A 54610-nucleotide genomic window follows, 5' to 3' on the forward strand; every position below is an offset into this window, starting at 1 on the left:
GGCGTCCGGGTAGTAGGTGTCGGCAAAGTCGTCAGCAACAGTGAGGATCCGGTCCGTGCGGCGCTGGGCCTGCACCTCCCGGGTCAGCAGCATGTCTGCCGCGAGCAGCCCGGCAGCACCGGTGCCTGCCAGGAAGCCACGCCGTGAGAACTGTTTGAGGGCAGCACCTTCTGCCAGCAGCCGGGCCCCTGGGACCACGGGCCGGCCCTGCGGACTTACCTCCCCCTCATACGGCACGCCTCTACCGTAGGCACAATCGAAGACGCTGCCGCAAGAATCCCGGTGTAACCATTGAGTGACACCCGGTCAGCGGGCACCTCTCAACTTGCCGCCTGGCCCTCCGAGGCCGGCAGGGGTACCGCGTCCTCCTGCCGGCGCCGGCGGAACTCCAGACCAATGTCGTTGTACCGGCCCAGCAGGTCCGGGCCGGCGAAAGCACTGGGGGTGTCCAGCAGGCCGAAAATCCAGTCGCTTGCAGTCAGCAGTTCGGCGTCCGAGTACTCCTCCAGCGGCCGGCCGCACAGCTCTTCCAGGCGTCCGGTCGGCACCAGCGGGTAGCCATCAGCAAAGTCCTCGCCGTCCTCCGTCATGTCGGTGAGGACGTCGATGAGTGCCAGCGGCTGCTGCGTCGGGTCTGGCTGCCCGGCCCATCCGTCCGAGCCTGGGGAAAAGACCAACGACACCCCGCTGCCGTAAATGCCCGGCAGCGTGTCGCTATCGATGGCGTTCAGGTCGCTCCGGAGGCCGGCAAGGGCGGAGGACTCCACCTTCTCGGCTGCCGAGAGGTCAACGCGGATGTGGGAGCGGATTCCCATCCGGCGGACGCGCCGGATAATGTGCACGAGTTCGGGGCGGGAGCTTTGGTTCAGGCTGCCCCTGATATCGATCCGGACGACGTCGGCAGGGACATCAAGGTTAACGAATGCATTTAATGCGCGGTCCATAGGTACTCCAAAAGAGGGTGTCTATGGCCGACGGCTCAACCTCGGTAAGCGTAACCCCCCGCAGAAGCCCGGCACAACCCGTCAGTAACAAGGAAGTGGGCCGGTTGCCGGCTATGCGCTTTGGTCGGCCTGCCGCTTTCCGGGCTCCTGGAAGTGGGTGCGGCTTCCAACGCCTCCCACCGAGTCAACCAAAGACTTGGCAATGTCCCTGAGTTTGGTGTTGGTGTTGCTGGAGGCTTCGGTGAGGATGGCCACTGCGGCTTCCTGGCTGCACCTGTTCTGGGCCATCACAATTCCTATGGCGAGGTCGATGATGGTCCGGGACTCCAGGGTGGCGCGGAGATTGGCGGCGCTGTCCGTGTGGAGGGAGAACCGCACGGCCAGGCGGAGCGCCTGGGAGATTTCGCGGGTGAATTCGCGTGCCCTCGCAACGGCACGCTCATCGAATTTGTGCGGGGCGTCCGAGTACAGGTTGAGCGCGGCCTTCGCCTCCCCGTGGAGGTTGAAGGGCAGGGACAGCACGGACCGCAGCCCATGGGAGGCAACGGCTGCAGCGTAGTCGGGGCCCCAGCGGTTCTCCTCAAACAGGTCCGGAACGTTGACTTCGCGTTCCTCCTTGGCGGCCGTGAGGCAGGGGCCCTGTGCGAGGGAGTACTGGATCTCATCCACTTCCCGGGCCGAGTCGCTGCTCCAGCCGATGGTGGCGGCCTTCCGGTCGCGGAGCAGCGTGATGCCGCACAGGGCGTCGTCGCCGTCGCCGGCCATCTGGTGCGCGGAAAAACGCGCCAGTTCGTTGAGGAAGTCCTCGAAGTCGGCGCTTTCCAAAATGAGGTTCTGGACCTGGTCGGTGGTGCTCAAGGGCTGTTCAGGGGGGAGCATGGTGCACGTTCTCCGTACGGGAAGAGGGGTTATCGCACATGATAGAACAGCCCCGCGTTGCGGTCCAACGGGCCGGCGGCCGCCCAACCGGCCCGTTGGACCTATATACCGTGGCGACGAATGCTCAGGACAGGCCGAGCTCGTCCTTGCCGAATGCGAACAGGTAGGGCACACCGGCTTCGGCCTCGATCTTTTCCTTGGCTCCGGTGTCGCGGTCCACGATGACGGCCACGGCCACCACGTTGCCTCCGGCCTTCCGGATGCCTTCCACCGCCGTCAGCGCGGAGCCGCCTGTGGTGGACGTATCCTCCAGCACCAGGACGTTGCGGCCTTCCACGGAGGGGCCCTCCACCTGGCGGCCCATGCCGTAGGACTTCTGCGCCTTGCGGACCACAAACGCGTCGACAGTCCGCCCGGCGTCCACGGCGGCGTGCATCACTGCGGTACCTACCGGGTCCGCGCCCATGGTGAGCCCGCCGGCGCACTCAAAGTCGATGCCGGCGTCGTCCGCCAGGGCCAGCATCACCTGGCCCACCAGCTTGGAGGCCTCGTGGTGCAGCGTGATCCGGCGGAGGTCGATGTAGTAGTCAGCCTCGGCTCCGCTGGACAGGGTTACTTTGCCGCGGACCACGGCGAGTTCCTTGATCAGTTCCAGCAGTCGGGCACGGGCGGCTGCAGTATCCACTGCAGTGTCACTGGGGGAAGTCATGGTCTCCAGTTTAGTGCGGGCGGGCCGGTGTGGATGCTTGAGGCCTGTCGCCGAGGCTGGCTAGTCTGGACCATATGCGCGAACTCCAGGCAAAGATCATTGAGGAAATGGGCGTCCAGCCCCGGATCGACCCCGCCGGGGAGGTGCGCAAGCGCGTCACATTCCTGAAGGACTACCTCAAGGCCACCCACACCAAGGGCTTCGTCCTGGGCATTTCCGGCGGACTTGACTCATCACTGGCCGGGAAGCTTGCCCAGCTGGCGGTGGACGAGCTCGAGGCCGAAGGGGTGGACGCAAACTTCGTGGCGGTACGGCTGCCCTACGGCGTCCAGCACGACGAGGAGGATGCCCAGGCCGCCCTGGACTTCATCCAGCCCAAGACCCAGTGGACGTTCAACATTTCGGCCGCCGTGGACGGGTTCGAGGATGAGTTCGAGAAGACCGTGGGCTCGGAAATATCCGACTTCCACAAGGGCAACACCAAGGCACGCACCCGCATGATCGCCCAGTATGCGCTGGCGGGAGAACACAACTACCTGGTCATCGGCACGGACCACGGCGCAGAGTCCGTCACAGGCTTCTTCACCAAGTACGGCGACGGCGGCGCGGACATCCTTCCGCTTTTCGGCCTGAACAAGCGGCAGAACCGGGCCCTGCTGGCCGAGCTCGGCGCCCCCGCCCGCGTCTGGGAAAAAGTGCCCACGGCGGACCTGCTGGACGACAGGCCGGGCCGCACCGACGAGGACGAGCTCGGCCTGAGCTACGACCAGATCGACGACTACCTCGAAGGCCGGGACGTGCCTGAATCAGCGGCTGCGTCCATCGAAGAGAAGTACCTGCGCACGCGGCACAAGCGCACCGTCCCGGTCACCATCTTTGATACGTGGTGGAGGCACCAGGGCCCCGAGGAGCCACGCGCCGGGCTGTAGGGTTTCAGCGGGCCGGGCGCGCCTTGTCCCCCGCCAGCTGCTGGGTAATGCGGTGGGCCTCGGCCATCAGGAGGCTGCCCAGTTCCTCCTGCCGCCCGGGCTTGAAGCGCGGTTCGATGCCGGTCAGGGAGAGCGCCCAGGCGGGCCTGCCCGAGGCATCGAAAACTGCTGCGCCCATTCCCCAGCTCCCTTCCAGGACAAGGCCCGGATTCACCGAGTAGCCTGCCAGGCGGGTCTGGGCAAGGTTGGCCCGAACCCGCTCCAGGGTGTGTGACGCAGCGAAAGCACCCGCGTGCTCCGCCCAGCGGACGAGCAGCTCTTCCTGCTCGGTTTCCGGCAGGAAGGCCATGATCGCGGTGCCGGCCGAGGCAACGCCCAGCGGGAAGCGCACGCCCTCGTGCAGGACAAAGGACCGCACCGGGAAGCTGCCCTCCTCCCGCAGCAGGCACACTGTTTCGGAGCCACGGCGGATGGAAAAGAAGGCGCTCTCGCCGGTGGCTTCGGCCAGCCGGCGGAGGCTGGGCCGGGCGATGTCCTCGAGGGGAAACCGCGCTGATGCCACCGACCCCATCAGGAGGATCTCCGGACCCAGCACCCAGTTGCCGGAAACGGCGTCGTGGTCCAGCAGCCCCTCCGAGGCGAGTGAGGAGAGGAGGCGGTGCACGGTGGGCCGGGTGAGGCCGGATTCCTTGACCAGGCCGGTGAGCGCCATGCCCTCCGCGCTCCGGCCCACGAGCCGTAACAACCCTGCAATCCGGCTCACCACCTGGGCTCCCTGTATCGGTAAAGTGTTCATACCCTCCCCTTCACTGTCCACATTATGGATGGGCAACATCATACCGTCCACAGTGTGAAATGGCCTTAATCCAGGGTCAAAGCTGCGTCTTGACACCCCCCTCAATCCCTCATAGTGTCCACTTCCAGACCTCTTGTCCACAAAGTGGATAAGGCCGGATGCTCGATGAGGAGAGTCATGACAAAGCTTCAATCCACTGCCGCCGCTGCCCTGGGGGACGTCCTGCGGGACGGCATGACACTCGCTGTGGGCGGGTTCGGCCTCAGCGGGATCCCCGCGGATCTGATAGAGGCCGTCCGGGACTCCGGAGTGAAGGACCTGACGGTGGTCTCGAACAACATGGGCGTGGACGGCAAAGGCCTGGGCATCCTGATCGACGCGGGGCAGGTCCGTATGGTCATCGCCAGCTATGTCGGCGAGAACAAGCTGTTTGCCGAGCAGTACCTGGCCGGCCGGCTGGAGGTGGAGTTCACCCCGCAGGGCACCCTGGCAGAACGGCTCCGTGCCGGCGGAGCAGGCATCCCCGCCTTCTACACCAGGACCGGAGTGGGCACCCTCGTTGCCGAAGGCAAGCCGCACGAGGTGTTCGACGGCGAAACGTACGTCCGCGAGCGCGCCATCCGCGCCGACGTCGCGCTTGTCCATGCGCACACTGCAGACACGGACGGAAACCTTATCTACCGCTACACGGCCCGGAACTTCAATCCCATCGTTGCCACCGCAGGCCTCCTGACCATCGCCGAAGCCGAAGTGATTGTGGAACCGGGCCACCTGGATCCCAACCACATCGTCACCCCCGGCGTGTACGTGCAGCGACTCGTGCAGGCCCGGGACCGGGCCAAGGACATCGAGCAGCGCACGGTGCGTCCGGCTTCACGCCGTGCAGCGTCAGAAGCCGTGCCGGCCTGATCCCCTTCCCTACCTACCGAAAAGGAGAACCCCATGGCCTGGACCAGGGATGAAATGGCTGCGATTGCGGCCGAAGAATTGAACGACGGCGACTACGTGAACCTGGGCATCGGCATCCCAACGCTGGTGGCCAACAACCTGCCGGACGGCGTCCGCGTGGTCCTGCAAAGCGAGAACGGCCTGCTGGGCATGGGCCCCTTCCCCTACGAGGGCGAGGAAGACGCGGACCTGATCAACGCCGGCAAGCAGACGGTCACCGTGCTCCCGGGCGGCAGCATCTTCGACTCCGCCACCTCGTTCGGCATGATCCGGGGCGGACACGTCAAAGTTGCCATCCTCGGCGCCATGCAGGTCTCCGGCAACGGCGACCTGGCCAACTGGACCATCCCCGGCAAGATGGTCAAGGGCATGGGCGGCGCCATGGACCTCGTGGCCGGAACCCCGCGCGTGGTGGTCCTTACCGAGCACAATGCCAAGGACGGCACGGCCAAGATCGTGACGGAGTGCACCCTGCCCCTCACCGGGCTGGGCTGCGTGGACCGGATCATCAGCGACCTCGCGGTGTTTGACCTCGTCAAGGACGAGGACGGCAGGCGGCAGCTCACGCTCACCCGCCTGGCGCAGGGGGTCACCGTGGAGGAGATCCGGGAGAAGACCGGAGCAGGGTTCACCGTGGAACTGGACAACGAGGAAGTGGCGGCATGAGCCTGCAGGAACAGTTCGGAAAGGACGTCCTGCTGACCGGCTGGGGGCACAGCCCGTTCGGCAAACTGGCGGACGAGACGCTGGAGTCACTGATCGTCCAGGTTGCCACCGAGGCGATTGCGAATGCCGGGATCGAGCCGGGCCAGATCGACGAAATCTACCTGGGCCAGTTCAACTCCGGCATGATGCCCCTCGCCTTCCCGTCCTCGCTGGCGCTGCAGGTCTCGCCGGACCTGGCCAACGTTCCAGCCACGCGGGTGGAGAATGCCTGCGCCTCAGGCTCCGCCGCGTTCCAGCAGGGCACGAAATCCCTGCTCGCGGGCACGGCGAAGACGGTGCTGGTGATCGGCGCCGAGAAGATGACGCATGCCGGGGCCGACGTCGTAGGGGCCGGGCTGCTGGGTGCGGACTACGACATGGCCGGCAAAGCATCCACCACCGGCTTCACCGGGCTCTTCGCCGAGGTGGCCAAGCACTACGGGAAGCGGTACGGCGCCGGGAACCTGGGTGACGTCCTGGGCTCCATCGCCGCGAAGAACCACCGCAACGGCGTGGACAACCCCTACGCCCAGCTCCGCAAGGACCTCGGCGAGGACTTCTGCCGCACCGTGTCGGACAAGAACCCCATGGTGGCCGATCCGCTGCGCCGCACGGACTGTTCCCCCGTCTCAGACGGCGCCGCCGCCGTCGTGCTGTCCGTGTCCCCCACGGGAGGTGCCACTGCTCCGGTCCGCCTCGCCGGCTTCGGCCAGGCAAACGACTTCTTCCCGGCAGCCCGCAGGGACCCCACCGCCTTCGCCGCGACCCGCGTGTCCTGGCAGCGCGCCATGGCGATGGCCGGCGTCGAACTGGCGGACCTGGACTTCGCCGAAGTCCATGACTGCTTCACCATCGCGGAACTACTCATGTACGAGGCCATGGGCCTGACCGAGCCGGGCAAGGGCGCCCGGGCCATCGAAGAAGGGTGGGTCTTCAAAGACGGCAAGCTGCCCGTGAACGTCTCAGGCGGGCTGAAGGCCAAGGGCCACCCGGTGGGCGCCACAGGGGTGTCACAGCACGTCATCTCGGCGATGCAGCTCACCGGAACCGCCGGCGGCATGCAGCTTGCCAAGCCCCGCCGGGCCGCAGTCCAGAACATGGGCGGCGTGGGCATCGCCAACTACGTGAGCATCCTCGAGGCCGTCTAGACCGGGGAGTTTTAGCTGCGGGACCGGATCAGGGCCGCGATCTCCGCGAAACCCAGCCGCTCCGCGTTCTGGAGGGCGGTCCGGCCCTCCGGATCGCGGATGTCCGGGTCGGCACCGGCGTCCAGGAGCAGGCGCACCACCTCCAGCTGCCGCGGGCCGCCGTTGTTGAGCAGGATGGCTTCCTGCATTGCCGTCCAGCCCAGGTTGTTGACGTGGTTCACGGGCACCCCGGCCGCGATCAGGATCTGCACCGTCTCCACGTGGCCGTGCTCGCTGGCGGGAATGAGTGCCGTCCCGCCGTAGCGGTTGGTGCTGGCAACATCCGCCCCCGCCGCCAGTGTCAGCCGGAGTACCTCGTTGAAGCCTTCGGCTCCGGCATAGAGGAACGCTGAGTCCTGGATGGCGTCCTTGGCGTTGACGTTCCCGCCCCGCCCGATCAGCCCGGCAACCAGCGGGGCGTTGTTCGCCTTGGCGGCGGCAATCACTTCCTGGTCAAGCTGGGCCTGTTCCGCGGCGGACAGGGCCAGCGGGGGTGGCGTGGCGGGTGCCGACGTGGGGGGCTGTTCGGGAGCGCTCCGGGGGCTGGAGGATGCCGCCTGCGGCTCCGCTGGACCGGCCTGGCAGGCGCTGAGCACCAGCCCGCCGGCGGCAAGCATCACGGCCGTCCGGAATCGCCTCATACGCGGAGCCTACCTGGCAGTGCCGGCGATGGCATCAGCCCCTGCCGAGGCGCAGGCTTCATCCAGCGCACCGTCCGGAGCACCTCCGACGCCGATGCCTGCCACCGAGACGCCGTTAATCTTCAGCGGGACGCCGCCGGCCAGGAACAGGGTGCCGGGGAGGTCGGCGATGGAAGGGCCGGTGCCGTTGATGCGCTTGGCCAGTTCACTGGTGGGGGCGCCGAAAGCGGCAGCTGTGTATGCCTTTTGCCTGGCCGCTTCGATGGTGTGTTCGGCTGCGTTGTCACCGCGGAGCAGCGCCTGGAGGGTGCCGAACCGGTCCACCAGCGCGACCGTGACGAAGGGCAGCTTGTCAGCCTGGCATTTGGCCAGGGCGGCGCTGACTGCTGTGGCCGATGCCCCAACGCTGATGCGGTTCTGCTGCACCACGGTGTCGGGCGCAGGCTGGACATCGACGGCGGGGACGGCTGCCGGTGCGGGGCTCGTCCCGGCGTTGGCTGCCGCAGTCGCTCCTGCGGTCAGGACGAGGGCGCCGGCAGCGGCGGCGGCAAAGGCTTTGTGCGACTTCTTCATAGTGTCTCCTTGGAGGTCATGGTGGGTACGCACCAATCCTTCCGGGGGCAGCGGCACCCGGCATCGGGCCTTCGTCTGCAGAGGCCTCCCCCCAATGGCCAGCCGTATCAGCCACATGGCTGAGAGACCAGCATTGGCGGGGGCAATAGCATGGAAGGTAGCGCTTCCCACCAGCCAGAACGGGACATCCCATGCCTACCCGAGCCGCCGGCACTGCCCCGGCCACCGCTGCCGCCCCGGGAACCACACCCCGGCGGAGTGCACCCCGCACCGGCCTGGGCAGCATCGAAACCGCGGTGCACCTGGGCTTCGCCGTGCTGCTGGTGGCCTCGCTGGTCCGCTACGTGATGCGGCACAGCCCGGCCGACAACCTGATGATCCTGGGCCTGGCTGCCGCAGCGAGCCTGCTCTATGCCGCCGTGGCCGTGCTAGCAGCGCGGGGCAGGCCGGGCCTGCCGTGGATGTTCACCCTGGTGGCTGTTTGGGCAGTGCTGGTGGTCGCGGCTCCGAGCTTTGCCTGGTGCTCGTTCGCGCTCTTCTTCCTCTGCCGGAGCGCTTTGGCCGGAACCGCCGCGTATCTGGCGGCAGGCACAACTACGGCAGCCACCGCAGCAGGGCTGTTCCGGATGAGTGACGGCACGGACCTCGCCATACTTCTTGGCCCGCTGGCCGTGGGCGCCATGCTGACTCTCATCTATGACCGGATCCAGCACGACGCCGAGGAGCAGCGCCGCCTGCACGCCGAGGTGTCCGCGGCCCAGGAACAGCTGGCAGCCAGCGAACGCCGCGCGGGCACCATTGCCGAGCGGGAACGGGTCTCCCGGGAAATCCATGACACCGTCACCCAAGGGCTGGCCAGCAGCCTGCTCCTGCTCGAGGCCGCGGGGCGGGCCTGGCCACGTGATGCGGCGCGGGACGAACTCCGGCACGCTGCCGGGCTCCTGCGCACCAGCCTGTCCGAAACCCGCAGCCTCGTCCACGAACTGGCTTCCCCCGGGCTGGACGGATCGCCGCTGCCCGAAGCCCTCCTCGTCGCGGCGAGGCAGTATGTGCCCCAGGCCCGGCTTATGGTGACCGGCGGACCGCGGCCCGTGTCCGGAGAGGTGCGCCATGCCCTGCTCCGTGTCGTGCAAAGCGCCGCCTCCAACATCAAGCTCCACGCGTCAGCCACTGCCGCCACCGTGACCCTGGGATTTCTTCCGGAGGCCGTCACCCTGGACGTTTACGACGACGGCACCGGCTTTGATCCGGCGGCGGCAGCACCGCCGTCGGACGCGGGAGGGTACGGGCTGAGGGCCATGCGCCAGCGGGTGGAACAGCTGGGCGGCACCTTGTCCGTGGAAAGCTCGCCCGGGGAAGGGACCATCGTTGCCGCCCAGTTGCCTTTGCCCTCCACCGGACAGGTCACTTCGGGGGAACCGGCATGAGCGCAATCACCGTCCTGCTGGTGGATGACCACCTCGTGGTGAGGAGCGGGCTGCGGGCCCTCCTGGGAACGCAGCCCGACCTGGAGGTCATCGGAGAGGCAGCATCCGGAGAAGAAGCGCTCGAGCGGGTGCGGGAGCATTCCCCTGGCGTGGTGGTCATGGACCTCGCCATGGGTAGCGGAATGGACGGGATCGAAGCAATCCGGAAGATCCGCGAGCGCAACAGCGGCCAGGCGGTCCTCGTCTTCACCACCTACGACTCCGATGCCGATATTGTGCGGGCCGTGGACGCCGGCGCCATGGGGTATTTGTTGAAGGATGCCACGCCGGAAGAAATTTTCACTGCCATCCGGGGTGCCGTCCAGGGCAAGAGCGTCATGAGCCCGCCTGTGGCATCGCGGTTGTTCCAGCAGCTGCGCAACCCTGAAGAAATCCTCACTCCGCGCGAAGCCGAACTGCTGAGCCTCCTGACGGAAGGGCTGAGCAACCGTGAACTTGGCCGGCGCCTCTTTATCTCCGAAGCCACGGTGAAAACGCATCTTGCCCACATCTACACCAAGCTTGGGGTGGACACCCGGGCGGCCGCGATTGCCACCGCTATCCGCCGCGAAGGGATGCGCTGACCTCGCCAAATGTTGCACAACCCTTGCAAGCGCGGCCTGCGCCCCGTACGTTGGGGACTGCGGGGGACGTTCTCCTCGCACTCCGGGCCGATGGCACGGGGAGAGAATCAGAGTCACACGAAGGAATGCAGCCATGGCAACAGGCACAGTTAAATGGTTCAACGCCGAAAAGGGTTTTGGCTTCATTGCCCCCGATGACGGGTCCGCTGACGTTTTCGCCCACTACTCGGCAATCGCCAGCAGCGGATACCGCTCACTCGATGAGAACCAGAAGGTTGAATTCGATGTGACCCAGGGCCCCAAGGGTCCGCAGGCGGAGAACATCCGCCCGCTCTAAGGTTTAGGTGACCGCCGGCAATGCCGGCGGAACCCGGTATCCTGCAGCGGCTTCTCCAGCATTTTGCTGGAGGGGCCGCTGTTTTGCTCCCCCGCCTGCTGGCCGCCGCTTCACCATCACCCTACGCACCTGAAATTTGGGACAATCGGAGGGTGACGGGACAGGACCAGGACCCTTGGGAAGAGTTCGACCAACTGGGCCCCGCTGCGCCCGACCGCGTTCCCGGGCACCCCGGCGGTGAACCCCTGGGCTTCGGGTTCCGGACCGGCGTCCGCAGCGCGCGCGTCGCGGTCGGGTTCGCCATTTACACGCTGGCGCTGGGAACTGTCCTGGCGCTGACCGGATGCATTGTCTTCGCCGCCAGGGGGCAGTGGCTGCTCGTGGGCCTGATGCTGGCCATCGAGGCAGTCTTTGTTTTCGCCTTCAGCCGCCTCGTTGCGCAGGCCCGGAACCGGTCCGGCCGCCGCCGTCCGCGCGGTCATGGTTTCCCGGAAAAGCCTGCTTGACCTTGACGCGGCGTCAACCCCTACGCTCAGACCATGGACGCAACGGATGCCAAGGCGGGAACTGACTGGTCCATCCAGGACGTGGCACGGCTCGCCGGCACCACAAGCCGTACGCTGCGGCACTACGACGAGATTGGACTGCTGAAGCCCAGCCGGGTGGGCAGCAACGGCTACCGCTATTACGACGGCGCCGCCCTCCTGCAGCTGCAACGGATCCTCCTGCTGCGGGAACTTGGCCTCGGACTGCCGGCCATTGCCGAGGTCTTCCACCAGCAGGCAGATCCCGTCAAGGCCCTGGACCGGCACCTGGAATGGCTGGCACAGGAACAGGAGCGGCTCGCGCGGCAGATGGCGTCCGTCCGGCAAACGATCGAAACAGTGAAAGGCGGAGGAGACATGGTGGCGGAAAAGATGTTCGACGGGTTCGACCACACGCAGTACAAGGACGAGGTGGAAGAGCGCTGGGGCAAGGACTCCTACGCGAAAAGCGACGCCTGGTGGCGTGGAATGGGCGCGGCAGAACAGCGGGAGTGGAAGTCCCGCGCCACGAAGCTGGGCAATGACTGGATAGCTGCTGCAGGTTCAGGGCTTTCCCCTGCCGGTCCCGAAGCGCAGGACCTGGCGCGGCGGCACGTTGCGTGGCTGACGTCCGTCCCGGGCACCCCGGCCGCGGAGGACGGCGGAGACGTCAAGGGCTATGTTGTGGGCCTGGCGGAGATGTATGTTGCCGATGCCCGGTTCGCGGCCAATTATGGCGGCGAGCAAGGAGCAGGCTTCGTGCGGGACGCGCTGCTGGCTTACGCAGAGAAGCACCTCTAGGCGAACGCCGATTTCCCGGTCACGGCCCTCCCCACGATGAGGGAGTTGATCTCGTAGCTGCCTTCGTAGGTGTACAGGATTTCTGCATCGCCGAACAGCTTGCCCATTTCGAAGTCGGCACTGATACCGTTGCCACCCAGCAGGGACCGCCCCATGGCCACTGAGGCCCGGGCAAGCCTGGTGGTGGTGGCTTTGGCCATGGCTGCCTGCGCCATCTCCAGCTTCCCCTCCTCCTGGATCCGTGCCAGCTGCACCATCAGCGCGAGCGAGGCCGTGGCGTTTCCCAGGATGTCCGCAAGCTGCTGCTGGACCAGCTGGAACTGTGCCAGCTCCTTGCCGAACTGACGGCGCGCCAGTGAGTAGGAGCGGGCTATGTCGAACGCGGCGAGCTGGATTCCGGCGGCCTGCCAGCCCACCCAGGCCCGGGAGTCCCGCAGTAAGTCGTTGGCCTTGGCGAAGGATGTGGCCCCGGGCAGCAGGTTGGCCGCAGGAATCCGCACGTCCTGCAGCGTGATGTCCGCGTTCTGCATGATCCGCAGGCCGATCTTGTTGCAGATCTTGGCAGCCGTGTAGCCGGGCCGGTCCGTCTCCACCAGGAACGCCTTGACCTGGTGGTCCTCCACGTCGCGTGCCCAGACTAGGGCGAAGTCGGCGATGGTGCCGGCCCCGATCCAGCGCTTGGCGCCGTTCAGGACCCATTCGGCGCCGTCCAACCTGGCTGAGGTCTCGAGCCCGCCGGAGATGTCGGACCCATGGTCCGGTTCCGTCAGCGCGAACGCCCCAAGGCTGCTGAAGGCTTCCAGGCCCGGCAGCCAGCGGAGCTTCTGTTCCCCGGATCCCAGCTCCTTGATGGTGCCCACGATCAGCTCATTGTGGATGCCCGTGAGGGCGGAGAGGGACACGTCCGCCCTGGCCAGCTCCACGTACATCAGGCCCTTGAGGAGGATGGAGCTGCCGTCCACCTGGAGGGCACCCAGTCCGTATTCGCCCATTTCCGCCAGGAGGCCGAAAGGGAACTCTTCGCGGTTCCAGTACGGAATGGAGGGCCCGCGCACGTGATCCTGCAGGAATTCACGGACGCGGAGGTACCGCTCCCGCTCGGGCCCTGCCAGGAGGTCCGCGACGTACATGAGGTCGGCGTCGGGAAAGGGGGGCGCTTCGCCGCGTCCTTCCGGCCCCACCGGCATCCCCCTCCGCTTCGCCCAACCATTGGATGTCCTAGTATATTCACATCGCTGATAAAAGAGTGATGCGCGTCACCCGGACGAAAGGTGTTCGATGGGTACCCCATTGTCCCGCGATCCCATTGCCGAAGCCCGGCGGAACTGGGAGGAACATGGCTGGGCGGACGTCGCGGCCCCCATGGCTGCCATCACCGCCATCATGCGGACGCAGCAAATCCTGCTGGCCAGGATCGAGTCCACGCTCAAACCGTTCGGGCTGACGTTTGCCCGCTATGAACTCCTGGCCCTGCTGAGTTTCGCCAGGAAGGGCTCACTGCCCATGAACAAGGCGAGCGCACTCCTCCAGGTCCACCCCACGTCCATCACCAATGCGGTGGACCGGCTTGAGCGGGCGGGCCTGGTGGACCGGTCCCCGCATCCCACCGACGGCAGGACCACGCTGATTGAGCTCACCACCGCGGGGCGCACCCTGGCGAAGCGCTCGACGGCGGCTCTCAACGCCGAGGTGTTCAGCGCCCCGGGGTTTGATCCCGGCGACGTGGACCACCTGATCCGCATCCTGGGAGCCTTCCGCCGGAACGCCGGCGACTTCGAGGAGTGACGCCTGGCCTGGGGCATGACGCGACCTTCGGGATGGGCCCGTCAGCGGCGGACTTTTTCCCGCTTGAGCCGCCGCACCACGAGCAGGGCTACCGTCACTCCCAGCGCGGCGTAAACCGCGTAGTTCAGGAACCTGGAGTACTGCTCGATCAACTGGTATTGGGTGCCCAGCAGGTACCCGAGGCCGATCAGGGCCCCGTTCCAGAGTCCACTGCCCGCCAGGGTGTACACGCTGAAGGTGGCCAGCGGCATCCCGGATGCTCCGGCCGGGAGGGAAATCAGGCTGCGGACACCGGGGAGCAGCCGGCCGAAAAAGATCGAGGACCTGCCGTGGCGGCGGAACCATCCAGCTGCTTTCTCAAAGTCCTCCCGGTCCACCAGGGGGAGCCTGGACAGCCCTCGGATGGACCGTTGAAGGCCCAGCTTCGCGCCCAGCCAGTAGAGCAACAGCGCACCGAGGTAGGCCCCCAGGGTGCTGGTAACAAAGACGAGGATCAGCTGCAGGGAACCCTGTTTGGCGAGGTAGCCGGCCAGGGGAAGGATCACCTCGCTGGGGATAGGCGGAACCACCGTTTCGGCGAGGGTAAAAGCACCGACGCCCCACTCGCCCATGTGCTCTATGGTCCGGGCAGCAACGCCCACCAGGCCGGTCAAATTGTCAGTTGAGCCGCCAGCGCCTGCCGCCATTCCCCACATAGAACTCCCCATCTGCTTCCGGCCGTCCCGTCCTGTCTACCTTAAGCAGCTGGGAAAAAGCTGGACCAAAGTCAGGACGGCCGGGAACGGACATGCATCCGCTCCCCCTGGGTGCCGAAAAGGCTGAGGAACTCAACCGGTTTTCCATCCGCCCGGCCGAACCAGTGCGGGACGCGGGTATCGAACTCGGCCGCCTCCCCCGCCCCCAGGACGAGGTCCTGGCTGCCCAGCACCATACGGAGCTTTCCGTTGAGGACGTACAGCCACTCGTAGCCTTCGTGCACCTGCGGGTTGGGGTGGTCCAGCGGCCCGGCCGGCAGGATGTGCTTGTAGGCCTGGATTCCGCCCGGCTTCCGGGTAAGCGGAATGATGGTCATCCCCCGCGCTGTGATGGGCCGCAGGTGCACCCGGGGATCCCCCGTTGCGGGTGCACCCACCAGTTCATCAAGCGGGACGTGATAAGCCTTCGCCAGGGGCAGCAGCAACTCGAGGTTTGGGCGGCGCTGGCCGGACTCCAGCCTGGAGAGCGTGCTCACCGAGATGCCGGTGGCGTCTGCCACTGCTGACAGGGTGATGTCCCGGGCCAGGCGGAGTGCCCTGAGACGCGGCCCAACCGCCGCAAGCACAGCGTCCGTTCCCGAGCCCGTGCCGCTTTCTCCTTCCATATCCATGGCACCATATTGCCATTCCGGCAAAATACTTTGCCAGTCCAAACAGGAACGCAGCAGCATGGGAGCCATGACTGAAAACATCGAAACACTCCATGACGTCCTGATTGTTGGCGGCGGCGCTGCCGGACTGAGCGCGGCCCAGATGCTGGGCCGCAGCCGCCGTTCCGTGGCCGTGGTGGACAGCGGGGAACCGCGCAACGCCCCTGCCGCGGGTGTCCACGGCTTCCTGTCACGCGACGGGATCAGCCCCGGCGAGCTCCTGGCTGTCGCCCGCACGGAGGCTAAGGGCTACGGGGCTGCCGTGGTCCACGGCAGGGTCGTGGCTGCCGGCGGCGGCCTGGCGCAGGGCTTCCATGTAACGCTCGACGACGGCACGCAGCTGCGCGGGCGGCGCCTGCTGATTGCCACCGGGCTCACGGATGAGCTGCCCGCCGTCGACGGGCTGCGTGAGCGCTGGGGCAGGGACGTGCTGCACTGCCCGTTCTGCCACGGCTGGGAAGTGCGGGACCAGGCCATCGGCATCCTGGGGAACGGCCCGTGGTCAGTGCACCAGGCCCTGCTCTTCCGGCAGTGGAGCAGCAACATCACGCTCTTCCTGAACAACAGGGTTGCCCCGTCCGACGCCGAAACCGAACAGCTGGCGGCGCGCGGGATCCGGGTGGTGGACGGGGTTGCCGAGGCCGTCCGGGTTGAACGTGACCGGCTGCGCGGAGTCGCCCTGGCCGGAGGTCCGGAGATTGCCGTGGAGGCGCTGGTGGTGGGCCCGCGCGTCCATGCCCGGCTGGACGCCTTTGCCGGCCTTGGCCTGGCCCCGTCCGAACATCCGTCAGGAGCGGGAACCTACCTTGAAACGGATGCCGACGGCGGCACGCCCGTCCCCGGCGTCTGGGCGGCCGGCAATGTCACGGACCTGAAGGCGCAGGTGCTGGCCTCTGCGGCCACTGCCGCCTGGACCGCCGTCGTCATTAACAACCACCTCATGGCGGAGGAACTGGCGGCGGACATCGACGCCTACCGGAGGTCGCTGTCCCCTACCGGTGCCTGAACTCCGGCTGGCGCTTCTCCGTGAACGCCGCCATGCCTTCCTTCTGGTCCTCGGTGGCGAAGAGGGAGTGGAACAGCCGGCGCTCGAACAGCACCCCCTGGGCGAGCCCGGTCTCGAAGGCGGCGTTCACGGCTTCCTTGGCCACCATGGCCACTGGCCTGGACTTGGAGGCGATCACGTCGGCGGCCTTCAGGGCCTCGTCCACCACGTCCTCGGCGGGGACCACGCGGGACACCAGGCCGCAGCGGTCGGCTTCCTCCGCCCCGATGAACCGCCCCGTAAGGATCAGGTCCATGGCCTTGGCCTTGCCCACGGCGCGGGTCAGCCGCTGTGAACCGCCCATGCCGGGCAGGACGCCCAGGTTGATTTCCGGCTGCCCGAACTTCGCGTTGTCTCCGGCGATGACCAGATCGCACATCATGGCCAGTTCACAGCCCCCGCCCAGGGCGAATCCCGAGACGGCCGCAATGGTGGGGATGCGCAGCCGGGTGAAGTCTTCCCAGCCGCGGAACCAGTCGGCGGCGTACATGTCCATATAGCCCTGCGCCGCCATCTCCTTGATGTCGGCGCCGGCTGCGAAGGCCTTGCCGGAGCCGGTGATAACAACCGCCCCCACCCCGGGATCGGCATCCATGGCCTTGACCGCGGCCACCAGTTCCTCCATGGTGGCCTTGTTCAGGGCGTTCAGTGCCTGCGGGCGGTTCAATGTCACCAGGCCCACCCGGCCCCGCTGCTCCACAAGGATGTTCGCGTATTCCGTCACTCCGGGCTCCCGTCGTCCTGCGCTGCGCCCTGTGGCGCACTGCCTGCTGAGTTCTCTGGTCCGCCGCCCGCCGGGCGGCCGGACATATCGCGGATGTCGGTGATGATGCCGGAAAAGTCCCTTCCCGCGCCCTCCCCTGCCGCAAACGTACCGTAGATTTCCGCGGCGAGCGGTCCCATCCGGGCTGCCACCCCGGTGCTGTTGAGGGCGTTGACGGCCAATGAGAGGTCCTTGGCCATCAGGGCCCCGGCAAAACCTGGCTGGTAGTCACGGTTGGCCGGGCTGGTGGGGACGGGACCGGGCACCGGGCAGTTGGTAGTGAGGGCCCAGCATTGTCCAGATGCCGCGGAGGCCACGTCGAACAGCGCCTGGTGGCTCAGCCCCAGCTTCTCCCCCAGGACAAACGCCTCGCTGACGGCGATCATGGAGACGCCAAGGATCAGGTTGTTGCAGATCTTCGCGGCCTGGCCTGCGCCATGGGCACCGCAATGGACAACGCGCCTGCCCATCACGTCCAGCAGCGGCCGCACCGCCTCAAAGTCCGCGGCGTCCCCGCCCACCATGAAGGTGAGGGTGCCTGCTTCGGCCCCCACTACGCCGCCGGAGACCGGGGCATCCACGGAGCGGTGGCCGGCCTCGATGGCCAGGAATGCTGCTTCCCTGGCCTCGTCCACGTTGATGGTGGAACAGTCCAGGAACATGGTCCCGGGCTTCGCCGCCGCGAGCAGTCCGGGTTGCCCCGCCTGGCCGCGATAGGCGTCCAGGACATGGCGGCCGCTGGGGAACATGGTGAGGACCACGTCCGCTCCGGAGACTGCCTCGGGGGCGCCGGCTGCAACCGGGACGCCGCTGGCCTTGGCGGCTTCGAGGGCTGCCGGCACCACATCGAAGCCGGCCACGGAATAGCCTGCCTTGACCAGGTTCACGGCCATCGGACCGCCCATGTGTCCGAGGCCCAGGAAGGCGACAGTGTATTTTTCAGTCATGGTCAGGCTCCTTTAGCTGCGGGTCCACGCCCCGAAGGTCCAGTTCCCGGCTCCCCAGGGGCTCAAAAAAGCGCTCCACCTGCTCCGGCGCCACGTCCGCCAGGGTGGCCGGGTTCCAGCGGGGGTTCCGGTCCTTGTCCACCACCTGCGCCCGGATGCCCTCCCGGAAATCCGGCGCTTCCAGGAACCGCAGGCCCGTCCGGTACTCCTGCGCCAGGGCCTCATCGAGGGTGTGGCCTTTCGCGCGGCGCAGGGCGGCCAGCGTGACCTTCACCGACGTGGGCGATTTCGCCTCGATGGCGTCTGCCGCCTGAGCGGCCTCGTCGCTGCCCACGCCCTCGTAGCCCCGCAGGCGCCGGACGATGTCCCCGGCGTCATCCGCGGAGTAGCAGGCGTCAATCCATTCCCGCTGTCCCTGCAGCGCCGAGGGCGGCGCTTCCGTGCTGTAACGCCCGACGGCGGCTTCCGCTGTTTCGTGTTCCAGCGCCGCCACCAGGGCGGGCAGTTTTTCGGACGGCACGAAGTGGCTGGCCAGGCCAAGGTACAGCGCATCCGCTCCGTCCAGGTGTGCGCCGGTCAGGCCTGCGTGGGTTCCTGTTTCACCGGGGGCGCGGGACAGCAGGAACGTCCCTCCCACGTCGGGTGCAAAGCCGATGGTGGTTTCCGGCATCCCCGTGCGGGTGCGTTCGGTGACCACCCGGACGGACCCGTGGGCGGAAATTCCGACGCCGCCGCCCAGCACCAGCCCGTCCATCAGAGCCACATAGGGTTTGGGATAGCGGGCGATCAGGGAGTTGACCCGGTACTCGGTGGCCCAGAAATGCGCGGTCCGTTCCCCACCTTCCAGCATGTCCCGGTAGATGGCCACAATGTCGCCGCCGGCGCAGAGGCCCCGGTCTCCGGCGCCCTGCACCAGCACTGTGGCGACGCCGTCGTCGTCCGCCCAGGCGGTGAGCTGTTCCAGAAGCTGCCCCACCATGCCGGCCGTGAGAGCGTTGACCGCCCTGGGCCTGTTGAGGGTAATGACGCCCAGCCGGCCGCGGCGCTCAAACAGCACCTCCCTGCCGTCCACTGAAACCCCTGTATCAGCCGTGCCCTGCGGTGCGCTGTGCGTCATCAACTTCCTTCCGGCATCACGAAGCTGGCTCCGTGCCGTATTCCCGAGGGCCACCGCGTGGTCACCGTTTTGGTCTTGGTATAGAAGCGGAAAGCGTCCGCGCCGTGCTGGTTCAAATCGCCGAAACCCGAGGCCTTCCAGCCCCCGAACGTGTAGTAGGCGATGGGCACGGGGATGGGGACGTTGATCCCCACCATGCCCACGTCCACCCGGGTGGCGAAATCGCGGGCGGCATCACCGTCCCGGGTGAAGATGGCCACGCCGTTGCCGAACTCGTTCCTGGTGCAGAGCTCGAGCGCTTCGTCGTAGTCTGCCGCCCGGACCACGCACAGGACAGGGCCGAAGATCTCGTTGCGGTAGATCGCCATGTCCGTGGTGACGTGGTCGAAAAGCGTGGGTCCTACCCAGAAGCCGTCCTCATGGCCCGGCACACTGAGTCCCCGGCCGTCCGCCAGGAGCGTGGCCCCGGCGTCAGCCCCTGCCTGGATGTAGCCCTCGATGCGTTCCCTGGCGTCGGCCGACACCACCGGGCCAAAGTCGGACGCCTGGTCAAAGCTGTGGCCCACCTTGAGGGCTGAGACGCGGTCCTGGAGTTTGGCCACCAGCCGGTCCGCTGTTTCCTGACCTACGGGCACAGCAACGGAGATGGCCATGCAGCGCTCCCCGGCGGAGCCGTAGCCGGCGCCGATGAGGGCGTCCGCGGCCTGGTCCAGGTCGGCGTCGGGCATGATCACCATGTGGTTCTTGGCCCCGCCGAAGCACTGGGCCCGCTTTCCGTGGGCCGCGGCCGTGGCGTAAATGTACTGGGCAATCGGGGTGGAACCCACAAAGCCCACCGCCTTGACGCGCGGATCCTCCAGCAGCGCGTCCACGGCCTCCTTGTCGCCATTGACCACGTTGAACACCCCGTCCGGGACGCCCGCTTCGGTATACAGCTCGGCCAGGCGCAGCGGTACCGAGGGGTCCCGTTCGGAGGGTTTCAGGATGAAGGCGTTGCCGGCGGCCAGGGCAGGGCCGGACTTCCACAACGGGATCATGGCCGGAAAGTTGAACGGGGTGATGCCGGCCACGACGCCCAGGGGCTGGCGCAGCGAGTGGATGTCTATCCCCGGTCCGGCGTCGCTGGAGAACTCTCCCTTAAGCAGGTGCGGCGCCCCGGCGGCGAACTCCACCACCTCCAGGCCCCGCTGGATGTCGCCTTTCGAGTCGGCGAGTGTCTTCCCGTGTTCGGAGGACAGCAGCCGGGCGAGCGCGTCCAGGTCCCGGTTGACCAGGTCCACGAAACGCAGCAGGATCCTCCCCCGGCGCTGGGGGTTCATGGCCGCCCACTCAACCTGCGCCTTCTCCGCGACGGCAACAGCGTTCTGCACCTCGTCCCGGCCGGCAAGCGGCACGCGGGCCTGGACCTGGCCGTTGCAGGGGTCGAAGACGTCGCTAAAGCGGCCCGACAGGCCTGCCGGATGCTGGCCGTTGATGTAGTGGGAGAGTTCACGGACCATGACTGCACGCTCCTTCGCATGTGATCCAGGTCATTTCTGGTTGCGAATATACTCGGACTTCCTACTAACTTCCACCGGAGCTTGCGCGTCTTGTTCCGCTGTCCCAGCCACATGACGGGCACGCCGGGCTGGGGCACATTGGCGCCTGTTCCTGGCGAATGCAGCTGCATGCCTGGGCGTGTCCGCGCCGTTGTGCCCCGTTTCGGCGGCACTTCCAGATCCGCATTTCCGGCGCTCAAGGTAGGTTAGGAACTGTGAAGATAGCTACCTGGAATGTGAACTCGCTCCGTGCCCGCGCCGACCGCGTTGAAGCCTGGCTTCAGCGCAGCGACTGCGACGTCCTGGCCATCCAGGAGACCAAATGCAAGGACGACAACTTCCCGTGGGAGCTCTTTGAACGGATGGGCTACGAGGTGGCCCACTTCGGCGTGAACCAGTGGAACGGGGTTGCCATCGCCTCCCGTGTGGGGCTGGAGGACGTTGAGCGGACGTTCCTGGACCAGCCCTCCTTCGGCAAAGCAGGCAAGGACCCGGTCCAGGAGGCCCGCGCCATGGCTGCAACCTGCGCCGGAGTCCGCATCTGGAGCCTCTATGTCCCCAACGGCCGTTCCCTGGACGACGAACACATGCCCTACAAGCTCAAGTGGCTGGAAAGCCTGAAGACCCACGCCCAGGAGCTCGTCACGCAGGACCCGGGTGCCCAGGTGGCCCTGATGGGTGACTGGAACATCGCGCCCTTCGACGAGGATGTGTGGGACATCGACCTCTTCGTCAACAACCGGTACACGCACGTCAGCCCGCCGGAACGCGCCGCCTTCCATGCCTTCGAGTCGGCCGGTTTCACCGATGTGGTGCGTCCCTACACACCGGGTCCGGGCGTGTACACCTACTGGGACTACACCCAGCTGCGCTTCCCCAAGAAGGAAGGCATGCGGATCGACTTCGTGCTGGCCTCCCCGGCTTTGGCAGCGCGCGTCACCGGCGCTTCGATTGACCGCGAGGAACGTAAAGGTAAGGGCGCGTCGGACCACGCACCCGTGCTGGTGGAACTGGCGGACTGATGACTGTGACCTGGACCCACGCAAGGAGGCCGTCGTGACCGGAAACCTCTACCGGGGCCAGGCCGGCCTGCCGTTCTCGTCAACCCTGCGCGTCTACGAACCGCTGGACGCCTTCCCCGAAGAGCAACGGCAGGCGATCCAGGAGGCAGGGGCGCGAGCTGCCTCCCGCGCCGCCGTCGAAAACGCCGAACTGCTTGCCTCGCTGGGGCGCATCACGCGCTCCGGAGGCGATCCCTTCCCCACCGGACGCACAGACCTGGTACGCGTCACCACCGCCCCGGCACCTGCTGGCGGGAGTGACAGCGAACCATCCGCCGACGGAGCCGGCGCCGAGCCTGTGCTGCTGTACTGTCCCAGCCAGCTGGTGCTGCGCGCCGGCCTGGCCGCCAACGCCCTGATGGAGGGCATCCACGGCCCGCTGGCGGAACTGCTGATCCCCGAGGAACAGCGGGACAAGCACCAGGAACGGATTGACCAGGTGAAGGCCCGCGACGGCTCAACCCGCGTGCACACCCGGGCATCCACATGGGGAATCCCGTTCAGCTGGTTCTCGCTGTTCATGGAGTCGGACCACAAGGACGTTGTGGAGTCCGGGGGGCGGATCGTCACAGTGCGGGTGTGGGCGCCCATCACCGAGGCGTTGGAGCGTGCCCGCTACGCGGTGGCCAACCTGGCCCTGGCGGCGCCGGACCTGGACATGCTGGACGATCTTGCCCAGCTCACCGAGTGGCTTGAGATGTTCCACGTGGAATCGATGGTGGAGCTCGACTACGGTGCTGTCGCGGACAAGGTGTACCCGGACGAATCCCCCATGGACATCAGGCTGGGCATCGAGTGCCTCGCGGAGGGCGACATGACCGGTGCTGCTGCCGCCTACCGCCGGCTGGCGTCCCGCTGGATCCCGATCCGGCAGTTGGCTCGCGCCTCCTAGGCTGGCCCTTGGGGGGGGCGCATACCCGAACCGTCCCCTGGCCGGGGCTGCGCTAGGACTGGGGCGGCGCCGTCGTCCTTCTGACAATCAGTTCATGGGGCGCGACGGCGGACTGGACCGACCCAACCTGCCCGTCCAGTTCATCAAGGAGCATCTTGGTGGCCAGCTCGGCCTGCTCGTCGGGCCGCTGGCCCACTGTTGTCAGGCCCACGGCATCAGCGAAATCGTGGTTGTCGATTCCCACGACGGACAGGTCTTCCGGCACCCGGACCCCGAGGCGGGAGGCTTCGAAGATCACGCCCATGGCCATCTCGTCCGAGGCACAGAAGATGGCGGTGGGCTTGGCCCCCGGCTTGGACCAGAGCCGGCGGAAAGCCGCCTGTCCGCTGCGCACCGTGAAGTCGCCCCACTCGTCCCATTCGGGCCGGGTGGGAAGCCCGGCCGCCGTCATCACGTCCTTGAACGCCAGGATGCGGACGCGGGGAACGTCGAAGTTCAGGTCCGTCTCGTCGTCGCCGTGCAGCAGTGCAATATCCCGGTGGCCCAGGTCGATCAGGTGGCGGACGGCCGTGGACGCAGCGGCGTAGTCGTCTATCCCGATGTAGGCGCACTCCTCGACATGGCCGCCCACCACCACCAGGGGTATGTCGATTTTCTGGAGGTGCTCGAGTTCCTCGTGGGTCAGGGCCATACACAGGACCAGCAATGCATCGATCTGCTTGTAGACCATGGTCTTGCTGAAGAGCCGTTCCCGGTTGCTGCCGTGCCCGCCCAGGTTGAACAGGGACAGGTTGTAGTTGCGGGCATGCAGCTCCCGGTCCGCGCCCTCGATGGCCTTGGAAAAGAACCACCGGCTCACAAAAGGCGCCAACACCCCGATGGTCTTGGTCCGGCCTGTGGCAAGGCCCGAGGCCGAGCTGGAGGCCACATAGCCCAGGTCTCCTGCGACCTCCAGGATCTTTTGCCGCGTTGCCGGTGACACCCGGGGCAGTCCCCGGACCGCCCGGGACACGGTGGCGGTGGACACGCCCGCGGCGGCCGCTACGTCTTCAATGCTGACCCCACTGTGGCCGCCCCGTTGAGACCTTTCACTTGTGCGTGCCACGGTGTCCCCTCATATACTCCCTGCAGGCATGCGCCCTGCTCCTGTGCGATGCCCCCTGCAATGGTATTTCGGGCACCGGCTTGCATCGCAGTGTTACCTGCCGGCCGGAGGTAGCACTCCCGGCCGTACTGCCGGGAGTGCTACCTCCGATCGGGCAGGCGTCGCCGCAGCCGCACCATGCCGTACAGCGCCAGCAGAGTTGCCAGCAGGCCCAAGGCCCAGCCGAGTGCAGGTTGGGCCGTCACCTCCATCCAGAGGGTGACCACGAACAGGACCAGGGCCCAGAAGCCGAGGAACCCAATAATGATGTCAAAATCCTCGCCGGACCTGGCCCGACGGCGGTCGCTTCCCGCCCCCGTGGGGCGGGAGCGGGAAGCGTCACCCGTCACTTGACCGCACCCGCCGTAAGGCCGGCCACGATCTTGCGCTGGAAGACGAGCACCAGGATCACCAACGGAATGGTGACAATGGTGCCCGCGGCCATGATGGCCGTGTAGGGGATTTGGTTCGGCTGGGCACCGGCGAAGCTGGCGATGGCCACCGTGACCGGCTGCGTGGCGTCATTCGACAACTGGCTGGCGATCAGGAACTCGTTCCAGGAGGAAATGAACGCCAGGATCGCCGTGGTGAAGATCGCCGGAGCTGCCAGGGGCATGATCACTTTCCGGAACGCCTGGCCCTGCGTGCAGCCGTCAACACGGGCTGATTCCTCCAGCTCCCACGGCATTTCGCGGAAGAAGGACGTCAGTGTGTAGACGGTCAGCGGCAGGACGAAGGAGATGTTCGGGATGATCAGCGCCTGGTACGTTCCCATCCAGCCGATGTTGGTGAACAGCTGGAACAGCGGGGTGATCAGGGCAACGCCGGGGAACATGGATGCGCCCAGGATGAAGCCCAGCACCAGGAACTTGAACCGGAAGTTCAAACGGGCCAGGGCGTACGCGGCGAAGACGCCGATCAGCAGCGAGATGGCCGTAACGGTCACGCCGATAAAGACGCTGTTGATCAGTGCTTGGCCAAACCGGTTGCCGAACGAGGTGTCGAAGGCCGTGGCGAAGTTGTCCAGGGTGACGTGGGTGGGCAGCAGCGAGGTGTCGTAGGTGAAGCCCACCTCGCGGAACGCCGTCACCACCATCCAGTAAGCCGGCGCAAGGCACCAGATCAGGATGACGGCGGCGCTGATGTACGTGCGTGCCTGCGCCCATTTCTCCTTGTTCTGGGCGGCCTTGCGGCCCTTGTCCTGCCGTGCGCGCAGTTCCGTGGAGGCAGTTGTGGATGTCATTTCTTCCCCTTACCGGTGGCTCCGCTTTGCTCCACGACGTTCGCACCAAGGAACCGGACGAAGATGAATGCGACCAGGAAGATGATGATGAACGTAATGGTGGACAAGGCGGCCGCTGAGTTGAACCCTTGCCTGATCTGGTTGATCACCAGGATGGACAGCGTGGTGGTGTTGTTGGCACCGCCGGTGAGGATGTACGGAAGGTCGAACATGCGCAGGGCGTCCAGGGTACGGAACAGGATAGCCACCATCAGCGCCGGCTTCACCAGCGGAAGCGTGATGAGCCGGAAGCGCTGCCAGGCAGTAGCCCCATCCACCTTGGCGGCCTCGTAAACGTCCGCCGGAATCATCTGCAGGCCCGCAAGGATCAGCAGCGCCATGAACGGCGTGGTCTTCCACGTGTCCGCGATGATCACGGCCCACTTGGCCGGCCACTCGCTGCCGGTCCACAGGATGGAGGCGTTGAACAGCTTGTTGGCGATGCCCTCGAAGGCGAAGATGAAGAGCCACAGCTGGGCGGTGACGGCGGTGGGGATGGCCCACGGAACCAGCACTGCCGCACGGACGAGTCCGCGGCCCTTGAAGGTCCGCGCCATGATCATGGCCATCCAGAAGCCAAGGATTGTTTCAAAGGTGACGGTGATGACCGTGAAAAGGAAGGTTGTTCCGGTGGCTGACCAGAACTGGCCGCCCAGGGTGCCGGGCGGGCAGGCGACGGTGCCGCCGCCGGGGGCGGCACACTGCTGGCCAAGCCAGTTGACGTAGTTCTGGATGCCGGCGGGACCGCCGGCGGTGAAGAGCCCGGTTGCCGGGTCAAGCCCGGCGTCCTTCTGGAACGACATAACGATGGCGCTGATGATCGGGTAAACGATCACAATGCCCAGCGCAATGACGGTCGGAGCAAGAAGCCATGCAGCCCACTTACCCTGGCTGAGGATCTTGTTGTCTTCCCCTACACCCTTGGGTCCGTGGTGGACCGGGGTCCCGCCCGACGCCGGCCCTTTTACCGGCGTCGGGCCCAATTCGGTTGCCATGATGGAGCTACGATCCTGCGCCGGCGGACTCGATGGACTTCTGCATGTCGGCCAGGGCCTGTTCAGCAGACTTCTCGCCCTTCAGTGCAGCGTAGGAGTTCTCCTGGATGGCCTGGGTGACCGCCGGGTAGAACGGGCTGACGGGGCGCGGCACGGCGTTCTCGATGGAGGTCTTCAGAACCGGCAGGTACGGAAGCTTGGCAACGAGTTCCTGGTCTTCGTAGAGGTCACCAAGGACGGGAGCCAGTGAACCCTGGGTGGCGAAGAACTTCTGCTGCTCTTCCTCGATGAGGAACTTTACGAAGTCAAGGGCCGTGGCCTTGTTCTTGGAGTAGACGCTGATGGCGGCATTGTGTCCGCCAAGTGACGACGCACCCGGGCCATCCTTGCCCGGGAGTGCGGCCATACCCAGAACATCCTTCACCTGTGAGGAACCTTCAGTGGTGGCCAGGTTGTAGACGTACGGCCAGTTGCGCAGGAAGAGCAGCTTGCCTTCCTGGAACGCACGGCGGCTTTCCTCTTCCTGGTAGGTGATGGCCTCAGCCGGGATGTTCCCGTTCTTGAAGGCGTCAACCAGGTTGTTCAGGCCTTCCTCGGCCTCGGGGGTGGTCAGGTTGGGCTTGCCGTCCTCGCCGAGCACGGAGCCGCCCGCCGAGTTGATGGCCTCTGAAGCGTTAACCGTCAGGCCTTCATACTGCTTGAACTGGCCCGCGTAGCAGCCGATGTTGTTTTCCTTGGCGATGGAGCACATGCCCATCATCTCGTCCCAGGTCTTGGGAGCTTCAGGAACAAGGTCCTTGCGGTAGTAGAGGATGCCGCCGTCGGATGAAACGGGCGCGGTGTACAGCTTGTCCTGGTAGGAGCCTGCCTCGATGGTGGGCTCCAGCATGCCGTCCGTCTCAATGGCCATGTTGCCTTCGAGCGGCTGCAGCCACCCGCGGGCAGCGAATTCGGCGGTCCAGACAACGTCAACACTGACAACGTCGTAGTTTTCGTTCTTGGCCTGGAAGTTCTGGACCAGGTCATCGTGCTGCTGGTCCGCCTGGTCAGTCTGCTCCTTGAACGTCACCTGCTCATCAGGGTGCGCAGCATTCCACTTGTCGAGGAGGGGACGGACCACGTTGCTGTTGTCCTTGCCCTGGACATACGTGATGGGGCCGCGGCCCTCGAGGTTGGCTTCCGCGTCGCTGCCGCCTCCCGTGGTTCCGCCACCTCCCCCGCCGCAGGCGGTGAGGGTCAGGGCCAGGACGCCGGCGGTGGCAGCCGGAAGTAGGAATCTAGGGGTTTTCATTAGCTTGAAGCTCCTCGCTGAGTGACAAGTAAGTCGACAGTGCGGTTGTTTGGTGAGGTTGTTGTGGTGACCATCACACTAGTAAGGTTGCTGTCGGCAATGCAAGCGTTTACATCAAAAAGTTATCTGAGAGGAACCTAATGTCCAAGCCGAGCGTTCCTGCCTCTGACCAAACCGGCGAATGGTGGGCCGGCGCCGTCGTCTACCAGATCTACCCCCGATCCTTTGCCGACGGCAATGGCGACGGCATGGGGGACCTGCGCGGGGTCCTGGACCGCTTGCCCTACCTGGCACGGCTGGGGGTGGATGCCATCTGGCTTTCCCCGTTCTACAAATCGCCCCAGGCCGACGGCGGCTATGACGTGGCTGATTACCGGCAGGTGGACCCCCTCTTCGGCTCCCTTGAGGACTTCGACGCCATGTTGCGGGAAGCTCACCGGCGCGGACTGAAGGTCATCGTGGACCTTGTCCCCAACCACACCTCGGACGAGCACGCCTGGTTCCGGGCAGCACTCAGCACCCCGCCCGGGTCCCCCGAGCGGGACCGTTACATGTTCCGCCCGGGAAAGGACGAGGTGCCGGGGTCCGGTGACGGCAACCGGCCACCCAACAACTGGAAGTCAATCTTCGGCGGCTCGGCGTGGACCCGGGTCACCGAAGCCGACGGTTCAGCCGGGGAGTGGTACCTGCACCTTTTCGACACCAAGCAGCCGGACCTGAACTGGGAAAACCAGGAAGTGCGGGAGGAAATGCGCTCTGTCCTCCGCTTCTGGCTGGACCGCGGTGTTGACGGTTTCCGTGTGGACGTAGCCCACGGGATGGTCAAGGAGCAGGGCCTTCCCGACTGGGACGGGGTGGCCGCCATGGTGGAGGGCACCTCTGAGGTTCGAAGGGAACCGTCCCCTCCCGGCGATGCACCCGGCGCCCACACTGATTCCGAGGAACCCCACCGTGCGGTGTCCCCGGTGTATCCGCCCTCGCCCTTCTTCGACCAGGACGGCGTCCACGACATTTACCGGGACTGGCACCGTGTCCTGTCCGAGTACGGCAGCGACCGGATGATGGTGGCCGAGGCCTGGGTGGAACCGGCCGAACGGCTGGCGCTCTACGTCCGGCCGGATGAGATGCAGCAGGCCTTTAACTTCGATTTCCTGATGGCCGGCTGGGACGCCGAGCGCATGGCAGAGGCGATCGACGCGTCGCTCAAGGCGGCCCAAGCCGTGGGTGCCCCCTGCACCTGGGTGCTGAGCAACCACGATACCGTCCGCCATTCCACCCGCTTCGGGCTCACGGATCCCACCATGTTCCCCAAGGGCATCGCCGCGGACGATGAGCAGCCGGACACGGCCCTGGGCCTGGCCCGGGCGCGGGCGGCAACCATGGTTGAGCTGGCACTGCCGGGCTCTGCCTACCTGTACCAGGGCGAAGAACTGGGACTCCCTGAGCACACCAGGCTTCCGGCCGAGGCACGGCAGGATCCCACGTTCTTCCGTACCCAGGGCGCAGAAACCGGACGGGACGGCTGCCGGGTACCGCTTCCGTGGGCTGCGGACAAGCCCGGTTACGGCTTCGCGCATTCGTTCCAGGGTGAACCTGCGTCCCCCTGGCTTCCCCAGCCTGCGGAATTTGGGCCGCTTGCCGCCGACCAGCAGGAGGGCGAGGAAGGCTCCACGCTGGAGCTTTACCGCGCCGCGCTCGCTCTGCGGTCCGCCCGGCGCCTCAGCACCGGCTCCCTGGCGTGGGCGGAGGTCCATGCACCGGAAAGCGGCCTGCTGGCCTTCCACAACCGGGATGTCCTGGTCCTCGCCAACATGGGCTTCGCATCCGCCCCCGTACCCGACGGCTGGTCCGTAGCGCTCTCCAGCGGACCGGAGCCTGCCGCGGAGTGGGAACTGCTGCAGGAGGTTCCTGTGGACTGCGCCGTGTACCTGACAAGGAACTAAAGACGGTTAGCGGACGCGCTCTGCCCTGCGGAAGCGCGTCCGCGCTCCGGCTCCGATATGGATCAGCACGGGAATATTCTTTCCCACCGCCCGTTCCAGGGCTGACACCAGCACAGAGACTTCATCTGCGAGCAGGTGCGGGGCCACGCCCTGCCGCGGGAGGAGCCGGACCTTCAGCGCGGGCATGCCTTTGACGTCATAGGTGGTCACCGTGGCGCCGGCGAGGTCGGGACGGTGCGCGAGGGCATGTTTCAGCGCCTGCTCAGCCACTCCCCCGCCGATCCGCACGTCACCCGGGACCTCACCGGGATCGTACTCGACGGCCAGCACATCGGCCCGCCCTTTGCCCTGCTGGGCAACCCAGGCCACCATAAGGCTAATCAGCACCAGCAGGGCCAGCGCCACCAGGATCCACAGCCAGCTTTCGGGCCGCCCCGGAAAGCGGGTGGCGTTGAACGCCGCGTTGATTCCGCTCCAAGCGTCCGCGGACCAGGACCGCCACCAGGTGGCCACGGCGGGCACTGCGGCCAGCAACATCAGGAGGCCGCCCGTTCCAAGCAGCAGCAGTCCCAGTGCCGCGACCAGGATCCGGTTGAGAAGGGTAGGGGTGCTGTTCATGCGCCGATCACTCCGGAGGTTGCCACGTTCACGCGCACCTCGGGCGAGGGATCCAGTGCCATGGCATCCACTTCGCTCCGGACTGCCTCGAGGACCGCGTCTTGGTTCACAGGAACACCGGAGGTGGGCCGGACGCTCACCACCACCTGCCGCCGGGAGACCACCACCATGACCTGTTCCGGCGTGACGTTCGCTGCAAGCCGGGCGCGCCGGGCAAGCGAGGAAGCGATGACTTCATCATCCACCACAACGGCCGGGCCCGCGGCGTCCCGGCCAACACCCATAAGGTGGCGGGCGCGGCGTCCAGGCAGAACCCCGTTGAGGAGGAAGACCAGGCCGGCCATTGCCAGCACAGCACCGATGGCTCCCAGCAACAACGGAGGGATCCCCGCCGGCAGGGCAACCAAACGCTCCGCGGCCACCTGCGGTTCAATCAACCAGGCCGGTTGCCCTACTGCGTGGACGCCTGCTTCGAGGAGCCCATAGGCTGCCAGCACAATGACCAGGACGGCCGCTGCGGTGGCCACCGCAGCACGCGTTGACCGGGTCTCACGGCGCAGGATCCGGTCCATATCCGGGCTTTGGCCTTCACCATTGCGGTTCATCGCACCCGCCCCCCTTCACTGATCTTTGCCCCCGTAATCCTGATGTCCACCCGGCTCAGCCCGGAACCGCTGAGCTCCGCCACCGCCGCCAGGATGCCGGCCTTTGCCCTCACGGTCCGGTCCCAAATGGAACCACCGGACCCCTCAACGCGCGAGGGATCCTGGACCACCGCACTCAACGGGGGCATGCTGATGGGTGCGACAAGGGACAGGGCCAGCAGGCCGTCGTCGTCCGTCCAGTCAGCGCGGACGTCCTCGGCTTCCACACCGAGGAATTGGGCTGCTGCGGCCTTGGCGAGGCTTGTCAGGGCCTGGGTACTGATGCGGTTGTGGCCGCTCAGCTCTTGGCCCCGGACGGCCGGGGCTGTGGAGCTCATGAGGACGAGCGCCGGCCGATGATGGCGTCCAGGACCCTGCGAAGGTCCAGTTTCCCTTCGGCGGCCCGGCCCAGGAGTGCCCCGATGGCCATAAAGAGGAGGGAAACCAGGAAGCCCCATAACCCGAACTGCAGGGACATGAAGGCGACGAACGCGCCCATTGCTGCGCCGGCCACGGTGAGGTTCACAGCAGCGCCTCCCTTCCGGCCGTGCCGGAAACGTCAGTCGTTCCGGAAACGGCGGGTTTGACCGGAGGCGGAATGTAGACGTCGGTGACTTCCACGTTTACCTCGATCACCTGCAGCCCCACGAGCTCCTCCACCGCCCGGTAGACGGCGGCGCGGACCTGGTTGGCGAGCGAGTGGAGCGGTGTCCCGTAGCTCGCCACGAGGCTGATGTCCACGGCAACCTGAGTTTCACCAACTTCGGCCCGCACACCGGCGGCATGGTCGGAACTGCCGACGGCGTCGCGGATGGCGCCGAGTGCGCGTGACGGGACAGAGCCCAGGGAATAGACACCGGGGACGGAGCGGGCTGCTATGCCCGCCACCTTGGCGACGGCTGTCTCGGAAATAACGGTCCGGCCGGAGCCGGGTACGGGAACCGGCGCGGCACGCTGTTGTAGCCCCTGGCTGGGTTGTGGGTTCTGGTATTCCATCAGGCACTCCCCCTTCTGTTGATCCCCACCCTATCCCCGGCGGTGCCTTAACGGCAGCAGGCAGGGGCGCCCTGATCCGGACGTCCCTGCCTGTACCTAAACTGCTTTTAGGGGGCAGTCGGTTTTACTTGTAGTGGCCCTCGCCGCCAACGCGGAGGTTGGTGGGCAGGTAGCCGAACGGGCCAAGGCCGTCCTGGCCGAAGCTGCGGTCCACCTGCGAGATGCCGTCCCGGAAGTTGATCTTCACGGTGGGTGACAGCGAGCCGCCGCGTACGCCGTTCACGTTGTCGATGAACGACTGGACCAGCCCGCCGGGCTGCACGTAGTGGGAGTACGCCTGGAACTGGCGGCCGTTCTGGTTCGGAGTGGGTGCCTCCGGGGACTCCGACGGCAGGTTCAGGTCCGTGGGCGAGCCCAGGGCCAGGCCGCTGTTGTTCATCGGCTGGTAGTCCGAGCGGACGCCGTCGCCAACGAAGCCGTAGACGCCGTCCGGGCCGCGCATGCCGGCGGCGTAGGTGAACTGGTGGCTGATGGTGAACAGGTAGTACTTGTTCTTGCCGCCCTCATTCTGGATGAAGATCTGCGGACGCTCGGTCTGGTCGTTCACGCAGTTGGCTGAGAGGATCGGCGGCAGGAAGGACCACTTGGTCAGGTCCTTGTTGTCTGCCACTGCCAGGCCCACGTTCGCTGTCTGGTAGTAGGCTCCGCTGCTGTTGACCTCATCAACGGACTCGGCATTGGCATCGCCGGGGCGGTACCCGAGGTCTTCGGGCTTGCACTCGTACTCGCCGCGCGTGCCGCCGGTGTTGCCTTCGAAGACCATGAAGGTCTTGCCGGGGTGGGCCGGGTCGGCAAAGGTGTAGGGGTCGCGGAAGGCGAAGCCCGGGTTCTGTTCCTTGGTCTGGTACATCTCTCCATCAGGCTCAAGCAGGTTGGTGTGCTTGAACCCGTCGAAGGTGACGCCATTCTCGTCTGCATGGATCTTGCCCAGGGCCTTGGCGATGGACGCATCCGGGGCGATGCCGCCGCCGCCTGCGTTCCGCTCGGCGATGTCGTAGAACGTGGTGGCCGTGTAGAACACGTTCACCTGGTTGCCCTGCATCAGGCGGGTGGAGCCGGACCATTCGGTGTTGCCGATGGAGGCGCCGTCAGCGAAGACGTGGCCGCCGTAGTTCCACTTGTCCTTGGCCGGATCCGCGTTGGTCTTGCGGAAGAAGTAGCCGATGCGCGCGTTCCAGTGGCGCTGGTCGAAGCCGTAGCCGGCGTGCCGGTCTGCCACGAGCGAGAAGATGACGTCCCAGCCCTTGTAGCTGATCTGGTTCGCGTTTTCGTCGGTGAGTGACCAGGTGTCCCAGACCCACACGTCCTCGTTCATGGTGGGGAAATCCTCGGGGATTTCCGGCATGGTGACGTCCGGGCTCATGGAATTCTCACCGGGGGCAACAGTGGGGTCGCTCTGCGCCATGATCTGCTTGGCGTCCGCGCGGGTCCACTTGGAGGTGAAGTCCGACGCCGGGTCGAAGGCTTCCTGCGTGTGTTCCGTGGGGAGGGGGAATCCGGGGGTGGGCGCCGGCATCTGCTCGGCGGCCGGCGGATCGGCCGGCTCGTTGGCCTGCGCCGAGGGGACGGCCAGGAAGGCCGAGGCAGCGACGGCTGTGGCCAGTGCTGCGGCGGCTGGGCGCCACCGCAGCATCCGGGGTGATTGGGGGTGCTTGTGCATTGTTGCTCTTCTCGCGGAGTTGAAACTGTTCGTGGAAGACGGGCGGATGCCCATGCCCTTCGAACTCCGGCGGCCCCGGCGACACGGCAGGCGTCATCGGGGACGCCGTTGTATCAAGGGGGAACGGGGTTGGGTGGTCCCCGTAGAAGAGGCCCGGACTGTGGTGCTTTCCTGGCCGTGTTTCCACCGTAGACAGGCTCCAAGGGAGAGATCAAACCAGGTTTCATCTCCCATTTCCGGGACGGGGCCGATTTTGCGCAAGCGCTTACACGTAATCCCTGACGCGCGCGTGCCACAACCTTCCGCCAAGATCAAGTATTGCCTTTGAGGCCGTGGAAAGGTGAGAAATGCCACCCCTTGCGCGGCCCCGCTCCGTGGTGCCGGCACGGAAAAGGGAGGCACCTGTCCAGCTGGACAGGTGCCTCCCTCAGAAGCCGAAAACCGCGCGTCAGGCGGCCCGACTACGCCTTGGGTGTTTGCGCAGCCGTGGCGTCTGCAGCCTCGCCCGCAGCCAGTCGTTCGGTCAGATGGGCCTCCACAGCTTCGCTGACCTGGTCCTGGACCTGATCCGCCAGGTGCTCCTGGTAGTGCTCCTGGACGGAGTCGTGGATCTGTTCCGCGACGTGCTCCTGGTAGTGCTCCTGGACAGAGTCATGCATGGAGTCCTGGACCTGCTCCGTGACATGGGCGGCCATCTGGTCGCGGGCCAGCTTACGCTGTGCGCGCATCAGGGTCTCATGCTCCCGGTGGAAGGCCTTGGCCGTGGAGATACACATCAGGATGATGACCACGCTGAAGGGCACCGCGGTGAGGATGGCCGCGGTCTGGATCGCCTGCAGTCCATTGGCCAGGAGCAGGGCGATGGCAACAGCGGCGGCGGCCAGTGCCCAGAAGATGCGCAGCCAGTTCCTGGGCTCCACGTCTCCGCCGGTGGAGATCATGCCCATGACCAGGGCACCGGAGTCAGCCGACGTGATGAAGAAGATGGCGATCAGGAGAATCGCGCCGGCGGTGAGAACAACTCCGCCGGGGAGGCTGCCGAGCAGGTTGAACAGGGCGCCCTCGGTATCCACGGTGCCGTCGTCGCCGATGAGCCCGCCGCTGCCGAACAGTTCGCGGTGGATGGCGGCGCCGCCCAGGATGGAGAACCACAGGAAGCCCATGGCGGTGGGCACCAGGAGCACGCCGGCCACGAACTGCCGGACGGTGCGGCCCTTGGAAATACGGGCGATGAAGATGCCCACGAACGGCGCCCAGGAGATCCACCAGCCCCAGTAGAAGGTGGTCCAGGCGGCCTGCCATGCCTCGCCTTCTGCACCGGAAAATGCCAGCGTGTTGAACGTAAGGCCTACAACGTTCTGGAGGTAGTGCCCGATCGACTGCACGAACTCACGCAGCAGGAACAGCGTGGGGCCGGTAAAAAGCACCACCAGCATCAACAGCGCGGCCAGGACCAGGTTGGTGTTGGAGAGCCACTTCATGCCCTTGCCCACACCGGACACCACCGAGATGATGGTCAGCGTGATGATGCAGAGGATCAACCCGATCTGCGTCATGGTGGTGGCCTGGACAATGTTGGCCTGCTCAAGCCCTGCGGAGATCTGCAGGACGCCCAGGCCCAGGGAGGTGGCAACACCGAACAGCGTGCCTACGAGGGCCACGACGTCGATCAGGTTGCCCCACCCGCCGGAAACGCGCTTACGGCCCAGGAGCGGCTCAAGCGTCCAGCGGATAGAGATGGGGCGGTTCCTGCGGTGGACTGCGTAGGCAATGGATACGCCCACCACAACGTAGATGGCCCAGGCATGGAGGCCCCAGTGAAGGTAGGTCTGCGTCATCGCCTGCTGGGCGAGCACCAGGGGGGATCCTTCAACACCGGGCCGGGGAGCGGCAAAGTGGTTCAGCGGCTCTGCCACACCGAAGAAGACAAGTCCGATGCCCATGCCGGCTGCGAAGAGCAGGGCGAACCAGGACATGACGGAGAACTCCGGCTCATCCTCGTCCTTGCCCAGTTTGATGTCGCCATAGTGGCTAAGGCCGATCCAGAGGGAGAACGCCACGAAGAGTGCAACGGCGGCAACGTAATACCAGCCGAACCAGTTGATGACGTTGCCTTGGATGGTGGTGAAGATCTCTGTGGCAGCCGCAGGGAAAATCGTAGCGAAGAGGACAAAAACAATGATGGTTCCGGCTGCGGGCCAGAAGACCCATCTGGCGAGTTGCTGACCACCGGTTCCGGGCGGCCGGTCCGCCGCTTTCTTATGGGCGGGCGGTGTTTCTCCCGGTGGTTGGCTGATGGTCCTGGTGCCAGGTGTGGCGGACATTCCCAGTTTCTCCTTATGCGCTGTGCGCGCTCAGACTGCGTTGTGCAGGTTCGTCTCGTGTACGTTCGTCTGTTCGTGCGTGTTCTCTTATGCCGCTGCCGCGTGTCCGCGGCTGTGCAGCCAGCAAGTTTACGGAACCCGAAAAGCCGCGGGTCGGGAAATTGGCCGGCCCCGGGGGTATTGATGCCGGATCGAGACGTGCTCCATGCGGGCCCATTAACTGTAGGCCCAGGAAATAAGAAAAGCACCAGTTCCGAAGAACTGATGCTTCCCAGTGGTGGCTCCGACCGGCGTCGATCCGGTGACCTTTCGATTTTCAGTCGAACGCTCTACCAACTGAGCTACAGAGCCTAGGTGACTAGTCACCATGACAGCCGGAATCTCTTCCAACAATCAGAGCGACCCTGACGGGACTTGAACCCGCGACCTCCGCCGTGACAGGGCGGCGCGCTAACCAACTGCGCTACAGGGCCTTGCGTTTCTTGCTTCCGCAGTATCTCTACCGCTTTTTTCAAGGCTTCCAGCCTACCAGACATTTTCTGCCTGCTTGACCAGTTCCTTGCGTACCCCCAACGGGATTCGAACCCGTGCCGCCGCCGTGAAAGGGCGGTGTCCTAGGCCGCTAGACGATGGGGGCCAGAACCCGTTCGGAACAAAATAAAAGGCGTCAAGCTGGGCTTTCCGTCTCTGTCCTTTGCGTTTCTCCGAACTGGACTCTAAAACTATAGGGCCTAGGCAGGAATTATCCAAAATCGGCGAAAAACACCGCCACGGAGCGGGCGGGACGGGTGAAGATGGACGGATGGATGCCGTAGCAGCACTCAATGAGATCGCCTTCTGGCTGGAGCGTGGACGCGCTGCCACGTTCAAGGTCCAGGCATTCCGTAAGGCAGCGGCGGCCATCAGCGCGCTGCCGCCGGAGGAAGTGGCCGCCCGCGCCGAAAACGGCCGGCTGAAGTCCATGAAGGGCATCGGCGACCGGACCTACCAGGTGATCCGCCAGTCGGTGGAAGGCCAGGTTCCCGAGTACCTGGCAGATCTCAGGGACAAGGGTGCCAAGCCGCTGGCGTCCGGAGGGGCCGGGCTCCGGGAGATGCTGCGGGGAGACCTGCACAGCCACAGTGAATGGTCCGACGGCGGATCCCCCATTGAGCTGATGGTGGCTGCCGCCGGGGTACTGGGAAGGGAATACCTCGCACTGACAGACCACTCCCCCAACCTCACCATTGCGAACGGACTTTCCGCCGAACGCCTGCTCCGTCAGCTGGACGTGGTGGAGTCGATCAATGCCGGCCCCGTTCCAGGTGACGGCGGCCAGCCGGGCAGGCCGGTCCGGCTGCTCGCCGGAATCGAGGTGGACATCCTGGAATCGGGGGAACTGGACCAGGACCCGGAACTGCTTGACCGCCTGGACATTGTGGTTGCCAGCGTCCATTCAAAGCTGCGCGCGGACAGCAGGACCATGACCCGCCGCATGCTCGGCGGCATCCAGGACCCGCACACCAACGTCCTGGGCCACTGCACCGGGCGCCTCGTGGAGGGGCAGCGCGGTACCCGGCCACCGTCCGAATTCGATGCAGAAGCGGTGTTCGCGGCGTGCGCGGAACACAACGTGGCCGTGGAGATCAACTCTCGACCGGAACGCCAGGACCCGCCGGATCCACTGATCCAGCTCGCCCTCGACGCCGGCTGCCTGTTCTCGATCGACAGCGATGCCCATGCACCCGGCCAGCTCGACTTCCTGCAGTACGGTGCCGAGCGCGCGGAAAAGAACGGCGTCCCCGCGGACCGGATCATCACCACGTGGCCCGTGGAACGCCTGCTGGAGTGGGCGGCGCCGCAATAGCCTCCGGACCGACTTTGGCAGGAAGTTGCGCAGACGTGGCCGATTTCCGCCAGTCAGCTGCCCTTGCGCCCGGATAGATTTGCTGCATGCCTGCAACCAGCCCCGCCCACCGGACTGCCCCCGCACCTCCCCACACCGCCGCAACCCCGGTCAAGGCACTCGGGGTGGCTGCCATGGTGGTCACCGTGGTCCTCTGGGCGTCCGCCTTCGTGGGGATCCGGGCCATCGGCCCCCACTTCTCCCCCGGCTCCCTGACGCTCGGCAGGCTGGCGATTGCCGCCGTCGTCCTCTCCCTGCTGGTGCTGCCCCAAATGGTGAAGACCCGGCTCCTCCCGAAGGGCCGGGAGTGGTGGCCGATCCTGGCCTACGGGGTGATGTGGTTCGGCGGGTACAACGTGGCACTGAACGCCGCCGAACACGTGCTTGATGCGGGCACCAGTGCCCTGCTGATCAACGTGAACCCCATCCTGGTGGCAATCATGGCCGGCATCTTCCTCAAGGAGGGCTTCCCGCGGTGGCTCATCATCGGAAGCCTGGTTGCGTTCGCCGGCGTGGCGCTGATCGCCTTCGGATCAGCCCAGTCCTCCGCGCCCGGGGAAGGGGCGACGACGGACGTGTCAGGTGTACTGCTGTGCCTCCTTGCCGCCGTGCTCGCCGCCGTCAGCGTCATCATTCAGAAGCCTGTACTGCGGAAATTTCCGGCCGCGCAGGCCACCTGGTTCGGGATTCTGGTGGGTGCGCTGTGTTGCCTGCCCTTCGCAGGCCAGCTGGTCAGCGAAGTGCAGGCGGCCCCGCCGCAGGCAACATGGGGGCTCGTCTATCTGGGGATCTTCCCCACGGCTATTGCCTTCACCACCTGGGCGTACGCGCTCTCGCTGGTGGACGCCGGCAAGCTGGCCGCCACCACCTACCTGGTGCCCGGCACCACCATCCTGATTTCCTGGCTCCTGCTGGGCGAGGTTCCTGCCTTGCTGGGCCTGGTGGGCGGGCTGGTCTGCCTGGTGGGCGTGGCGCTGACCCGGCGGAGGAGCCGGAATCAGCGGGGAGCCGGGGCGGCCGGTTCCCGCTAGAGTCGGAGTATGCCAGCCAGCCTGCCGCCGGGCCTGCCCACCGCCCCTGGGGGCCCCAGCGAACCGCTCCGCTTCACCATGTCCGAGGACGAATTCGAGGCCGCTGTCCAGGACGCCCTGGACAGCATCCCGGACAAGCTGGCCCGCGCCATGGACAACGTTGCGGTGTTCATTGAGGACGACTATGTTCCGAAGCCCGGGGAGGACCCGGACACTGTCCTGCTGGGACTCTATGAGGGCGTGCCGTTGACCGAGCGGGATTCCTGGTGGGACGCCGGGTCCCTGCCGGACAGGATTACCATCTTCCGGGAGCCCATCCTGGACCTTTGTGTGTCGCGGGAGGACGTCATCCACGAAGTGGCCGTGACGGTGGTGCACGAGATTGCCCACCACTTTGGGATTGATGACGACCGGCTGCACGAGCTCGGCTGGGGCTAGCCTTGTAGGCATGGGACACGACCACAGCCACACCCACGGCATCACCGCAACAGGCCGGCACCGGAAGCGGCTTATTGCCGTCCTTGCCATCACGCTGGCCGTGGTCCTGGTCCAGGTTATCGGCGCGGTCCTCTCGGGCTCGCTGTCCTTGCTTGCCGACGCCGGCCACATGCTCTCCGACGCTGCTGGGGTGACGATCGCCCTGCTGGCTGCCTGGATTGCAGGGCGGCCCGCCAGCGACCAAAGGACCTACGGCTACCAGCGGGCCGAGGTGCTGGCTGCGCTGGCAAATGCCCTGATCCTGATCGTGATCTCGGTGGTCATCTTCAGCGAGGCGATCCGCAGGATCGGCGCGGCGCCGGACGTGCAGACGGACATCATGTTGTTCGCCGCCGTCCTGGGCGCCGCCGCAAACGTGGCATCCCTGGTGATCCTGCGCGGAGCGCACAAGGAGAGCCTCAACGTCCGGGGCGCCTACCTGGAGGTCCTGGGTGACCTGCTGGGTTCCTTCGCCGTCATCGCTGCGGCTGTGGTGATCATGGTGACCGGGTTCCAGGCGGCGGACACCATCGCGTCCGTCGTGATCGCCCTGATGATCCTGCCCCGGGCCTGGAGCCTGCTCCGCGACGTGGTGGATGTGCTGCTGGAGGCCAGTCCCAAGGGCGTGGAAGTGCAGATGATCCGCGAGCATATCCTCTCCGTGGAGGGCGTTACGGACGTGCACGACATCCACATCTGGACCATCACCTCCGGCGTCCCGGTCTTCTCGGCGCACGTGGTGGTGGAGGACGGGGTGCTCAACGCCCGCGGCGCCGACCAGTTGCTGGACAAGCTGATCACCTGCCTGGGCTCGCACTTCGATACCGACCATTGCACGTTCCAGCTGGAACCCGCGAGCCATTCAGAACATGAGGCGCACCAGCACGCCTGAGGACGCGTTGCCGCCCGGGGTTCCCGCCTCCGGTCAGCTCAGGACATCCTTGGTGACGAACCGGCCGTAGGCGAGCGCACCGAACACGGCCACGTACCCCGCCTGCAGCAGCGCATTGCTGGCGAACGAGTCCCACAGCACGGGCTGGCGGAGCAGGTCCCCGAAGCCCAGCCAGTAGTGGCTGAACAGCCACGGGTGCAGCCACTCGAGCTGCGGCAGCTGGTCGAGGACCTGGGATACCACCGAGAGCACCACCGTGGCTGCCATGGCACCCACCGGAACCACGGTCAGCGTGGACAGGAACAGGCCTATGGCGGACAGCCCGGCCAGGGAAACGGCCAGGTACGCCGAGATCAGGAGGAGCCGGAGCACGGCCTCCGGCGGCTCGATGACATCCCCGGACAGCAAGGTCACGGGGCCCACGGGGAAAAGGGCGGCACCGATGGCGGCACCGGCGAGGGCAACTGTCAGGGGTGCAGCGAGGCAGAACGCCAGGGCGCCGGCATATTTCACCAGCAGCAGCCGGACCCGGCCCGCCGGCGCAACAAGCAAATACCGCAGCGTTCCCAGGTTGGCCTCGCCTGCGATGGTATCCCCCGCCACCACACCCACCGTGAGCGGCAGGAACAGCGGGACGGACACCAGCATGGCAGTGAACGCCACGAACAGGCCGTTCTGCGTGATCCGGTCCAGGAAGGCCGGGCCGCGCCCGGGAGGAACCGCCGAGGAGACCCTCACGGCCACGGCAATCAGCACCGGAATGGCGGCCAGCGCGAGCAGCAGGGCCCAGGTTCGGCGCCGCCGGAACAGGACCGCGATTTCGGACAGCAGGAGGGACATGCCAGCTCCCCGCGGCCCCGCCACGGCCGTCACAACCTCTGCCTCCGCCGGCACGCTACTGGGCAACGTCGAACCCCTCCCCCGTCAGTTCAACAAACCGGTCCTCAAGGCTCTCCCGTTCCACCGCGAAACCACGGACACGGACGCCTGCCTTGACGAGCTCCGCAACAATGACCTCCGGGGCCGGATGCCCCGCCCCGGACTCCGATGGCAATCCCGGCTTTGCCAGGGCAGCCAGCACCACGTCCCCATCCGGCTGGCCCGCCCCTGTTTCCGGCGACAGCCCCAGCGTGGCCAGGACCGACGACGCCGGGCCCGCGTCCGGGGTCACCAGGCGCAGGCGGGAGCTGCCGGACCGGCGCAGTTCGGCCAGCGGACCCTGCGCCACCAGGCGGCCCGCGCTCATGACGGCCGCGTGCGTGCAGATCTGTTCAACTTCGGCGAGCAGGTGGCTGGAGACGAAAACGGTGGTCCCGTCTGCTGCCAGGGACCGGACCAGGTTCCGCACTTCACGGGTGCCCTGCGGGTCCAGGCCGTTCGTGGGTTCGTCCAGCACCAGCAGCTCGCGGGGGGACAGGAGGGCGTTGGCGATGCCCAGCCGTTGCTTCATGCCGAGCGAGTACGCGTGGACCCGCTTGCCGGCGGCGTGGCCAAGCCCTACCCGTTCCAGGGCCAGGCCCACCCGTTCCCGGCGGGTGGCCGGATCCGCGTGCCGACCGGCGGCGTCCAGCCGGTGGAGGTTCGCGGTCCCCGAAAGGAACGGATAAAAGGCGGGCCCCTCCACCAGCGCCCCCACCCGTGGCAGGACATCCTGGAAGCTGCCCGGCATGTCCTTTCCCAGCAGCCTGACGGTCCCTGCGGACGCCGCGGCGAGGCCCAGCAGCATCCGGATGGTGGTGGTCTTTCCCGAGCCATTGGGGCCCAGGAAGCCGAAGACTGCCCCTGACGGCACCGCGAGATTCAGGCTGTCCACGGCTACCTGCTGCCCGAAGCGCTTGGTCAGGCCCTGCGTCTCGATGGTCAGGCCGTACGTCCGCCGTCCCGGAACCCCTGCGGGTCCCGTCACGGGGCGGAGGATGCGGCTTGCAGCCTGTCAGCCGGGACCATGCCCGCAAAGACGCGGCCGTCGTCGGTCAGCAGGACGTTGAAGAGTGCGCTGGAGAGCAGCCGCCCGCCAGGAACGACGACGGCTGCCTGGCTGAGCAGCGGATTCTGCGCCAGCGCGGTGCCGAGCTTTGCGCCGGCTCCGCTGTCCGCCGGAAGTTCCACAACCGTTTCCCAGCCGGTCCCGGTCAGGTGGGAGCCGGCCTTGTCTTTGATGCCGGCCGCAAGCTGATCCGGATCGGTGTGCGTGCCCGGGTAACCGGGTGCCCCTGGGCCAGCGGGCAGGTGCGCTGGATGCTGGATCTGCAGCTCTTCAACCGTGCTGCCCGGCGGTGGCACGAAGTTGAACAGTGCGGCATCCGGCGCATCAAGCGACAGGCTGGTGAAGCCCGTCCTGAAGGCAGGCTCTCCTGCCCCGCGTGCCGTAACCTCCACGGAAAGCGGCATACCGGTTTGTCCATCCACGGCGATGGCGATCATGCCCACAAGCGTGCCGCTGGTGCGTGGCTCGAGGAGCAGGTTATAGGCAGGGCGCCCGGCAACCTGGACGTCAGGGCCCACAGACACGGCAGTTGTGCTGTCTGCCGCGGCGAGGAACTTCGCGGCGAGCTCCTGGGGCGTCGGCGGGACCATGGTGCTTTCAGGGCCGGTGCTGTCCGGGCTGGTGCCAGGCAATGCCGGGTCTTCCAGCGGGAGGTCGCGGGCATGGGCCGGCAGCGTCAGGTGCGCTGTTGAGTTGTCCTTGGACGAGTAGAACCACACATCGTTGTCTCGCCGGATGATGTTCCGCTCGGCGAAGCGGTCCACCACCTGGATACGGACTTTGGCCTTGCCGTCCATGAAGACCCTCGCCGTATGCTCACCGGTGAGCATCTCGATCGCGGAGGCGGCGGGGTCATCCGAGGCAGGACCCGAACTTGGACCCGTTGCAGGCAGTTCCGGCAACCCGAGCTCGGAGGCCTGTTCAATCGTGCCCGAGAACGTGTGGGTCTTGTGGCCGGCGAGCAGGGCAAGCACGTCGGCCGGGGCTCTGTCCGCCAGGGCGTCGCCGGCGCGTGCCGGGATGGACCCCACCAGCACTCCGGCGGCGATCACCGCGGGTGCAGCCACGGCGGGAACCCACCGCAGCCACGCACGGCTACGGCGCTGTTTTACGGCCCTGGTGATGATCGGGTCGCCCATATTCCGCTGGTTCATTGCTCGGCCGTCTCCTTGATGGGAGTCCATAGCTCAAGGGTACGCCTCGGCACGGCTCCCCACACCTGCCTGCGGGGAGCCGTGCCGGGGCAGTGCCTGGGCAGTGCGGGAGCAGTGCCGGGGCAGGGCGGGGAACCCGCGGGCCTATTCGGGCACGATGGTTCCAGCGCCGCCGTCGACCGTTATTCTTTGTCCCGTGGCAAGCCGGACGGTGGCCTCCGGCACCCCCACCACGGCCGGAATGCCGTACTCCCGGGCTACCACGGCGCCATGCGAGTTGGGCCCGCCCATCTCCATCACCAGGCCGCCGGCGGTCAGGAACAACGGCGTCCACCCCGGATCGGTGGACGGAGCCACCAGGATCTCGCCGGGTTCGAGGTGGGCACCTACGGGGTCCAGGATGACGCGGGCCCGGGCGGTGACGGATCCCGCTGAGGCCGGGCTGCCGGACAATGTGGCGCTGCCCGCCGCACCACGTGCGGCGGCGTACAGTACCTCGGGTTCGGTGCCGTCCGAGAGCAGATCCCTGGGGATGTGGCGCCTGCCCAGCTCGCTGGCGTAAGCGGCCCGCCGGTCCACCACGAGTTCACGCAGATTCCGGGACCCTTGGGCCTCCGGGCCCTGGAGCGCCAGCCTGGCCTCCCCGAAATCGAGGAAGAAGATGTCCTCCGGGCTGTCCAGCCTGCCATCGGCCGCAAGCCCGGCTCCCACCAGGGCCACCTGCTTCCGCACTTCCGCCAACCCCAGGACAAGCTGGTATTTGGGCATTTCCCGCAGCCCCGCGAACATCCTGGCCCGCCGGAAGGCAGCGCCTACCAGCAGTGCGCGGGCCCGTCCACGGCGGCGCGCCCCGGCAACCAGCTGCTGCACGGCTGCCTCGGCCTCGGCCTGGGCCCGGCTGAACTGGACGTCCGGTGCCATGTCGGGATCCGTGAGGCGCAGGTAGTTGGCCAGGACGCCCAGGATGTGGGTGGGATCGTCGGACCACCGGGGCATGCCCACATCGATTTCGGCCACGGCCCGCTGCCCGTAGCGTTCGAGGAACCGCACCAGGCCTGCGTGCAGGACAGGGGGCAGGGTGCCGGTTTTAAATTCCGCTGCGAGCGCGGATGGTTCCTGCGACTCCAGGGCCGCCCGTGAGTCCCTGTCGTCCTTTGCTGCCGAGGCGAGCCGCCACAGCTCGAGGTCCATCTCGGTTGTCACGTTGCGGGGCAGGCCGCGGAGCACTTTTTCCAGGTCCTGCCGGCGGTCCGGTCCTCCGAGCAGCCTTCCCGCCAGCCACAGCATGGCGAATCCCACCGCCGGCAGGGGCAAAACCGCGGGCACGATCGCAAAGAGCCTGCTTCCCAGGAGCCGCTCCGCGTGGTCAAGCCGTTCCAAGGGACCTGCTCCTGCCCCAAGCTCCAGGTCTTCGGCGTAGCGCCGCGTTAAGGAGTCCAGGCGGCGGAGCGCCGCCCTGGGCCGGAACAGTCCCCGGAGCGCCGTCTCCGGCACGCGGGCCCGCGCCGCTGCCGGAAGGACGTGGCGCAGGAATCCGAACGGTGTCCTGCGGGTCACCGAAAACTCCGGGTCGTCGAAAACCTGCCTGACCACCATGGCGGACCTGGCCTCCATGATGTCGAAGACCCGGGGAAGGATGCGGCGGCCCACGCTGCTCCGGACCGGCGTGGTGAGGTCGACGTAGATGCGCTGGGCTGCCTCCGCATAGGGCGGCGGGCCCTGCCGGGGATCGGGAACGGGAAACCCGGCGGCCGTCGCCACCGAGGAAGCAATGAGCCGCAGTGACGCCAGCCCCATGGGTGTGAGCGGGCGGGTGAGGCCCTGGGCCAGGCTGAAGCACATGTACAGCCGGGGTCCGGCGCCTGCTGACCGGCTCTGCGGTATGGGGTAAAGCGTAGTGATGGGCCTGGACTGCGTCAGCCAGAGGGCACCGCCGGCGTCGATGGCCCATTCGGTATCCTGTGGCGAGCCGAAGTGCCGCTCGGCCTGCAGGCCAAGGGCAGCAAGCCCAACGGCCTGTTCATCCGTGAGGCTGGAGGAGTCCGCCCGTCCGGGGACCTCCCGGGACTCCGTTCCACCACCAGGAAGGGGCCGGACCACAACGCGCTTGTCACCAAGCTTTCGCTCAACGACCCGGGCTTTGCCCGTATCCACCACGAAGTGGTCCGGATTGACGGCGCCGGAAACCACAGCCTCGCCGAGTCCGGGGGCGGCATCTATGACCGCCTCGCGGCGCCTGCCGGTCAGGGGATTCGCCGTGAACATCACCCCTGCCGCCTCGGCGTCCACCATCCGCTGGACCACGACGGCGAGGGCCACCTGGTCCGGTGCAATCCCCAGCGCTGCCCGGTAGGCCACTGCGCGGTCTGTCCAGAGGGAGGCCCAGCAGTTGCGGACGGCGTCCAGGACGGCCTTGATGCCCGCCACGTTCAGGTACGTGTCCTGCTGGCCCGCGAAGCTCGCGGACGGAAGGTCTTCGGCGGTGGCGGAGGACCTCACGGCCACGGGGGTCATTCCGCCCATTGCCGCATACGCCTGCTCCACGGCAGCTGCGGTCCGCGGTGGAACCGGGAGGGCGCGGATGGCCTCCCGTACGTTCCCGGCCACTGTGGCGAGCTGGGCGGACCTGCCTGGATCGGAAGGATGCAGTGCGGCCTGGAGCCGGGCGAGCTCCGCAAGCACACCGTCCTGGACAGTCCGGACAGCCTCCCGGTAGGCCACCGTGGTCAGGCAGAACCCGTCAGGAACGGGCAGTCCCGCTGCCATCAGCCCACCGAGGTTGGCGGCTTTGCCTCCCACAAGCGGAAGCATGCTGCCATCGACCTGGCTGAGGCGCAGGACCAGGGCGGGGGCGGCGTTCCCGTCCGGTGGGCGGGACTCCCGCCTGCCGTTTCCTGTGCTTTCCGGGCGGTCAACTGCCATCGTGGCACTCCCCTGCGGCGGGGTCCGGTCAGGCTGTCCCGAGCACCGGCCCAAACCGGGCGCGGTCCGCCAGGCGGGGGTCCTCACGGTCCGGAACCACCATGACGGGGCCCTTGGCGTGGTGGAGCACCCCGTCCGAGGTTGAGCCAAGGAGCATCCCGGTGAACCCGCCACGGCCGCGGGTACCCACCACCACAAGTTCCACGTGGCGGCTGGCGTCCACCAGGACGTCTACAGGAGAGCCGTCCCTCAGCTCGGATTCAGTGGGCAGATTCGGGAAGTGGCTCCGCAGCCACGCCATTCCGGCGTCCAGGGTCACCTGGATGTCGTCGAACAGCGCCTTGCGGTCCATGGGGGCGGGAACCCACGCCAGGGAACCGCTGTACTGCGGCACCGCGCAGACCACGCGCAGGGTGGCGCCGAGCCGCTCAGCCTGGGCTGCAGCCTCCAGCACAGCCACCCGTGCCTGCTCCGACCCGTCCACGCCCACCACCACCAGGTTCTCCACGCGCTGGTGGCCGGCCTTGGCCTGCTCCGCCTTGATGTGCCGGTCCTCGGTTGTCTCGCCAAGCCGGTCGGAACAGATCAGCGGCACCGTCACCGTGGGGCATTTCGCATGGGCCGGGAGTGCACTGCTCACCGAACCCAGGAGCCTGCCCACAAAGCCCCCGCGGCCGCGGGTACCGAACACCAGGAGCTCAGCGGTTTCGGACATCTCCAGCAGGACGCCGGAGGCATCGCCGTTCTCCACCGACGCAGTGGCATCGATGTCGTAGGTGGCCACCTTCTCCAGGGCCTGCTTGACAATCGCCTCCGCGCCTTCACGAATAACGGAGTCGTCCACGGTGGCGTATCCGCCGTCCAGGCCGGAAGCCGCGAAGATCGGGACGGAGTAGGCGGTGACGATGTGCAGCGGACGACGCCGGCGCTGGGCCTCGCGCGCTGCCCACACCAGCGCGCACTGGCCGTGGTCCGAACCGTCCACGCCGACTACGATCCCCTCGGGGGCGGCAGGAGCGCCGCCGTCCTGCGGGTCCGGATGCAACTCTTGTGCGCCCATGGGGCCGCCTCCTCGCGATACTGCCTGATGTTGCGGCTATTCTGCCAGAAGCGGACCGTTCCGCGTGCACCCGAACCCCCGCCTGAGCTGGGAAGAAAGGCTCGCTTCCGCTTCCCACTATTCTCCGCAGGCCTTGGCATAGCAAGCCTCTTGGGGCCAGGAAACGGGGGTTATCCACAGGTGGTGGGCGATCTCCGGGAAAGCGCCTTCACCCCGACAAAATTGTTTCGGGATTGGGCTATCCCTGGCCGCCAATCTTCTGTAGTCTTCAGGACATTGTTGGTCCGGGACGCCTACTGGCTTACTCCGTCAGAGTTGCCCGGAATGCACTGCGGCCGGGCTTTGGGGGTAACGGGACGCGAGCGGGCGAGGAGGCCCGCACCTGCCGAAACTTTCGAAGGAGGGAAACTGTAGTGTCAAGCATGCCTGGGAATGCCGGGACCGAACAGACCACCACTGTGATCATTGGCACCGGCCTGTCCGGCCTGGCCGTGGCTGCAGAGCTGTGCCGCCGCGGCGTGGACTCGATAGTGGTGGACGGACTGGACCTCCTTGGCGCCGCACAGCCGGCCAACACAGCTTCCCTCCAACGGTGCGACGCGGCGGACTCCGTGAACCTTCGCGAACGCAACGAGATCCTGCGGCACCTGCGGAACTACGCTGCCAGCCACGACGTCGACGTGCGCAACACCACCCGCGCCGTCCAGATGACCATGGTGAACGGCGGGTCGCCGCTTTCTTCAGCCCCGCAGTGGGAGGTGCATACGCCCACGGGAATCCTGGTGGCGGACCACATTGTCCTGACCCGTTGCGCCCACAGCCAGCTCCGGCGCATGATCAACGACTTCGGCATGGCGGTGGGCCGAAACCTCACCGCAGCCATGCGGGCCATCGGCATCTACCTGGTGGGCGTTGGGGAACTCATCACGCCCTCCCCCAAGGAAGTCCTGCGGCAAGCCAAGACGGTGGGCCAGGCAATCTCCGCCAGGGTGCACCCGGACACTGTGGCCTACCCGGCCACCGGGAGCTTTGCGGCCCTGACCGGCTAGGCCCTGACCTGCTAAGGCCGCCCGGCGCCCCCTGCCCGCGGCGGGCCCCCAACCCGCCATCATTCGTCGTCCGTGCCTGCTGTGAGCCGGCGCCGGGCCAGGATGGCAAGCGTGGCCAGCAGCCCCACTGCGACGAGGGCAAAGATGACGATGCTCCACTGGAACGGCTCCCCTGAGCCCACCTGTTCAGGCTCGCCCGTCGTCCCCGGCCGGGCCGTCCCCATGGCGGGGGCAGTACTTGCCCCGGCGCCGGTGGCTGGGACTGTAGCCGCCGCCGTCGGACTTCCTCCCTCAGTTGGACTTGCTGCCGGTGCGGCGCCCTGCCCGGCAGAGGCGGCCGTAAAGGAGAACGTCCCCTCGATGGGATGCGAATCCGAGCTGACCACCCGCCAAGCCACGGTGTACTCCCCCGCCGGGCCTCCGGCCCTCAGCTTCTGGGATGCCACGTTGTCCACGATGTCCACCGGCCCCTCCGCCCACTCGGTACCGGAGGCGTCTTTGACGGAGAACGCGGCGCCAATGCCCAGCGGCTTGTTGTTGAAGGCCACCGAGACCTGTTCGGGCGGCGCCGGCAACGACGCGCCGGCCGACGGGGTGCTGGATTCGGCGGCATCATGGGCCGCTGCGGGCCCGGCGAGGCCCAGCACACCGGCGGCAAAAACGAGGAGCACGAGCCCCAGGGTCAGGATCTGGCGGATGGGACGCATGCGGCGGCGGCTCCTTGTATGTTGGCTTCCTTACAGACTAGGCGAAAATGCCTGCCGCCCTGCCGCCGCCACCATAGGATGCAGGTATCCCCACAGACTCCCCCGGAGGACTAATGCTTAAGCAAGGCTCTGCCCTGGACCGGTACTTCAAGATCACCGAGCGCGGTTCCAACCTTTCCCGCGAGATCCGAGGCGGCTTCGCCACGTTCTTTGCCATGAGCTACATCGTGGTGCTGAACCCCCTGATCCTCTCGGGCCCTGACTCCAGCGGCACAACGCTGGGGTTCACCGCCGTAGCCGCCGTAACAGCCTTCGTGGCAGGCATCCTGACCATCCTTATGGGCGCCTGGGCAAAGCACCCCTTCGCGCTCGCCACGGGGCTGGGCGTCAATGCGTTCGTGGCCGTCACCGTGGCCACCAATCCGGGGCTGACCTGGCCGGACATGATGGGCCTGGTGGTGCTCTCCGGCGTCACCATGCTGATCCTTGTCCTCACCGGGTTCCGCACCGCCGTCTTCAAGGCCGTCCCGGACGGGCTCAAGACGGCCATCGTGGTGGGGATCGGCCTGTTCATCGCGCTGATCGGGCTGGTCAACGCGGGCTTCGTCCGCCGCATCCCGGATGTCGCCGGCACTACCGTGCCCGTTGGCCTTGGCTACGACGGCAAGCTCCTCGGCTGGCCCACCGCGGTGTTCATCTTTGGCCTGATCCTGACCATCGCCCTGGTGGTGCGCAAGGTCAAGGGCGCCATCCTGATCGGCATCATCACCTCCACCCTCATCTCGGTGCTCCTGGAGATGACCCTGCACATCGGACCGAGCTTCGACGGGCAAACCTCCAACCCGCAGGGCTGGTCCTTGGTGGCGCCCACCTTCACCGGCTGGGCCGCCCCGGACCTGTCCCTGATCGGCAAGGCAAACCCGTTCGGCGCCTTCGAGCACCTGGGCTTCGTTGCCGCAACCCTGCTCGCCTTCGTCATCCTCCTCAGCATCTTCTTCGATGCCATGGGGACCATGGTGGGCCTGGCCAACGAGGCCGGGACAGTTGACGAACACGGCAACATCCCGGACGTCGACCGCGTGCTCCAGGTGGACGCCCTCGGCGCGATCGTGGGCGGCGGGGCGTCGGTTTCCTCCAACCAGATCTATGTGGAAGCCGGCGCCGGAATCGGCGAAGGCGCGCGCACAGGCGTGGCCTCGATCGTCACCGGGCTGCTGTTCCTGGTGGCCATGTTCTTCACCCCGCTCATCAACCTGGTGCCCTTCGAAGCGGTTGCCCCCGCCCTGGTGGTGGTGGGCTTCATGATGGTGTCCCAGGTGGGCAGGATCGACTGGCAGGACTGGGGCATTGCCATCCCCGCGTTCCTGACCTTCACCCTGATGCCGTTCACGTACTCCATCGCCAACGGCCTGGGCGCGGGCTTCATCGCCTTTGTCCTGATCCGCACCGTCCAGGGCAGGGTCAAGGAGATCCACCCGCTCATGTGGGCCGTCGCCGGCGCGTTCCTGCTCTTCTTCGCGGTAGGTCCCATCGAGGCGGCCCTGGGCATGTAGCCCCCGGCCCGGGAGCAAGGCCCGGCGCCCGGCACGGAACCAAGGCCTGGTTGCCCTACACGGGAGTGTTGGGCGCCAGGCCTTCGTCACCTGTCAACGCCCGGGCTTTCTTTTCCCGGAGCTTGTCCAGCCGGTTCATGAGCGGCGAGGTGGTGGCGCCATGGATCACGATGGACAGTGCCACCACCAGCCCCACGAAAGACCACAGCCACTCCGCCTGGCCGGCGAACTCGCCCTTGCCCAGCGCATAGGAGAGGTAGTACAGCGAGCCGATCCCCCGGATCCCGAAGAACGAGAGGGCGATCCGCTCCCGCGGTCCGGTTTTGCCGCCGAGCAGACCGAGCCAGCCTGCCAGTGGCCTGACCAGCAGCAGGAAGGCCAGCGCCACGAGCACCTCGGCCCAGCCGATCCCAGCAAGCAGTCCGCGGGCAATCGCGCCGCCCAGCAGGACCAGGATCACCACGGTCAGGAGCCGCTCCAGCTGCTCCACGTAGGAGTGCAGCACACGGTGGTAGCCATGCGTGTGCTCGGCGGAACGGATGGTCACCGCGCAGACAAACACGGCAATGAAGCCGTAGCCCTCGATCATCTCGGTGACGCCGTAGGCGAGGAAGGTTGCGGCCAGCGCCACGAAGCCTTCCGAGTGGTTGGACAGCCGGAGGCTTTCAGCGCCGGCAGAGAAAAACAGCCGTGCCAGGAGCTTTCCGGTGAGGAACCCCAGCAGCACTCCAATGGCCAGCCGCCACAGGACGTCCACCGCAAACCATTCGGGAAACCAGGCCAGCGGCGATGCGCCCACGATGCTGATGGCGATGGCGAGGTAGACAAAGGGAAACGCCAGCCCGTCGTTGAGGCCGGCTTCGGAAGTGAGGCCAAAGCGGACCTCATCTTCTTTGTCCGCGCCCTCCTCCTCGTCCGCGGGCTCACCCACCTGCACTTCGGAGGCCAGGACCGGGTCCGTGGGCGCCAGGGCGGAGGCCACCAGCAGGGCAGCGCCGAGGCCCAGGCCCAGGAACCACAGGCCCATCAGGGTCAGCGCGACGATGCACAACGGCATGGCGATTCCCAGGAGCCGCCACGTGGTGGCCCAGCGCTTGCGGCCCACAGGGCGGTCCAGGGCAAGCCCGGCGCCCATCAGCGAGATGATGACGCAGATCTCCGTCAGGTGCACAACAAAATCGCTGTGCACCATGGGATCCGGGTCCGGAAGCGTGGGAATCAGGGCGAAAGCCGCCATGCCTGCGCCCAGGAAAACCATGGGCATGGAGAACGGCATGTTGCGCAGGAGCTTGGGAAGGACAGCTGCGGTAAACACGGCCGCGCCTGCGGCAGCAAAGAGGACGCTGGGGGCTTCAAACACGGGGCTGTTCTCCGGCCTGGCTATGGTGCGCCGTCCGGCGCAAAAAGTGATGGGGTCCCCGGGGGAAGGGATTGCTCCACAATAGCCCCTGCTGCCCCCAGGCGCCGACGATCTTGGATTCCAGACATGGCGACGGCGGCGCTGCTGGTTTTCGGCGTCGCCATGCGGTGAGCTTGGAGCATGGCCCCCCTGATACCTGACGTTGACCTCCCGCCCCGGCCCTGGGAAGGGAGGCTCGACGGCGATGACGCCGCCCACCGCCGCTGGTGGCAGGCAGTTACTGCGTACGACGGCGGGACGGCAGGCACCCGCGCCGAAGGCGCTCCGGGTGCTCAGGGCACCTTGGGTAATGCGGGTGCTGCGGGTGGGGATGATGCCAGGCCCGCCACCCTGCTGGGCTTCGCCAGCGACGAGGGCGTGCGCCGGAACAAGGGCCGCACCGGCGCGGCGGCCGCACCGGCGGCCATCCGCAAGGTCCTGGGCCCCCTGGCGTTCCATCTGGACCGGGCTGTGTACGACGCCGGGGACGTCGTGGTGTCAGGCGGTGACCTTGAGGCCGGCCAGGAACGCGCCGGCCGTGCCGTCAAGGAACTGCTCGACGCCGGGCAGGTGACCGCAGTCCTGGGCGGCGGCCACGAAACCGCCTTCGCGAGCTACCTGGGGGTGGCCGCCTCTGCGGCGGTCCGGGGCGGGAAGCGGCTGGGCGTCCTGAACCTTGACGCCCACTTCGACCTGCGGGACGAGCCGCTGGCAACGTCCGGGACGCCGTTCCTGCAGATGGCCCGCGCGGAAGCGGCCGCTGGGCGTGACTTCCGCTATGCCGTCGTCGGAATTTCCGAGCCCAACAACACGCGTGCTCTCTTCGACACAGCGCGGACGCTGGGCGTGCACTACCTGCTGGACGAGGACTGCGAGGCGGAACGCGTCCGCACCTTCGTGGCAGACTTCCTTGACGGGGTCGACGTGCTCTACCTGACCATCGACCTTGACGTACTGCCGGCCGCGGTGGCGCCGGGAGTGAGTGCCCCGGCCGCGTACGGCGTGCCCCTCCCGGTTATCGCCGCCGTGTGCCGGCAGGTGGCCTGGAGCGGGAAGCTGCTGCACCTGGACATCGCCGAACTGAACCCGGCGCTGGACGTGGACAGCCGGACTGCGCGCGTTGCCGCGCGGCTGCTGGACACGCTGCTGCGCTGATCCGGCAGGCTCCCGGCAGGCTTCGGGCTGCGCTGCCTGCCCGTAAACGCGCTACTGGCCCTTGAGGACGTAGCGCCGCTCCGGACGCCCCACCCCGTACTTGAGCCTCACGTCCAGGGTTCCTTCGTCGTGCAGGTACTCCAGGTACCGCCGCGCGCTGACCCGGGACGTTCCCAGCTGCTCGGCTACCTCGGCCGCGGAAAGATCGCCGTCGGCGGCATTCAGGGTGGCCTCCACGAGCTTCAGGGTCTCGATGCTGCAGCCTTTGGGAAGCGGACGCTCGGTCCGGTCCAGGCCGAACACCCGGTTGACGTCCGACTGCTCGGCCACGTCCTTGGCTGAATCCAGTCCCTGGTATGCACTGCGGTAGTGCTCCAGGCGCTCCTGCAGGTCCGACTGCGAAAACGGCTTGATCAGGTAGTGCACAATCCCGCCGCGGAGGGCCTTGCGCACGGTCTCCACCTCCCGGGCGGCACTGATCACCAGCACGTCCAGCTCCGGGGCGACGTCCCGCAGCCGCTGCATGAGGTCCAGCCCATTGATGTCCGGAAGGTGGATGTCCAGCAGCACCAGGTCAGGCCGCAGCCGTTCCGTCTCGATCACAGCCTGGGCGCCGGTGTGGGCCACGCCCACCACAGCGAAGCCGGGCGTCCGCTGGATGAACCCGGCGTGGACCTTGGCCACCATGAAGTCGTCGTCGACGATCAGCACCTTGATCATGGCTGCGTTGCACCTCTTTTGAATCGTGCGGTGAAGACTGCTCCGTTGTCATTGGCCACGGTGAGGTCCCCGCCGGAACGCCGGCAGACCACCCGTGAAAGCGCCAGGCCGAAGCCGCGGCCGTCTGCCGGGCCGGCCTCCTTGGTGGAGTACCCCTGGCGGAAGATGTCTTCCACGGCCTCGTCCGGGACGCCGGGGCCGGTGTCCCGGACCGTAACGGTGACATGGTCCGTGCCGTCCTCCACAAGCACCCGGACGGCTGCCCCGGGAAGCCCCGTGACGGCGTCGAACGCGTTGTCCACCAGGTTCCCCACAACGGTGGTGAGGTCCCGGGACAAATCGTCGCTGACCGGGCGCAGGGCGGATACGGGGTCAAGCTGCAGTGCCACGCCGCGCTCGGTGGCGAGGCTGGACTTGGCAATCAGCAATGCGGCGAGCGCTGGATCCTGGATCCGGCTGGTCACTTCATCATTGAGCCTGGTCCGGTCCACCGTGGCGCCGTTGACGAACTGGACCACGGAATCGTACTCGCCGATCTGGATCAGGCCGGAAATGACGTGCAGCTGGTTGGCGAACTCGTGGGCCTGCGCGCGCAGCGTGTCCGTGGCGGTCCGGGTGGCCCCCAGCTCACGCTCCAGGGAGGACAGCTCTGTCCGGTCCCTCAGGGTTGTCACCGAGCCAATGTTGCGGCCGCGGGAGCGGATGGGAACACGGTTCAGCACCACCAGCCGTTCCCCTACGAGCACCAGCTGGTCCGGGTCCGGCTGGTCGCGGGTCAGGACCACTTTGAGGGCCGGATCCACAGGAAGGGACGCGAGTTTCCTGCCCACGCAGTCCGGCGGCAGCCCCAGCAGTTCCCGGGCACTGTCGTTCGCTACGGTGACGCGCTCGTGGGGGTCCAGCGCCACCACGCCTTCCTTCAGGCCGTGCAGCATAGCCTCCCGGTTTTCCACCAGGCCGGTGATCTCGCTTGGCTCCATCCCGAGGGTCTGGCGTTTGACCCGCCGGGACAGCAGCAGGGACCCCGCCACGCCCAGGACGCTGGCCACGCCCAGGTAGGTCAGGAGGTTGGGGACGGCGTCCCCC

56 protein-coding genes and 3 tRNA genes (2 of these 59 only partly in view) are annotated in these 54610 nt (G+C 66.8%); 21 read left to right on the top strand and 38 right to left on the bottom strand.

All coding sequences use genetic code 11. From position 1 onward, the window contains the following. From IEX33_RS16250 to pyrE, 4 genes are all read right to left on the bottom strand, one after another. Positions 1 to 237, bottom strand: partial view of an alpha/beta fold hydrolase gene (locus IEX33_RS16250; protein WP_188731919.1) — the 5' end (the start) only. 804 nt of this gene lie to the left of the window's left edge; 237 of the gene's 1041 nt are visible here — the first part of the coding sequence; the start codon lies at positions 235 to 237; its stop codon lies off the left edge, out of view. An 83-nt stretch (positions 238 to 320) separates the two neighbouring features. Further along, positions 321 to 944, bottom strand: a complete 624-nt coding sequence (locus IEX33_RS16255) for a hypothetical protein (protein ID WP_188731921.1) — start codon at positions 942 to 944, stop codon at positions 321 to 323. Between the two features lie 111 nt (positions 945 to 1055). Next, positions 1056 to 1823, bottom strand: a complete 768-nt coding sequence (locus IEX33_RS16260) for a GAF and ANTAR domain-containing protein (RefSeq protein ID WP_188731923.1) — start codon at positions 1821 to 1823, stop codon at positions 1056 to 1058. A gap of 124 nt (positions 1824 to 1947) precedes the next feature. Further along, positions 1948 to 2532, bottom strand: a complete 585-nt coding sequence (gene pyrE / locus IEX33_RS16265; RefSeq protein WP_104188175.1) for an orotate phosphoribosyltransferase — start codon at positions 2530 to 2532, stop codon at positions 1948 to 1950. Positions 2533 to 2606: 74 nt separating this feature from the next. Here pyrE and nadE point away from each other — a divergent pair, with 74 nt between their 5' ends. After that, entirely contained in the window at positions 2607 to 3461 is an 855-nt protein-coding gene (gene nadE, locus IEX33_RS16270; RefSeq protein WP_188731924.1) for an ammonia-dependent NAD(+) synthetase, read from the top strand. 4 nt (positions 3462 to 3465) lie between these two features. On the opposite strand, the gene IEX33_RS16275 is transcribed toward nadE, so the two are convergent. Continuing rightward, positions 3466 to 4257, bottom strand: a complete 792-nt coding sequence (locus tag IEX33_RS16275; RefSeq protein ID WP_188731927.1) for an IclR family transcriptional regulator — start codon at positions 4255 to 4257, stop codon at positions 3466 to 3468. Positions 4258 to 4434: 177 nt separating this feature from the next. Here IEX33_RS16275 and IEX33_RS16280 point away from each other — a divergent pair, with 177 nt between their 5' ends. The 3 genes from IEX33_RS16280 to IEX33_RS16290 are packed head-to-tail and all read left to right on the top strand — an operon-like array spanning position 4435 to position 7058. Next, positions 4435 to 5166, top strand: coding sequence for a CoA transferase subunit A (locus IEX33_RS16280; protein WP_188731929.1), 732 nt, complete (start codon positions 4435 to 4437; stop codon positions 5164 to 5166). A 33-nt stretch (positions 5167 to 5199) separates the two neighbouring features. Continuing rightward, entirely contained in the window at positions 5200 to 5871 is a 672-nt protein-coding gene (locus tag IEX33_RS16285; protein ID WP_188731931.1) for a CoA transferase subunit B, read from the top strand. Then, complete coding sequence (locus tag IEX33_RS16290) at positions 5868 to 7058, top strand: acetyl-CoA acetyltransferase (protein ID WP_188731932.1); 1191 nt, start codon at positions 5868 to 5870, stop codon at positions 7056 to 7058. Before IEX33_RS16285 ends, IEX33_RS16290 begins: the two co-directional genes overlap by 4 nt. An 11-nt stretch (positions 7059 to 7069) precedes the next feature. On the opposite strand, the gene IEX33_RS16295 is transcribed toward IEX33_RS16290, so the two are convergent. After that, positions 7070 to 7738, bottom strand: coding sequence for an ankyrin repeat domain-containing protein (locus IEX33_RS16295; RefSeq protein WP_188731935.1), 669 nt, complete (start codon positions 7736 to 7738; stop codon positions 7070 to 7072). A 9-nt stretch (positions 7739 to 7747) separates the two neighbouring features. Continuing rightward, positions 7748 to 8311, bottom strand: coding sequence for a GlcG/HbpS family heme-binding protein (locus IEX33_RS16300; RefSeq protein ID WP_188731937.1), 564 nt, complete (start codon positions 8309 to 8311; stop codon positions 7748 to 7750). A gap of 191 nt (positions 8312 to 8502) precedes the next feature. Here IEX33_RS16300 and IEX33_RS16305 point away from each other — a divergent pair, with 191 nt between their 5' ends. From IEX33_RS16305 to IEX33_RS16325, 5 genes are all read left to right on the top strand, one after another. Then, entirely contained in the window at positions 8503 to 9738 is a 1236-nt protein-coding gene (locus tag IEX33_RS16305; protein ID WP_188731939.1) for a sensor histidine kinase, read from the top strand. Then, a complete protein-coding gene (locus tag IEX33_RS16310) occupies positions 9735 to 10361 on the top strand; it encodes a response regulator (RefSeq protein ID WP_188731941.1) in 627 nt (208 codons plus the stop codon). The genes IEX33_RS16305 and IEX33_RS16310 overlap by 4 nt, the downstream gene beginning before the upstream one ends. Positions 10362 to 10494: 133 nt before the next feature. After that, positions 10495 to 10698, top strand: a complete 204-nt coding sequence (locus IEX33_RS16315) for a cold-shock protein (protein ID WP_013599688.1) — start codon at positions 10495 to 10497, stop codon at positions 10696 to 10698. Positions 10699 to 10850: 152 nt separating this feature from the next. Then, the gene (locus IEX33_RS16320) at positions 10851 to 11204 is read left to right on the top strand and encodes a hypothetical protein (protein ID WP_104188151.1); all 354 of its coding nucleotides are present in this window, start codon (positions 10851 to 10853) and stop codon (positions 11202 to 11204) included. A 33-nt stretch (positions 11205 to 11237) separates the two neighbouring features. Further along, entirely contained in the window at positions 11238 to 12023 is a 786-nt protein-coding gene (locus IEX33_RS16325) for a MerR family transcriptional regulator (RefSeq protein WP_188731943.1), read from the top strand. Here the strand turns inward: IEX33_RS16325 and IEX33_RS16330 are convergent. Beyond that, positions 12020 to 13210, bottom strand: coding sequence for an acyl-CoA dehydrogenase family protein (locus IEX33_RS16330; protein WP_188731945.1), 1191 nt, complete (start codon positions 13208 to 13210; stop codon positions 12020 to 12022). The genes IEX33_RS16325 and IEX33_RS16330 overlap by 4 nt on opposite strands. A gap of 91 nt (positions 13211 to 13301) precedes the next feature. Between IEX33_RS16330 and IEX33_RS16335 the strand changes: the two genes are divergently transcribed. Then, complete coding sequence (locus IEX33_RS16335; protein ID WP_188731947.1) at positions 13302 to 13808, top strand: MarR family winged helix-turn-helix transcriptional regulator; 507 nt, start codon at positions 13302 to 13304, stop codon at positions 13806 to 13808. 41 nt (positions 13809 to 13849) lie between these two features. Here IEX33_RS16335 and IEX33_RS16340 read toward each other — a convergent pair whose 3' ends face one another. Both IEX33_RS16340 and IEX33_RS16345 read right to left on the bottom strand, forming a co-directional pair. Then, a complete protein-coding gene (locus IEX33_RS16340) occupies positions 13850 to 14503 on the bottom strand; it encodes a DedA family protein (RefSeq protein ID WP_188731949.1) in 654 nt (217 codons plus the stop codon). A 71-nt stretch (positions 14504 to 14574) separates the two neighbouring features. Continuing rightward, positions 14575 to 15174 (bottom strand): helix-turn-helix domain-containing protein, encoded by a 600-nt coding sequence (locus IEX33_RS16345; RefSeq protein ID WP_229675430.1) that lies wholly within the window; start codon positions 15172 to 15174, stop codon positions 14575 to 14577. Between the two features lie 67 nt (positions 15175 to 15241). On the opposite strand from IEX33_RS16345, the gene IEX33_RS16350 reads away from it, so the two are divergent. Continuing rightward, on the top strand, positions 15242 to 16219 hold the full coding sequence (locus tag IEX33_RS16350) for an NAD(P)/FAD-dependent oxidoreductase (RefSeq protein WP_188731951.1): 978 nt from the start codon (positions 15242 to 15244) through the stop codon (positions 16217 to 16219). Here the strand turns inward: IEX33_RS16350 and IEX33_RS16355 are convergent. From IEX33_RS16355 to IEX33_RS16370, 4 genes are read right to left on the bottom strand one after another with little or no spacing between them, the layout of a single operon-like run. Then, positions 16206 to 16982: an enoyl-CoA hydratase gene (locus IEX33_RS16355; protein ID WP_174179459.1), complete on the bottom strand. Its 777-nt coding sequence runs from the start codon at positions 16980 to 16982 to the stop codon at positions 16206 to 16208. The genes IEX33_RS16350 and IEX33_RS16355 overlap by 14 nt on opposite strands. Next, complete coding sequence (gene mmsB / locus IEX33_RS16360) at positions 16979 to 17968, bottom strand: 3-hydroxyisobutyrate dehydrogenase (RefSeq protein WP_188731953.1); 990 nt, start codon at positions 17966 to 17968, stop codon at positions 16979 to 16981. The genes IEX33_RS16355 and mmsB overlap by 4 nt, the downstream gene beginning before the upstream one ends. After that, positions 17961 to 19085 carry an enoyl-CoA hydratase/isomerase family protein gene (locus tag IEX33_RS16365; protein ID WP_188731955.1) on the bottom strand — a complete coding sequence of 375 codons (1125 nt, stop codon included), beginning with the start codon at positions 19083 to 19085 and terminating at the stop codon, positions 17961 to 17963. The genes mmsB and IEX33_RS16365 overlap by 8 nt, the downstream gene beginning before the upstream one ends. Continuing rightward, positions 19085 to 20584 carry a CoA-acylating methylmalonate-semialdehyde dehydrogenase gene (locus IEX33_RS16370; protein ID WP_188731956.1) on the bottom strand — a complete coding sequence of 500 codons (1500 nt, stop codon included), beginning with the start codon at positions 20582 to 20584 and terminating at the stop codon, positions 19085 to 19087. The genes IEX33_RS16365 and IEX33_RS16370 overlap by 1 nt, the downstream gene beginning before the upstream one ends. A gap of 254 nt (positions 20585 to 20838) precedes the next feature. Here IEX33_RS16370 and IEX33_RS16375 point away from each other — a divergent pair, with 254 nt between their 5' ends. After that, a complete protein-coding gene (locus tag IEX33_RS16375) occupies positions 20839 to 21645 on the top strand; it encodes an exodeoxyribonuclease III (protein WP_104188127.1) in 807 nt (268 codons plus the stop codon). A 34-nt stretch (positions 21646 to 21679) separates the two neighbouring features. Beyond that, positions 21680 to 22576: a hypothetical protein gene (locus IEX33_RS16380; protein WP_188731958.1), complete on the top strand. Its 897-nt coding sequence runs from the start codon at positions 21680 to 21682 to the stop codon at positions 22574 to 22576. 52 nt (positions 22577 to 22628) lie between these two features. Here the strand turns inward: IEX33_RS16380 and IEX33_RS16385 are convergent, their stop codons facing one another. The 5 genes from IEX33_RS16385 to IEX33_RS16405 all read right to left on the bottom strand — a co-directional run bounded on the left by IEX33_RS16385 (position 22629) and on the right by IEX33_RS16405 (position 27288). Beyond that, positions 22629 to 23681: a LacI family DNA-binding transcriptional regulator gene (locus tag IEX33_RS16385; RefSeq protein ID WP_188731959.1), complete on the bottom strand. Its 1053-nt coding sequence runs from the start codon at positions 23679 to 23681 to the stop codon at positions 22629 to 22631. Between the two features lie 140 nt (positions 23682 to 23821). Beyond that, on the bottom strand, positions 23822 to 24070 hold the full coding sequence (locus tag IEX33_RS16390) for a hypothetical protein (RefSeq protein WP_174179442.1): 249 nt from the start codon (positions 24068 to 24070) through the stop codon (positions 23822 to 23824). Further along, a complete protein-coding gene (locus IEX33_RS16395; RefSeq protein WP_188731960.1) occupies positions 24067 to 24963 on the bottom strand; it encodes a carbohydrate ABC transporter permease in 897 nt (298 codons plus the stop codon). Before IEX33_RS16395 ends, IEX33_RS16390 begins: the two co-directional genes overlap by 4 nt. Continuing rightward, positions 24960 to 25997: a carbohydrate ABC transporter permease gene (locus IEX33_RS16400; RefSeq protein ID WP_188731962.1), complete on the bottom strand. Its 1038-nt coding sequence runs from the start codon at positions 25995 to 25997 to the stop codon at positions 24960 to 24962. The genes IEX33_RS16395 and IEX33_RS16400 overlap by 4 nt, the downstream gene beginning before the upstream one ends. 7 nt (positions 25998 to 26004) lie before the next feature. Beyond that, entirely contained in the window at positions 26005 to 27288 is a 1284-nt protein-coding gene (locus IEX33_RS16405) for an ABC transporter substrate-binding protein (RefSeq protein WP_188731964.1), read from the bottom strand. A 140-nt stretch (positions 27289 to 27428) separates the two neighbouring features. Here IEX33_RS16405 and IEX33_RS16410 point away from each other — a divergent pair, with 140 nt between their 5' ends. Further along, positions 27429 to 29231 carry a glycoside hydrolase family 13 protein gene (locus IEX33_RS16410; RefSeq protein ID WP_188731967.1) on the top strand — a complete coding sequence of 601 codons (1803 nt, stop codon included), beginning with the start codon at positions 27429 to 27431 and terminating at the stop codon, positions 29229 to 29231. Positions 29232 to 29237: 6 nt separating this feature from the next. Here the strand turns inward: IEX33_RS16410 and IEX33_RS16415 are convergent, their stop codons facing one another. The 10 genes from IEX33_RS16415 to IEX33_RS16460 all read right to left on the bottom strand — a co-directional run bounded on the left by IEX33_RS16415 (position 29238) and on the right by IEX33_RS16460 (position 36170). Beyond that, entirely contained in the window at positions 29238 to 29849 is a 612-nt protein-coding gene (locus IEX33_RS16415; RefSeq protein WP_188731968.1) for a hypothetical protein, read from the bottom strand. Beyond that, on the bottom strand, positions 29846 to 30454 hold the full coding sequence (locus tag IEX33_RS16420; RefSeq protein ID WP_188731971.1) for a DUF6286 domain-containing protein: 609 nt from the start codon (positions 30452 to 30454) through the stop codon (positions 29846 to 29848). The genes IEX33_RS16415 and IEX33_RS16420 overlap by 4 nt, the downstream gene beginning before the upstream one ends. Beyond that, positions 30451 to 30831, bottom strand: coding sequence for a hypothetical protein (locus tag IEX33_RS16425; RefSeq protein WP_188731972.1), 381 nt, complete (start codon positions 30829 to 30831; stop codon positions 30451 to 30453). Before IEX33_RS16425 ends, IEX33_RS16420 begins: the two co-directional genes overlap by 4 nt. Further along, positions 30828 to 31019: a DUF2273 domain-containing protein gene (locus tag IEX33_RS16430; RefSeq protein ID WP_104188100.1), complete on the bottom strand. Its 192-nt coding sequence runs from the start codon at positions 31017 to 31019 to the stop codon at positions 30828 to 30830. Before IEX33_RS16430 ends, IEX33_RS16425 begins: the two co-directional genes overlap by 4 nt. Further along, on the bottom strand, positions 31016 to 31489 hold the full coding sequence (locus tag IEX33_RS16435) for an Asp23/Gls24 family envelope stress response protein (RefSeq protein ID WP_188731974.1): 474 nt from the start codon (positions 31487 to 31489) through the stop codon (positions 31016 to 31018). Before IEX33_RS16435 ends, IEX33_RS16430 begins: the two co-directional genes overlap by 4 nt. A gap of 124 nt (positions 31490 to 31613) precedes the next feature. Beyond that, positions 31614 to 33209: a glycoside hydrolase family 68 protein gene (locus tag IEX33_RS16440; RefSeq protein ID WP_188731976.1), complete on the bottom strand. Its 1596-nt coding sequence runs from the start codon at positions 33207 to 33209 to the stop codon at positions 31614 to 31616. 461 nt (positions 33210 to 33670) lie between these two features. Beyond that, positions 33671 to 35533: a BCCT family transporter gene (locus IEX33_RS16445; protein WP_188731978.1), complete on the bottom strand. Its 1863-nt coding sequence runs from the start codon at positions 35531 to 35533 to the stop codon at positions 33671 to 33673. Positions 35534 to 35808: 275 nt separating this feature from the next. Beyond that, positions 35809 to 35884, bottom strand: a tRNA-Phe gene (locus IEX33_RS16450). Positions 35885 to 35932: 48 nt separating this feature from the next. Further along, positions 35933 to 36006, bottom strand: a tRNA-Asp gene (locus tag IEX33_RS16455). 91 nt (positions 36007 to 36097) lie between these two features. Beyond that, positions 36098 to 36170, bottom strand: a tRNA-Glu gene (locus IEX33_RS16460). Between the two features lie 165 nt (positions 36171 to 36335). Here IEX33_RS16460 and IEX33_RS16465 point away from each other — a divergent pair. The 4 genes from IEX33_RS16465 (at position 36336) to IEX33_RS16480 (ending at position 39818) form a co-directional block, all read left to right on the top strand. After that, on the top strand, positions 36336 to 37379 hold the full coding sequence (locus IEX33_RS16465) for a PHP domain-containing protein (RefSeq protein ID WP_188731980.1): 1044 nt from the start codon (positions 36336 to 36338) through the stop codon (positions 37377 to 37379). Between the two features lie 86 nt (positions 37380 to 37465). Continuing rightward, positions 37466 to 38449 (top strand): DMT family transporter, encoded by a 984-nt coding sequence (locus tag IEX33_RS16470; RefSeq protein WP_188731982.1) that lies wholly within the window; start codon positions 37466 to 37468, stop codon positions 38447 to 38449. A 9-nt stretch (positions 38450 to 38458) separates the two neighbouring features. Beyond that, positions 38459 to 38887, top strand: a complete 429-nt coding sequence (locus IEX33_RS16475) for a metallopeptidase family protein (protein ID WP_188731985.1) — start codon at positions 38459 to 38461, stop codon at positions 38885 to 38887. A 10-nt stretch (positions 38888 to 38897) separates the two neighbouring features. Continuing rightward, positions 38898 to 39818, top strand: a complete 921-nt coding sequence (locus IEX33_RS16480) for a cation diffusion facilitator family transporter (RefSeq protein ID WP_188731987.1) — start codon at positions 38898 to 38900, stop codon at positions 39816 to 39818. Between the two features lie 33 nt (positions 39819 to 39851). Here IEX33_RS16480 and IEX33_RS16485 read toward each other — a convergent pair whose 3' ends face one another. The 5 genes from IEX33_RS16485 to IEX33_RS16505 all read right to left on the bottom strand — a co-directional run bounded on the left by IEX33_RS16485 (position 39852) and on the right by IEX33_RS16505 (position 46941). After that, positions 39852 to 40658, bottom strand: coding sequence for an ABC transporter permease (locus tag IEX33_RS16485; RefSeq protein WP_188731989.1), 807 nt, complete (start codon positions 40656 to 40658; stop codon positions 39852 to 39854). 55 nt (positions 40659 to 40713) lie between these two features. Continuing rightward, positions 40714 to 41724, bottom strand: coding sequence for an ABC transporter ATP-binding protein (locus IEX33_RS16490; protein ID WP_188731991.1), 1011 nt, complete (start codon positions 41722 to 41724; stop codon positions 40714 to 40716). Then, positions 41721 to 42959, bottom strand: coding sequence for a LolA-like protein (locus IEX33_RS16495; protein ID WP_229675431.1), 1239 nt, complete (start codon positions 42957 to 42959; stop codon positions 41721 to 41723). Before IEX33_RS16495 ends, IEX33_RS16490 begins: the two co-directional genes overlap by 4 nt. A 144-nt stretch (positions 42960 to 43103) precedes the next feature. Beyond that, positions 43104 to 45881 (bottom strand): PEP/pyruvate-binding domain-containing protein, encoded by a 2778-nt coding sequence (locus IEX33_RS16500; RefSeq protein ID WP_188731993.1) that lies wholly within the window; start codon positions 45879 to 45881, stop codon positions 43104 to 43106. A 28-nt stretch (positions 45882 to 45909) separates the two neighbouring features. Further along, positions 45910 to 46941 (bottom strand): universal stress protein, encoded by a 1032-nt coding sequence (locus tag IEX33_RS16505; protein ID WP_188731995.1) that lies wholly within the window; start codon positions 46939 to 46941, stop codon positions 45910 to 45912. A 422-nt stretch (positions 46942 to 47363) separates the two neighbouring features. Here IEX33_RS16505 and IEX33_RS16510 point away from each other — a divergent pair, with 422 nt between their 5' ends. Then, positions 47364 to 47990 (top strand): FAD-dependent monooxygenase, encoded by a 627-nt coding sequence (locus IEX33_RS16510; RefSeq protein WP_188732028.1) that lies wholly within the window; start codon positions 47364 to 47366, stop codon positions 47988 to 47990. Between the two features lie 59 nt (positions 47991 to 48049). Here the strand turns inward: IEX33_RS16510 and IEX33_RS16515 are convergent, their stop codons facing one another. Further along, positions 48050 to 48697 carry a copper resistance CopC family protein gene (locus tag IEX33_RS16515; protein ID WP_188731997.1) on the bottom strand — a complete coding sequence of 216 codons (648 nt, stop codon included), beginning with the start codon at positions 48695 to 48697 and terminating at the stop codon, positions 48050 to 48052. 113 nt (positions 48698 to 48810) lie between these two features. On the opposite strand from IEX33_RS16515, the gene IEX33_RS16520 reads away from it, so the two are divergent. After that, complete coding sequence (locus IEX33_RS16520) at positions 48811 to 50250, top strand: NCS2 family permease (protein WP_188731999.1); 1440 nt, start codon at positions 48811 to 48813, stop codon at positions 50248 to 50250. A 55-nt stretch (positions 50251 to 50305) separates the two neighbouring features. Here the strand turns inward: IEX33_RS16520 and IEX33_RS16525 are convergent, their stop codons facing one another. After that, the gene (locus tag IEX33_RS16525; RefSeq protein WP_188732001.1) at positions 50306 to 51610 is read right to left on the bottom strand and encodes a cation:proton antiporter; all 1305 of its coding nucleotides are present in this window, start codon (positions 51608 to 51610) and stop codon (positions 50306 to 50308) included. Between the two features lie 180 nt (positions 51611 to 51790). On the opposite strand from IEX33_RS16525, the gene hutG reads away from it, so the two are divergent. Further along, the gene (gene hutG / locus IEX33_RS16530) at positions 51791 to 52804 is read left to right on the top strand and encodes a formimidoylglutamase (RefSeq protein WP_188732003.1); all 1014 of its coding nucleotides are present in this window, start codon (positions 51791 to 51793) and stop codon (positions 52802 to 52804) included. Between the two features lie 51 nt (positions 52805 to 52855). Here the strand turns inward: hutG and IEX33_RS16535 are convergent, their stop codons facing one another. Both IEX33_RS16535 and IEX33_RS16540 read right to left on the bottom strand, forming a co-directional pair. Beyond that, a complete protein-coding gene (locus IEX33_RS16535; protein ID WP_188732005.1) occupies positions 52856 to 53524 on the bottom strand; it encodes a response regulator in 669 nt (222 codons plus the stop codon). Further along, positions 53521 to 54610, bottom strand: the 3' portion of a protein-coding gene (locus IEX33_RS16540) for a sensor histidine kinase (RefSeq protein ID WP_188732029.1). 488 nt of this gene lie beyond the right edge of the window; only the last 1090 of its 1578 coding nucleotides appear in the window; its start codon lies off the right edge, out of view; the stop codon is at positions 53521 to 53523. Before IEX33_RS16540 ends, IEX33_RS16535 begins: the two co-directional genes overlap by 4 nt.

The sequence above is a fragment of the Pseudarthrobacter scleromae genome, from assembly GCF_014644515.1.
Taxonomy (GTDB): domain Bacteria; phylum Actinomycetota; class Actinomycetes; order Actinomycetales; family Micrococcaceae; genus Arthrobacter; species Arthrobacter scleromae.

Excerpts from the sequence above, each read along its gene's own strand:
- IEX33_RS16470 (WP_188731982.1), top strand. The coding sequence starts at position 37,466 with ATGCCTGCAACCAGCCCCGCCCACCGGACTGCCCCCGCACCTCCCCAC.
- IEX33_RS16510 (WP_188732028.1), top strand. The coding sequence starts at position 47,364 with ATGCCTGGGAATGCCGGGACCGAACAGACCACCACTGTGATCATTGGC.
- IEX33_RS16445 (WP_188731978.1), bottom strand. The coding sequence starts at position 35,533 with ATGTCCGCCACACCTGGCACCAGGACCATCAGCCAACCACCGGGAGAA.
- IEX33_RS16420 (WP_188731971.1), bottom strand. The coding sequence starts at position 30,454 with ATGAACCGCAATGGTGAAGGCCAAAGCCCGGATATGGACCGGATCCTG.
- pyrE (WP_104188175.1), bottom strand. The coding sequence starts at position 2,532 with ATGACTTCCCCCAGTGACACTGCAGTGGATACTGCAGCCGCCCGTGCC.
- IEX33_RS16365 (WP_188731955.1), bottom strand. The coding sequence starts at position 19,085 with ATGACGCACAGCGCACCGCAGGGCACGGCTGATACAGGGGTTTCAGTG.
- IEX33_RS16290 (WP_188731932.1), top strand. The coding sequence starts at position 5,868 with ATGAGCCTGCAGGAACAGTTCGGAAAGGACGTCCTGCTGACCGGCTGG.
- IEX33_RS16325 (WP_188731943.1), top strand. The coding sequence starts at position 11,238 with ATGGACGCAACGGATGCCAAGGCGGGAACTGACTGGTCCATCCAGGAC.
- IEX33_RS16480 (WP_188731987.1), top strand. The coding sequence starts at position 38,898 with ATGGGACACGACCACAGCCACACCCACGGCATCACCGCAACAGGCCGG.
- IEX33_RS16505 (WP_188731995.1), bottom strand. The coding sequence starts at position 46,941 with ATGGGCGCACAAGAGTTGCATCCGGACCCGCAGGACGGCGGCGCTCCT.
- IEX33_RS16345 (WP_229675430.1), bottom strand. The coding sequence starts at position 15,174 with ATGGATATGGAAGGAGAAAGCGGCACGGGCTCGGGAACGGACGCTGTG.
- IEX33_RS16405 (WP_188731964.1), bottom strand. The coding sequence starts at position 27,288 with ATGAAAACCCCTAGATTCCTACTTCCGGCTGCCACCGCCGGCGTCCTG.
- IEX33_RS16275 (WP_188731927.1), bottom strand. The coding sequence starts at position 4,257 with ATGAACACTTTACCGATACAGGGAGCCCAGGTGGTGAGCCGGATTGCA.
- IEX33_RS16330 (WP_188731945.1), bottom strand. The coding sequence starts at position 13,210 with ATGCCGGTGGGGCCGGAAGGACGCGGCGAAGCGCCCCCCTTTCCCGAC.
- IEX33_RS16315 (WP_013599688.1), top strand. The coding sequence starts at position 10,495 with ATGGCAACAGGCACAGTTAAATGGTTCAACGCCGAAAAGGGTTTTGGC.
- IEX33_RS16520 (WP_188731999.1), top strand. The coding sequence starts at position 48,811 with ATGCTTAAGCAAGGCTCTGCCCTGGACCGGTACTTCAAGATCACCGAG.
- IEX33_RS16400 (WP_188731962.1), bottom strand. The coding sequence starts at position 25,997 with ATGGCAACCGAATTGGGCCCGACGCCGGTAAAAGGGCCGGCGTCGGGC.
- IEX33_RS16500 (WP_188731993.1), bottom strand. The coding sequence starts at position 45,881 with ATGGCAGTTGACCGCCCGGAAAGCACAGGAAACGGCAGGCGGGAGTCC.
- IEX33_RS16435 (WP_188731974.1), bottom strand. The coding sequence starts at position 31,489 with ATGGAATACCAGAACCCACAACCCAGCCAGGGGCTACAACAGCGTGCC.
- mmsB (WP_188731953.1), bottom strand. The coding sequence starts at position 17,968 with ATGACTGAAAAATACACTGTCGCCTTCCTGGGCCTCGGACACATGGGC.
- IEX33_RS16415 (WP_188731968.1), bottom strand. The coding sequence starts at position 29,849 with ATGAACAGCACCCCTACCCTTCTCAACCGGATCCTGGTCGCGGCACTG.
- hutG (WP_188732003.1), top strand. The coding sequence starts at position 51,791 with ATGGCCCCCCTGATACCTGACGTTGACCTCCCGCCCCGGCCCTGGGAA.
- IEX33_RS16440 (WP_188731976.1), bottom strand. The coding sequence starts at position 33,209 with ATGCACAAGCACCCCCAATCACCCCGGATGCTGCGGTGGCGCCCAGCC.
- IEX33_RS16300 (WP_188731937.1), bottom strand. The coding sequence starts at position 8,311 with ATGAAGAAGTCGCACAAAGCCTTTGCCGCCGCCGCTGCCGGCGCCCTC.
- IEX33_RS16535 (WP_188732005.1), bottom strand. The coding sequence starts at position 53,524 with ATGATCAAGGTGCTGATCGTCGACGACGACTTCATGGTGGCCAAGGTC.
- IEX33_RS16280 (WP_188731929.1), top strand. The coding sequence starts at position 4,435 with ATGACAAAGCTTCAATCCACTGCCGCCGCTGCCCTGGGGGACGTCCTG.
- IEX33_RS16285 (WP_188731931.1), top strand. The coding sequence starts at position 5,200 with ATGGCCTGGACCAGGGATGAAATGGCTGCGATTGCGGCCGAAGAATTG.
- IEX33_RS16465 (WP_188731980.1), top strand. The coding sequence starts at position 36,336 with ATGGATGCCGTAGCAGCACTCAATGAGATCGCCTTCTGGCTGGAGCGT.
- IEX33_RS16260 (WP_188731923.1), bottom strand. The coding sequence starts at position 1,823 with ATGCTCCCCCCTGAACAGCCCTTGAGCACCACCGACCAGGTCCAGAAC.
- IEX33_RS16335 (WP_188731947.1), top strand. The coding sequence starts at position 13,302 with ATGGGTACCCCATTGTCCCGCGATCCCATTGCCGAAGCCCGGCGGAAC.
- IEX33_RS16515 (WP_188731997.1), bottom strand. The coding sequence starts at position 48,697 with ATGCGTCCCATCCGCCAGATCCTGACCCTGGGGCTCGTGCTCCTCGTT.
- IEX33_RS16255 (WP_188731921.1), bottom strand. The coding sequence starts at position 944 with ATGGACCGCGCATTAAATGCATTCGTTAACCTTGATGTCCCTGCCGAC.
- IEX33_RS16425 (WP_188731972.1), bottom strand. The coding sequence starts at position 30,831 with ATGAGCTCCACAGCCCCGGCCGTCCGGGGCCAAGAGCTGAGCGGCCAC.
- IEX33_RS16485 (WP_188731989.1), bottom strand. The coding sequence starts at position 40,658 with ATGTCCCTCCTGCTGTCCGAAATCGCGGTCCTGTTCCGGCGGCGCCGA.
- IEX33_RS16310 (WP_188731941.1), top strand. The coding sequence starts at position 9,735 with ATGAGCGCAATCACCGTCCTGCTGGTGGATGACCACCTCGTGGTGAGG.
- IEX33_RS16305 (WP_188731939.1), top strand. The coding sequence starts at position 8,503 with ATGCCTACCCGAGCCGCCGGCACTGCCCCGGCCACCGCTGCCGCCCCG.
- IEX33_RS16350 (WP_188731951.1), top strand. The coding sequence starts at position 15,242 with ATGACTGAAAACATCGAAACACTCCATGACGTCCTGATTGTTGGCGGC.
- IEX33_RS16295 (WP_188731935.1), bottom strand. The coding sequence starts at position 7,738 with ATGAGGCGATTCCGGACGGCCGTGATGCTTGCCGCCGGCGGGCTGGTG.
- IEX33_RS16410 (WP_188731967.1), top strand. The coding sequence starts at position 27,429 with ATGTCCAAGCCGAGCGTTCCTGCCTCTGACCAAACCGGCGAATGGTGG.
- IEX33_RS16395 (WP_188731960.1), bottom strand. The coding sequence starts at position 24,963 with ATGACATCCACAACTGCCTCCACGGAACTGCGCGCACGGCAGGACAAG.
- nadE (WP_188731924.1), top strand. The coding sequence starts at position 2,607 with ATGCGCGAACTCCAGGCAAAGATCATTGAGGAAATGGGCGTCCAGCCC.
- IEX33_RS16340 (WP_188731949.1), bottom strand. The coding sequence starts at position 14,503 with ATGTGGGGAATGGCGGCAGGCGCTGGCGGCTCAACTGACAATTTGACC.
- IEX33_RS16475 (WP_188731985.1), top strand. The coding sequence starts at position 38,459 with ATGCCAGCCAGCCTGCCGCCGGGCCTGCCCACCGCCCCTGGGGGCCCC.
- IEX33_RS16495 (WP_229675431.1), bottom strand. The coding sequence starts at position 42,959 with ATGAACCAGCGGAATATGGGCGACCCGATCATCACCAGGGCCGTAAAA.
- IEX33_RS16370 (WP_188731956.1), bottom strand. The coding sequence starts at position 20,584 with ATGGTCCGTGAACTCTCCCACTACATCAACGGCCAGCATCCGGCAGGC.